At 55.6% G+C, this 43,383-nt stretch carries 41 protein-coding genes, 1 rRNA gene and 1 pseudogene (1 of these 43 cut by a window edge); 15 read left to right on the plus strand and 28 right to left on the minus strand.

Going from position 1 to position 43,383, the window contains the following annotated elements:
• Positions 1-995 carry the start of a DUF5107 domain-containing protein gene (locus tag M8013_RS17485; RefSeq protein ID WP_271269050.1) on the minus strand. 2,281 nt of this gene lie to the left of the window's left edge, so 995 of the gene's 3,276 nt are visible here — the first part of the coding sequence; the start codon lies at positions 993-995; the stop codon falls past the left edge of the window.
• Positions 996-1,110: 115 nt separating this feature from the next.
• Between M8013_RS17485 and M8013_RS17490 the strand changes: the two genes are divergently transcribed.
• Positions 1,111-2,307, plus strand: coding sequence for an ROK family transcriptional regulator (locus M8013_RS17490; RefSeq protein ID WP_271269051.1), 1,197 nt, complete (start codon positions 1,111-1,113; stop codon positions 2,305-2,307).
• A gap of 126 nt (positions 2,308-2,433) precedes the next feature.
• Entirely contained in the window at positions 2,434-2,856 is a 423-nt protein-coding gene (locus M8013_RS17495) for a DoxX family protein (RefSeq protein WP_271269052.1), read from the plus strand.
• 49 nt (positions 2,857-2,905) lie between these two features.
• Here M8013_RS17495 and glyA read toward each other — a convergent pair whose 3' ends face one another.
• A complete protein-coding gene (gene glyA, locus M8013_RS17500) occupies positions 2,906-4,159 on the minus strand; it encodes a serine hydroxymethyltransferase (protein ID WP_271269053.1) in 1,254 nt (417 codons plus the stop codon).
• Between the two features lie 308 nt (positions 4,160-4,467).
• Between glyA and hmpA the strand changes: the two genes are divergently transcribed.
• On the plus strand, positions 4,468-5,658 hold the full coding sequence (hmpA, locus tag M8013_RS17505; protein WP_271269054.1) for an NO-inducible flavohemoprotein: 1,191 nt from the start codon (positions 4,468-4,470) through the stop codon (positions 5,656-5,658).
• A gap of 79 nt (positions 5,659-5,737) precedes the next feature.
• On the opposite strand, the gene glnB is transcribed toward hmpA, so the two are convergent.
• The 5 genes from glnB to purL form a co-directional block, all read right to left on the minus strand.
• Entirely contained in the window at positions 5,738-6,076 is a 339-nt protein-coding gene (glnB, locus tag M8013_RS17510; RefSeq protein WP_271269055.1) for a nitrogen regulatory protein P-II, read from the minus strand.
• A gap of 72 nt (positions 6,077-6,148) precedes the next feature.
• Complete coding sequence (glrR, locus tag M8013_RS17515; protein ID WP_271269056.1) at positions 6,149-7,486, minus strand: two-component system response regulator GlrR; 1,338 nt, start codon at positions 7,484-7,486, stop codon at positions 6,149-6,151.
• Positions 7,483-8,259 (minus strand): two-component system QseEF-associated lipoprotein QseG, encoded by a 777-nt coding sequence (gene qseG / locus M8013_RS17520; protein ID WP_271269057.1) that lies wholly within the window; start codon positions 8,257-8,259, stop codon positions 7,483-7,485. Before qseG ends, glrR begins: the two co-directional genes overlap by 4 nt.
• Positions 8,256-9,689 (minus strand): two component system sensor histidine kinase QseE/GlrK, encoded by a 1,434-nt coding sequence (qseE, locus tag M8013_RS17525; protein ID WP_271269058.1) that lies wholly within the window; start codon positions 9,687-9,689, stop codon positions 8,256-8,258. Before qseE ends, qseG begins: the two co-directional genes overlap by 4 nt.
• Before the next feature lie 532 nt (positions 9,690-10,221).
• Positions 10,222-14,109, minus strand: coding sequence for a phosphoribosylformylglycinamidine synthase (purL, locus tag M8013_RS17530; RefSeq protein WP_271269059.1), 3,888 nt, complete (start codon positions 14,107-14,109; stop codon positions 10,222-10,224).
• Positions 14,110-14,145: 36 nt separating this feature from the next.
• On the opposite strand from purL, the pseudogene M8013_RS23635 reads away from it, so the two are divergent.
• Both M8013_RS23635 and mltF read left to right on the plus strand, forming a co-directional pair.
• Positions 14,146-14,232, plus strand: a pseudogene (locus M8013_RS23635) (hypothetical protein); the annotation flags it as partial.
• Between the two features lie 144 nt (positions 14,233-14,376).
• Entirely contained in the window at positions 14,377-15,927 is a 1,551-nt protein-coding gene (mltF, locus tag M8013_RS17535) for a membrane-bound lytic murein transglycosylase MltF (RefSeq protein ID WP_271269060.1), read from the plus strand.
• On the opposite strand, the gene tadA is transcribed toward mltF, so the two are convergent.
• The 4 genes from tadA to murQ all read right to left on the minus strand — a co-directional run bounded on the left by tadA (position 15,815) and on the right by murQ (position 19,280).
• Positions 15,815-16,321: a tRNA adenosine(34) deaminase TadA gene (gene tadA / locus M8013_RS17540; RefSeq protein ID WP_271269061.1), complete on the minus strand. Its 507-nt coding sequence runs from the start codon at positions 16,319-16,321 to the stop codon at positions 15,815-15,817. The two genes, mltF and tadA, sit on opposite strands and share 113 nt — an antisense overlap.
• A gap of 63 nt (positions 16,322-16,384) precedes the next feature.
• A complete protein-coding gene (yfhb, locus tag M8013_RS17545) occupies positions 16,385-17,020 on the minus strand; it encodes a phosphatidylglycerophosphatase C (RefSeq protein WP_271269062.1) in 636 nt (211 codons plus the stop codon).
• A gap of 3 nt (positions 17,021-17,023) precedes the next feature.
• Positions 17,024-18,376, minus strand: coding sequence for a PTS transporter subunit EIIC (locus M8013_RS17550; protein ID WP_271269063.1), 1,353 nt, complete (start codon positions 18,374-18,376; stop codon positions 17,024-17,026).
• 10 nt (positions 18,377-18,386) lie between these two features.
• Entirely contained in the window at positions 18,387-19,280 is an 894-nt protein-coding gene (murQ, locus tag M8013_RS17555) for an N-acetylmuramic acid 6-phosphate etherase (protein WP_271269064.1), read from the minus strand.
• 117 nt (positions 19,281-19,397) lie between these two features.
• Between murQ and M8013_RS17560 the strand changes: the two genes are divergently transcribed.
• Together M8013_RS17560 and M8013_RS17565 are read left to right on the plus strand one after the other, a co-directional pair.
• Entirely contained in the window at positions 19,398-20,246 is an 849-nt protein-coding gene (locus tag M8013_RS17560) for a MurR/RpiR family transcriptional regulator (protein ID WP_271269065.1), read from the plus strand.
• Positions 20,247-20,302: 56 nt separating this feature from the next.
• Positions 20,303-20,563, plus strand: a complete 261-nt coding sequence (locus M8013_RS17565) for a YfhL family 4Fe-4S dicluster ferredoxin (protein WP_271269066.1) — start codon at positions 20,303-20,305, stop codon at positions 20,561-20,563.
• Here the strand turns inward: M8013_RS17565 and acpS are convergent.
• From acpS to rseD, 12 genes are all read right to left on the minus strand, one after another.
• Positions 20,560-20,940 carry a holo-ACP synthase gene (gene acpS / locus M8013_RS17570; RefSeq protein WP_204558399.1) on the minus strand — a complete coding sequence of 127 codons (381 nt, stop codon included), beginning with the start codon at positions 20,938-20,940 and terminating at the stop codon, positions 20,560-20,562. The two genes, M8013_RS17565 and acpS, sit on opposite strands and share 4 nt — an antisense overlap.
• The gene (pdxJ, locus tag M8013_RS17575; protein WP_271269067.1) at positions 20,940-21,671 is read right to left on the minus strand and encodes a pyridoxine 5'-phosphate synthase; all 732 of its coding nucleotides are present in this window, start codon (positions 21,669-21,671) and stop codon (positions 20,940-20,942) included. Before pdxJ ends, acpS begins: the two co-directional genes overlap by 1 nt.
• Before the next feature lie 27 nt (positions 21,672-21,698).
• A complete protein-coding gene (gene recO / locus M8013_RS17580) occupies positions 21,699-22,406 on the minus strand; it encodes a DNA repair protein RecO (protein ID WP_271269068.1) in 708 nt (235 codons plus the stop codon).
• Positions 22,407-22,417: 11 nt separating this feature from the next.
• Positions 22,418-23,323, minus strand: a complete 906-nt coding sequence (era, locus tag M8013_RS17585; RefSeq protein ID WP_271269069.1) for a GTPase Era — start codon at positions 23,321-23,323, stop codon at positions 22,418-22,420.
• On the minus strand, positions 23,320-24,000 hold the full coding sequence (rnc, locus tag M8013_RS17590) for a ribonuclease III (protein WP_271269070.1): 681 nt from the start codon (positions 23,998-24,000) through the stop codon (positions 23,320-23,322). Before rnc ends, era begins: the two co-directional genes overlap by 4 nt.
• A 222-nt stretch (positions 24,001-24,222) precedes the next feature.
• Positions 24,223-25,197, minus strand: a complete 975-nt coding sequence (gene lepB, locus M8013_RS17595; RefSeq protein WP_271269071.1) for a signal peptidase I — start codon at positions 25,195-25,197, stop codon at positions 24,223-24,225.
• Positions 25,198-25,213: 16 nt separating this feature from the next.
• Positions 25,214-27,013 carry a translation elongation factor 4 gene (gene lepA / locus M8013_RS17600; protein WP_271269072.1) on the minus strand — a complete coding sequence of 600 codons (1,800 nt, stop codon included), beginning with the start codon at positions 27,011-27,013 and terminating at the stop codon, positions 25,214-25,216.
• A 184-nt stretch (positions 27,014-27,197) separates the two neighbouring features.
• The gene (rseC, locus tag M8013_RS17605; RefSeq protein WP_271269073.1) at positions 27,198-27,674 is read right to left on the minus strand and encodes a SoxR-reducing system protein RseC; all 477 of its coding nucleotides are present in this window, start codon (positions 27,672-27,674) and stop codon (positions 27,198-27,200) included.
• The gene (gene rseB / locus M8013_RS17610; RefSeq protein WP_271269074.1) at positions 27,671-28,624 is read right to left on the minus strand and encodes a sigma-E factor regulatory protein RseB; all 954 of its coding nucleotides are present in this window, start codon (positions 28,622-28,624) and stop codon (positions 27,671-27,673) included. Before rseB ends, rseC begins: the two co-directional genes overlap by 4 nt.
• Complete coding sequence (gene rseA, locus M8013_RS17615) at positions 28,624-29,274, minus strand: anti-sigma-E factor RseA (protein WP_271269075.1); 651 nt, start codon at positions 29,272-29,274, stop codon at positions 28,624-28,626. The genes rseB and rseA overlap by 1 nt, the downstream gene beginning before the upstream one ends.
• 31 nt (positions 29,275-29,305) lie before the next feature.
• A complete protein-coding gene (gene rpoE / locus M8013_RS17620; protein WP_271269076.1) occupies positions 29,306-29,881 on the minus strand; it encodes an RNA polymerase sigma factor RpoE in 576 nt (191 codons plus the stop codon).
• On the minus strand, positions 29,878-29,946 hold the full coding sequence (gene rseD / locus M8013_RS23640) for a rpoE leader peptide RseD (protein WP_231313890.1): 69 nt from the start codon (positions 29,944-29,946) through the stop codon (positions 29,878-29,880). The genes rpoE and rseD overlap by 4 nt, the downstream gene beginning before the upstream one ends.
• A 356-nt stretch (positions 29,947-30,302) precedes the next feature.
• Between rseD and nadB the strand changes: the two genes are divergently transcribed.
• Entirely contained in the window at positions 30,303-31,922 is a 1,620-nt protein-coding gene (gene nadB / locus M8013_RS17625; protein WP_271269077.1) for an L-aspartate oxidase, read from the plus strand.
• Here nadB and trmN read toward each other — a convergent pair.
• Positions 31,907-32,644: a tRNA(1)(Val) (adenine(37)-N(6))-methyltransferase TrmN gene (gene trmN, locus M8013_RS17630; protein ID WP_271269078.1), complete on the minus strand. Its 738-nt coding sequence runs from the start codon at positions 32,642-32,644 to the stop codon at positions 31,907-31,909. The genes nadB and trmN overlap by 16 nt on opposite strands.
• Before the next feature lie 133 nt (positions 32,645-32,777).
• Here trmN and srmB point away from each other — a divergent pair, with 133 nt between their 5' ends.
• Positions 32,778-34,106 (plus strand): ATP-dependent RNA helicase SrmB, encoded by a 1,329-nt coding sequence (gene srmB / locus M8013_RS17635; RefSeq protein WP_271269079.1) that lies wholly within the window; start codon positions 32,778-32,780, stop codon positions 34,104-34,106.
• Between the two features lie 45 nt (positions 34,107-34,151).
• Here the strand turns inward: srmB and grcA are convergent, their stop codons facing one another.
• The gene (gene grcA, locus M8013_RS17640) at positions 34,152-34,535 is read right to left on the minus strand and encodes an autonomous glycyl radical cofactor GrcA (protein ID WP_271269080.1); all 384 of its coding nucleotides are present in this window, start codon (positions 34,533-34,535) and stop codon (positions 34,152-34,154) included.
• A 311-nt stretch (positions 34,536-34,846) separates the two neighbouring features.
• Here grcA and ung point away from each other — a divergent pair, with 311 nt between their 5' ends.
• Positions 34,847-35,536 (plus strand): uracil-DNA glycosylase, encoded by a 690-nt coding sequence (ung, locus tag M8013_RS17645; protein WP_271269081.1) that lies wholly within the window; start codon positions 34,847-34,849, stop codon positions 35,534-35,536.
• An 82-nt stretch (positions 35,537-35,618) separates the two neighbouring features.
• On the opposite strand, the gene M8013_RS17650 is transcribed toward ung, so the two are convergent.
• On the minus strand, positions 35,619-36,719 hold the full coding sequence (locus tag M8013_RS17650; RefSeq protein ID WP_271269082.1) for a tRNA/rRNA methyltransferase: 1,101 nt from the start codon (positions 36,717-36,719) through the stop codon (positions 35,619-35,621).
• 207 nt (positions 36,720-36,926) lie between these two features.
• Between M8013_RS17650 and trxC the strand changes: the two genes are divergently transcribed.
• From trxC to M8013_RS17680, 5 genes are all read left to right on the plus strand, one after another.
• Complete coding sequence (gene trxC / locus M8013_RS17655; protein ID WP_271269083.1) at positions 36,927-37,346, plus strand: thioredoxin TrxC; 420 nt, start codon at positions 36,927-36,929, stop codon at positions 37,344-37,346.
• A gap of 71 nt (positions 37,347-37,417) precedes the next feature.
• Positions 37,418-38,116 carry a tRNA-uridine aminocarboxypropyltransferase gene (gene tapT, locus M8013_RS17660; RefSeq protein ID WP_271269084.1) on the plus strand — a complete coding sequence of 233 codons (699 nt, stop codon included), beginning with the start codon at positions 37,418-37,420 and terminating at the stop codon, positions 38,114-38,116.
• A gap of 35 nt (positions 38,117-38,151) precedes the next feature.
• On the plus strand, positions 38,152-40,815 hold the full coding sequence (locus M8013_RS17665; RefSeq protein WP_271269085.1) for a bifunctional acetate--CoA ligase family protein/GNAT family N-acetyltransferase: 2,664 nt from the start codon (positions 38,152-38,154) through the stop codon (positions 40,813-40,815).
• Positions 40,816-40,925: 110 nt separating this feature from the next.
• Complete coding sequence (gene pssA / locus M8013_RS17675; RefSeq protein WP_271269110.1) at positions 40,926-42,281, plus strand: CDP-diacylglycerol--serine O-phosphatidyltransferase; 1,356 nt, start codon at positions 40,926-40,928, stop codon at positions 42,279-42,281.
• Positions 42,282-42,325: 44 nt separating this feature from the next.
• Positions 42,326-42,649 carry a YfiM family lipoprotein gene (locus tag M8013_RS17680; protein ID WP_271269086.1) on the plus strand — a complete coding sequence of 108 codons (324 nt, stop codon included), beginning with the start codon at positions 42,326-42,328 and terminating at the stop codon, positions 42,647-42,649.
• Between the two features lie 17 nt (positions 42,650-42,666).
• Here M8013_RS17680 and M8013_RS17685 read toward each other — a convergent pair whose 3' ends face one another.
• Both M8013_RS17685 and rrf read right to left on the minus strand, forming a co-directional pair.
• A complete protein-coding gene (locus M8013_RS17685; protein WP_271269087.1) occupies positions 42,667-43,122 on the minus strand; it encodes a DUF4385 domain-containing protein in 456 nt (151 codons plus the stop codon).
• A gap of 139 nt (positions 43,123-43,261) precedes the next feature.
• Positions 43,262-43,377 (minus strand): 5S ribosomal RNA (gene rrf, locus M8013_RS17690).
• Positions 43,378-43,383: the final 6 nt, after the last annotated feature.

The following is a 43,383-nucleotide window of genomic DNA, read 5'->3' on the forward strand; positions in this document are numbered from 1 at the left end:
GGTGCAAGCCAGGTGAAATCAGGCTGGTTATCGGTAAAGACGCCGGTCATCAGCTCGATATACGGGCCGTTGTCGTCGGTCAGATTACGATCCCAGGCGCGGCCAAAATCGTCATGACCCCACGACCACTGTTTTTTGCCCGGTGAAACGTGGTGATCGGCCACGTGCAGTAAGCCGCCCCGCTCGCCGTGATGGTACGCGCCGACAAAATCGTAAGCCGACTTTTCGGCCATGTATGACGTCGGCACCGGCACGTTTTTGTAGCGCGAGATATCCACCCCCGCCGAGTAGTCGACTTTATAGTAGGTTCCCGTGGCGATCGGGAAGGCGGAGACGTCGCGCTTGCCATGGTCGAACACCGCGGTGACATCCGGCGGGAAGACGCTCTGATGATCGTCCCCGCCTTTCACCGCCGGGTTCGCCCACCACAGGAAATGGCGCGGCGTGGCGTTGCCGTTAAAGACTTTGCCGGTAATTTCAATCAATGCCCGGTCAGGGTACAGCGTGAACCCGGTCATCACCTGCAGACCGCGCATCGGCTCGGCTTCACCCATCCAGACGGTTTGTGCGCCGTTATCCGTTTGCTGGAAGATGGCATCGACAGGCATAAAGGTGGTCGGGCGATGATGCTGCGGCCAGTTAAATTCGATCCCGCCGGAAATCCACGGCCCCAGCAAGCCCACCAGCGCCGGTTTCACCACTTCGTTGTAGTAAACGAAGTCGCGCTGCTGGACCTTGTCATACGCACGATGAATACGTCCGCCCAGTTCCGGCAGCAGCATAATGCGGATAAAGTCATTTTCCATCCACACGGCCTGGTAATCACGAACCTCACGTTTCCCCGTCAGGGTATCGGTCACACCGTATGGATAGACCGCGCCAGACGAGCCCTGATAAACCCTTTTCTCGAGAAACATCGGGTTGGTATCTTCAGCACCGGTGGTCCACGTCGGTAATGCGACGGTCTCCCGCCATACTTTAACGGCTCCAGACATATTCCCTCTCCAGTAAACAAATAACAGTGAAAGACGATAAGATGGCAGTGTAGAGAGGAATTCAGCGGGCAGATTGCGTAATGCTCACGCAATACAATTAACGGAGTTTAGTGAAATGCGAATAAGCGGTCTGAATAACCAAAGGGTGCGCCAGCATAACCGACGCACGATCATGACTCTGGTCTGGCGCCTCAAGCGCCTGAGCAAATCGCAGCTGGCCCAGCACACCGGGCTGTCTATTCCTGCTGTCAGCAAAATCATTGATGAGCTGGTGACGGACGGAAAACTGAGCCATTCCAGTGAAAATCTCAGCAACCGGGGGATGAACAGCGGCCACTATCAAATCCCGGACGATGGCCCACTGATACTGTGCATGAATGTCAGCCCCACCAGCATCGAAAGCCAGCTGATCGACGCCCGCATGTTGCCAGTGGGGGATTTTAGCTGGACCGACGTCAACGCCCAGACGCCAGAAGCGCTGTTGAAAGCCATCGAAAATTTGTGGCAACAGCAGCGCAAACGCTGGCCGGGCCAGCGGATCAATCTGGCGCTGGGGATCCACGGACAGGTCGATACCGCCACCGGGGTGTCCCAGACCATGCCGCAGGCACCGTGGAAAAAACCGGTGCAGATTAAGTATCTGCTGGAAGAAAAACTGGGGATCACGGTGAGGGTGGATAACGACTGCGTGATGTTGGCGTTGGCGGAAAAATGGCAAAACCCGCAGAACCGGGACGATTTCTGCGTGATAAACGTCGACTACGGCATCGGCTCTTCGTTTGTTATCAACGGGCAAGTGTATCGCGGCACGCTTAACGGCAGCGGACAAATTGGCCACACCATTTTTGATCGCGACGGCGTGGCCTGCGCCTGCGGGCGCTATGGTTGCCTCGAAACCGTTGCGTCGCTGTCGGCACTCAAAAAACAGGCGCGGGTGTGGCTCAAATCGCAGCCCGGCTCCCTGAGCCTCGACCCGGATGCGCTCACCAGCCTGCAACTGCTGGACGCCTGGCGTCACGGTGACGCCAATATTCAGCGCTGGGCAGAACAGGCGGCCAACGCCATCGGGCTGACGCTATACAACCTGCTCAATATCCTCAATATCAATCAGATCTGGTTTTACGGCCGCAGCTGCGCGTTTGGTGAACCCTGGCTGCAGACCATTAATCGCCAGATTGGTTTTACTCCTTTCGACCAGGGTGATGCGGGACGCACCCGGCAGACTGAGATCGCATTTGGTGGCTTAACCCGCCAGCAGCAAATCATCGGCATCGGGTATTTGTTTGTCGAGGATGCACTGGAAGCCGGCTAGCGGGAACATGTCGCAGTTGCGCGAAATGACATCATCCTGATGTCTGATTGATGAAGGAAAGTGGCATGGCGGGCCGGCAATTTGTGTATTAGCTTTAAGAGAAACCCACCCACAAACGAGCCTGCCATGAACGCACTACGCTATTTCGATTTCGGCCAGTCCCGCCCGCTGATCCTGTTGATTGCCCGTATCGCCATTGTGGCGCTGTTTATTATCTTCGGCCTGCCTAAGATGACCGGTTTCGACGGTACGGTGCAGTACATGACCAGGCTGGGTACCCCGATGCCAATGCTGGCCGCCATCATTGCGGTGATTATGGAAGTACCGGCCGCGATCCTGATCGTGCTGGGCTTTTTCACCCGGCCGCTGGCGGTGCTGTTTGTCTTTTATACCCTGGGCACGGCAGTGATTGGTCACCCCTACTGGGATATGAGTGGCGATGCGGTGATGCCGAATATGATTAACTTCTATAAGAACGTCAGTATTGCGGGGGCGTTTCTGCTGCTGGCGGTTACCGGGCCGGGCTCTCTCTCCATCGACCGACGCTAGATAAAACAAAGGCCGCTTACGCGGCCTTAATTATTTCTGCCAGGCAGAATTATGCGTAAACCGGGAAGCGTGCGCAGATATCCAGCACTTTGCCCTTCACGCGTTCGATAATCGCTTCATCGTTGATGTTGTCCAGCACATCACACATCCAGCCAGCCAGCTCTTTCACTTCCGCTTCTTTAAAGCCGCGGCGCGTTACAGCCGGGGAGCCGATACGGATACCCGAGGTCACAAACGGGCTCTTCGGATCGTTTGGTACGCTGTTCTTGTTGACGGTGATGTTGGCACGGCCCAGCGCAGCGTCAGCTTCTTTACCGGTCAGGTTTTTATCAACCAGATCCAGCAGGAACAGGTGGTTCTCTGTACCGCCAGACACCACTTTGTAGCCGCGGTTCAGGAACACTTCCACCATCGCTTTGGCGTTTTTAGCAACCTGGTGCTGGTAAACTTTGAACTCTGGCTCCATCGCTTCTTTCAGCGCCACAGCTTTAGCAGCGATAACGTGCATCAGCGGGCCGCCCTGCGCGCTCGGGAAGACGGCAGAGTTCAGTTTCTTGTACAGATCTTCATCACCGCCTTTCGCCAGGATCAGGCCGCCACGCGGACCCGCCAGGGTTTTGTGGGTGGTAGTGGTGACAACGTGTGCATGTGGAACCGGGTTCGGGTAAACGCCTGCGGCGATAAGACCGGCAACGTGCGCCATGTCAACGAACAGGTATGCGCCGATGCTGTCTGCGATTTCACGCATTTTAGCCCAGTCAACAACGCCGGAGTACGCCGAGAAACCGCCGATGATCATCTTCGGTTTGTGGGTCTGAGCCTGTTTCGCCATGTCTTCGTAGTCAATTTTACCGGCTTCATCAATACCGTAAGGAATGATGTTGTACAGCTTGCCAGAGAAGTTAACCGGAGAACCGTGAGTCAGGTGACCACCTTGCGCCAGGTTCATACCCAGAACGGTATCGCCCGGCTGCAGCAGCGCGGTGTACACCGCGAAGTTAGCCTGAGAACCGGAGTGCGGCTGCACGTTGGCGTAATCAGCGCCAAACAGCTCTTTTGCACGGTCAATCGCCAGTTGTTCAACGATATCAACGTACTCGCAACCGCCGTAATAGCGTTTGCCCGGATAACCTTCAGCGTATTTGTTGGTCAGCTGAGAACCCTGCGCCTGCATCACGCGCGGGCTGGTGTAGTTTTCGGAGGCGATCAGTTCGATGTGCTCTTCCTGACGTACTTTTTCCTGCTCCATAGCCTGCCACAGTTCGGCATCATAATCGGCAATGTTCATTTCACGCTTTAACATCCGCATCTCCTGACTCAGCTAACAAGTAAATTTTTGCCCTGAAAAAGGCAGTCCAGTTGGACGACGGGCAACAGTATAACTGATTAGCACGGTGATAACAGGTCTTGACAAACGATTTTACGCAAACGTTTACCTGCCCGTAGCGCAAGGGTTTGAGGAATAAAGAGCTGGCGTTTTTACAGCGGATTTCTTTTCAGGTTTGTGATGCACATAATTCATGTTACACAGAACCATTTACAATGCAGGGTTATTTTTTATAAGATGCATACAAAATACATATTATAAGTCATATCTCAAAGGAAGCTGCTATGTTAGACGCCCAAACCATCGCCACCGTGAAAGCCACCATCCCCCTGCTGGTTGAAACCGGACCTAAACTCACCGCCCATTTTTACGATCGCATGTTCGCCCACAATCCGGAGCTCAAAGAGATTTTCAACATGAGCAACCAGCGTAACGGCGATCAGCGTGAAGCGCTGTTCAACGCCATCGCCGCCTACGCCAGCAACCTTGAGAACCTGGCGGTATTGCTGCCGGCGGTGGAAAAGATTGCCCAGAAGCACACCAGCTTCCAGATCCAGCCTGAGCAGTACAATATTGTCGGCGGTCACCTGCTGGCCACCCTGGATGAGATGTTCAGCCCGGGTCAGGAGGTGCTGGACGCGTGGGGCAAAGCCTACGGCGTGCTGGCAAATGTGTTTATTAACCGTGAAGCGCAGATTTACAGCGAACATGCCGAGAAAACCGGCGGTTGGGAAGGCACCCGTGCTTTTCAGATCGTGGAAAAAACCCCGCGCAGCGCGCTTATCACCAGTTTTGAATTCGAACCCGTCGACGGCAAGCCGGTTGCGGACTATCAACCTGGCCAGTATCTGGGCGTGTGGTTGAAGCCGGAAGGTTTCCCGCATCAGGAAATTCGTCAGTACTCCCTGACCCGCAAGCCGAACGGCAAAGGCTACCGTATCGCGGTGAAACGTGAAGACGGCGGTCAGGTCTCAACCTGGCTGCATAACAGCGCTAACGTCGGTGACGTGGTACATCTGGCCGCACCAGCAGGCGATTTCTTTATGGCGGTAGAGGCCACGACCCCGGTGACGTTGATCTCCGCAGGCGTGGGCCAGACCCCAATGCTGGCGATGCTGGATACGCTGGCGAAATCTGCGCATGGCGCGCAGGTGAACTGGTTCCACGCAGCGGAAAACGGCGATGTGCACGCTTTTGACGACGAAGTAAAAACCATTGCCGCCGCGCTGCCGGACTTCCACGCTCACACCTGGTACCGTCTGCCGAGCGACGACGATCGTGCCCAGGGCCTGTTTGGCAGCGAAGGTCTGATGGATTTAGCGCAGTATAAAGAGCAGCTTAGCGCAGCGAATATGCAGTTCTACGTTTGTGGTCCGGTGGCGTTTATGCAGTTTGCCGCTCAGCAGTTGGTTGAACTGGGCGCGAATAAAGACAACATTCACTACGAATGCTTCGGCCCGCATAAGGTGCTGTAATGCAAAAAGCCCCTCACTCTGGAGGGGCTTTTTTTTGCCCGTTGGCGCTTCGCTTGCGCGGGCCTGCGGGTTTTAGCTGTTAAATCGCTTCGTCGTCTTCTTCACCGGTACGGATGCGGATCACGCGCGCGACGTCAAAGACGAAGATTTTGCCGTCACCGATTTTGCCGGTCTGCGCGGTACGAATAATGGTATCCACGCAGGTATCAACGATGTCGTCCGACACCACGATCTCAATTTTGACCTTCGGCAGGAAATCGACCATGTATTCCGCGCCACGGTACAGCTCCGTGTGGCCCTTCTGACGCCCAAAGCCTTTTACTTCCGTCACCGTCATCCCGGTGATGCCGACTTCTGCCAGCGCTTCGCGTACGTCATCCAGTTTGAACGGTTTAATAATCGCATCAATCTTTTTCATGGGGTCCTTCTTGCCTGTCAGCAGCCTCGTAATCGATTGCTCACAGTAGCATATCATTCGGATTTTACGGAATTACTCTTTAAAGTCGTTTGCTTCCAGCTCGTGGCGCGACAGCAGTTTGTAAAACTCGGTGCGGTTGCGCCCAGCCATCCGCGCGGCATGGGTGACGTTGCCTTTGGTGATCTGCAGCAGCTTGCGCAGATAGTTGAGTTCAAACTGGTTACGCGCTTCGGCGAAGGTCGGTAAGGCGGTGTTTTCCCCTTCCAGCGCCTGCTCCACCAGCGCGTCGCTGATCACCGGCGAGGAGGTTAGCGCCACGCACTGCTCAATCACGTTTACCAGCTGGCGGACGTTACCGGGCCAGCTGGCGGTCATCAGACGTTTCATCGCATCGGTGGAGAATGCCCGCACAAACGGCTTATGCCGCTCGGCGGACTGACGCAGCAGTTGGGTGGCCAGCAGGGGAATATCTTCTGCCCGTTCCGCCAGCGCCGGGATTTTGAGGTTAACAACGTTCAGGCGATAGAACAGGTCTTCGCGAAATTCGTTGCGCGCCATCGCTTTGGGCAGATCCCGGTGGGTGGCGGAGATAATACGCACGTTGATGTCGATATCGCGGTTGCTGCCCAGCGGCCTGACCTTGCGCTCCTGCAGGACGCGCAGCAACTTGACCTGCAGGGGCGCAGGCATGTCGCCAATTTCGTCGAGGAATAATGTGCCGCCTTCCGCCGCCTGGAACAGTCCTTCACGACTGCTGACCGCGCCGGTAAAAGCCCCGCGCGCGTGACCAAACAGCTCCGACTCCAAAAGCTGTTCCGGCAGTGCCCCGCAGTTGATGGCGATAAAGGCCTTTTTGCCGCGCGGGCTGGCGTTGTGAATGGCCTGGGCGAAGATCTCTTTCCCGGTGCCGCTCTGACCGTTAATCAGCACACTGACGTCGGACTGCGCCACCATTCTGGCCTGCTCCAACAGGCGCAGCATGATTGGGCTGCGGGTGACAATCGCCTCCCGCCACTGGTCATCGCCGGAAGGCGCCGCGTGCTCAAGGGCATTGTCGATCGCCTTGTACAGCGCGTCTTTGTCCACCGGCTTGGTGAGGAAGCTGAACACGCCCTGCTGGGTGGCCGCCACCGCATCCGGGATCGAGCCGTGGGCAGTCAGAATGATCACCGGCATGCCGGGCTGCAGTTTCTGGATCTCAGCAAACAGCTGCATGCCGTCCATTTCGTCCATTCGCAGGTCGCTTATCACCAGATCGACCTTCTCGCGCCCCAGCACTCTTAGCCCTTCCTGACCACTTTCAGCGGTCACCACGCTGTAGCCCTCACTCACCAGGCGCATGCCCAGCAGTTTCAGCAAGCCGGGGTCGTCATCCACCAGCAAAAGATGTGCAGGTTTGCGGGTTGTCATGGCTTCACGTCCTCTTGTTGCGGGGCAGCGTTGCCCGGCTCTGCTGGCGCGGCGTCGGATTTGGCCGGTGCTGCCGCACTTTTCGGCGTATCCGGCAGATAATTACTGGCCGGTTTGCGGGTCGAAAGCTGCCGTTCAATATCGGTCAGGTTCTCCAGCTTCCGGGTGGTGGTATCAAGCTGCGAGCGCAAATACTGCTGCTGCTGGCGCAGGGTATCCAACTGGGCATCTGCAGACTGCTGCAATTTGCCGTAGCGGGAGCGCTCCTCCGCCAGCTGCAGCTGTGACACCTGTCCGTCACGCCACAGTTGATACAGCGGGCGTACCTGGGCAGGAATTTGCGCACTCAGAGCATCGAGGCGGGTGGTCAGCAGTCGCCGCTCCACCGGATTAATTTTGGCATTTGCGAGTAAAATGCCCCGTTTAAAGCGCGCCTGCCAGATGTCGTCCGTCCACTGACGGGCCTCTGTGCGGGCCGCGGCAGGCGCAAGACGTTCCGCGCAATCCATGCCGCGCAGCCAGTAAAGCGGGTTACTCTCGGTTTCGTGCCCCTCCAGCTGCCAGATATTATTGCAGTCGGTGGCGAGGAAATCCGCCAGCTGATGATCGGGTAATTTCTCATCCTGCTTATCGCTAATGGCGCTGGTCGGGGCATGCGAAACGCATCCCGCCAGCAGCACGCAGGAGAGGGATAAGCGAATTCTTTTAGCGCAAAACACCGCGTTAATGGCGCGGGAAAAGACGTGTGACATACTCACCAGACTTAGATTCATTTCAGTGATTTTTCCGACTCAAGCGGTAGTTCGATGCGAAAACAGACATCGGTACGGTCGTCAGTGACAAGATTGAGCTCTCCCTGCATACGGCGGATGCAGTCGCGGGCAATACTCAGCCCCAGACCACTCCCCTTAACCGCCCCTTTTCGTTGATGACTCCCCTGGAAAAACGGTTCGAAGATCATCTTTTTTTCGTCATTCGGGATCGGGCTTCCGGTGTTAGCCACGTCAATAAAGACCCGCGAGCCGTGCGTGAAACTGCGGATATAAATGGTACCGGATTCAATACCATAGTGCACCGCATTGGAATAAAGATTATCCAGCACGCTCATCAGCAGCATCGGCTCGGCAAAACAAACGGGAGCCGCGAGCGCCAGTTCAGTATGCATCATTTTAGCGCGGGCAGGCAGGCTGTGAGCGGAGAGCACCATATCCACCAGCGGCGCCAGTTCTACCGTCTCCAGCTCGGGCGCACCGTCTGCCAGTTTACGGTTGTAGTCGAGCAGTTGCTCGATCAGTTTTTGCAGATTGCGGCTGCTGTCATCAAGGATTTCGACAATCTCCCGCTGTTCGGTGGTCAGCGGACCGGCGACCTGGTCGGCCAGCAGTTCGGTGCCTTCACGCATGCTGGCCAGCGGGGTTTTGAGTTCATGGGAGATATGGCGCAGGAACTGGTGGCGCTGGGACTCCAGCCACGCCAGCCGCTCTGAGAGCCAGATGATCCTCTGCCCGACCGAGCGCAGCTCGCGCGGCCCGGTAAAGGCGACGGTATTGCCAAGCGTTCGCCCCTCCCCCAGCCGGTTGATCATCTGCTCGATGCCCTTCACCGGGCCGATGATCATGCGGGTAAACAGCAGCACTAAACCAAGGCTGACCAAAAAGAGCACCAGCGCCTGCCAGCCGAAGAACTGGCCGCGCTCGGCAATCTCCTGCTGAAGCTGCTGCCCGCGTGAGAAGATCACCGACCGGGTGGCCTGCACCATCTCGGTGTTGGCGTTGGCAAAGGATTCCAGCCGCAGCGCGGCCTGGGCATCAGGGCCGCTGTTGTGACACTGCAGCTGCGCCAGCGCATTAATATCCTGACGCAGGGCCTGGTAGAGCTTATCGTCCGGCAGCACGCCGGCGTGCGCGTCGAGCATTTCGCTGTAGCGTTTACGTTGATTCTGATACACCCGCTCCAGCGTCCGGTCGTCGAGCACGCAGTACTGGCGGTAGCTGCGTTCCATCTCCAGCGCCGCATTGGTCATCGCCTCACTGCGTCGGGCATCAATCAGCGTGGTGCGGTTGGTCAGTGCCGCCTGGGCGCTGAGCGCGTTCAGGCTCTGCCATGCCTGCCACGCCAGCACCAGCAGCGGGAGCAGGATCAGCAGAAAAGCCATCATGACTAACTGTCGTAACGAGCGAGGGAAAACTGACCAGCGTTTCAACGCATTACTCTCTGTCGCAGGGGGGCGTGTAGGAGGATGCTAACTGGACAATACGTTAGATACAACAAAGCCGGGTGAAAACCCGGCTTTGTTGTGAAATGAGGCGGTGCCTAACTCGACGTTTCGCCCGGAGGTCTGATAAAGCAAAGCAATAATCAGTAGTTGGACGGCAGGCACCTTTTTGTGCGTCATTCGAAGTTTATGTAGCACGTCCCGAAGGGGCTGACATAAGAGGGTGAATGAGCCACTGGGTATTATTATGCAACAGATGTGCCACAATGCAAATATAAATTTTAAACATCTGAAATATAAAGACATTTAATGAAATGATTGCCCGCGTGTTTCGGTACGGTTTTCAGGCGATCTGTCGCTAATTAGCAACACGCTGGCAGGGTTATTCTAAGAACCAGTAAAATCAATAACTTAAATGTCGCCATTTGGCGACATCGTGTTATAGGGTTTGTCGTAAATATGCGACACCGAGGTGTTGCCGGCCCGGTAAGCGAAGCGCCACCGGGCACAGCGGTGATGCTTAACCCAACTGCTTACGCGCGTTGCGGAAGATACGCATCCATGGGCTATCCTCACCCCAGTTTTCCGGGTGCCAGGAGTTGCTGACGGTACGGAACACGCGCTCAGGGTGCGGCATCATTACCGTTACGCGACCGCTTTCGCTGGTCACGGCGGTGATCCCATTTGCCGAGCCGTTCGGGTTCGCCGGGTAGGTTTGCGTCACTTTGCCGAAGTTATCGACAAAGCGCAGCGCCACCAGACCTTTGCTCTCCAGCTCTGCCAGATGGGCAGCGTTACGCACTTCAACCTGCCCTTCACCGTGGGAAACCGCGATTGGCATCTGCGAGCCCACCATTCCCTGCAGCAGCAGAGACGGGCTTTGCGTCACTTCGACCAGGCTGAAACGCGCTTCGAAGCGATCGGACTGGTTACGCACAAAGCGTGGCCAGGCTTCACTGCCTGGGATCAGCTCGCGCAGGTTCGACATCATCTGGCAGCCGTTACACACGCCCAACGCCAGGGTCTGCGGACGGTGGAAGAAGGTTTCGAACTCATCGCGCACGCGGTCGTTGAAGAGGATAGACTTCGCCCAGCCCTCGCCCGCGCCCAGCACGTCGCCGTAAGAGAAACCGCCGCACGCCACCAGCGCCTGGAAGCTATCCAGACCGGTACGCCCCGCCAGCAGGTCACTCATGTGCACGTCGATAGCATCAAAGCCCGCGCGGTGGAAGGCTGCCGCCATCTCCACGTGCGAGTTAACGCCCTGCTCACGCAGAACCGCCACTTTCGGACGCGCGCCCCTCGCGATGTACGGCGCGGCTACGTCTTCATTGATGTCGAACGAGAGCTTCACGTTCAGACCCGGATCGTTATCGTTGGCTTTCGCCTCGTGCTCCTGGTCGGCGCACGTCGGGTTATCACGCAGACGCTGCATCTGCCAGGTGGTTTCTGCCCACCACATACGCAGCGTGGCGCGGCTTTCGGCAAACACTGTCTGACCGTTGGATTCGATAACAAAACGATCCCCGGTCACCGCTTTACCCAGATAGTGCACGCAGTCGCCGAGGCCGTGTTGCGCCAGCAGCGCTTCAACCGCCTCGCGATCGGCCGCACGCACCTGAATCACCGCACCCAGTTCTTCATTAAACAGCGCGGCCAGACGATCGTCGCCCAGCGTAGCGATGTTCGCTTCCACGCCACAGTGGCCGGTAAAGGCCATCTCCGCCAGCGTTACCAGCAGGCCGCCATCGGAACGGTCGTGATAGGCCAGCAGTTTGCGTTGTGCAACCAGCGCCTGGATGGCGTCGTAGAAGCCTTTCAGTTGCGCTACGTCGCGCACGTCGGCTGCCGTATCGCCCAGCTGACGGTAAACCTGCGCCAGCGCGGTTGCGCCCAGCGCGTTGTGCCCTTTGCCTAAATCGATCAGCAGCAGGGCGTTATCTTCCGTAGAAAGTTGCGGGGTGATGGTGTGACGCACATCGTCCACGCGGGCAAAGGCGGTGATCACCAGCGACAGCGGAGAGGTCATCTCGCGCTGCTCGGCGCCTTCTTGCCAGCGGGTTTTCATCGACATCGAGTCTTTACCCACCGGAATGGTCAGACCCAGCGCTGGACACAGTTCTTCGCCCACCGCTTTAACCGCTTCATACAGCCCGGCGTCTTCGCCCGGGTGACCGGCTGCGGCCATCCAGTTCGCGGACAGTTTGATGCGTTTGATGTCACCAATCTGAGTAGCGGCAATGTTGGTCAGCGCTTCACCGACCGCCAGACGGGCGGAGGCTGCAAAGTCCAGCAACGCAACCGGGGAGCGTTCGCCCAGCGACATCGCTTCACCGTAGTAGCTGTCGAGGCTGGCGGTGGTCACCGCGCAGTTCGCCACCGGGATCTGCCACGGGCCAACCATCTGATCGCGGGCGACCATACCGGTTACGGTGCGGTCACCGATGGTGACGAGGAAGGTTTTTTCCGCCACGGCAGGCAAATGGAGCACGCGGTTGACCGCGTCGGCCACGGTGACACCCTGCAGGTCGAGGGCTTTGCCACTGGCCTTGCGGGTTTGTACGTCGCGGGTCATCTTCGGCGTTTTGCCCAGCAGCACATCCAGCGGCAGGTCAATCGGCTGGTTGTCGAAATGGGTGTCGCTTAAGGAGAGGTGCATCTCTTCGGTGGCTTCACCGATCACCGCGTACGGCGCACGCTCGCGGCGGCACAGCTCATCAAACAGCGGCAGTTGATCCGGGGCGACGGCCAGCACGTAGCGTTCCTGGGATTCGTTACACCAGATTTCCAGCGGGCTCATCCCTGGCTCATCGCTCAGGATGTCACGCAGGTTGAAACGACCACCACGATTACCGTCGCTCACCAGCTCCGGCATGGCGTTAGACAGGCCGCCCGCGCCGACATCGTGAATAAACAGGATCGGGTTGGCTTCACCCAGCTGCCAGCAGCGGTCGATCACTTCCTGGCAGCGGCGTTCCATTTCCGGGTTATCGCGCTGCACCGAGGCAAAATCGAGGTCGGCGTCAGACTGGCCAGAGGCCATCGACGAGGCCGCCCCGCCACCCAAGCCGATATTCATCGCCGGGCCGCCGAGGACGATCAGCTTCGCGCCGACCACGATCTCGCCTTTCTGCACATGATCGGCGCGGATGTTGCCGATCCCGCCAGCCAGCATGATCGGTTTGTGGTAGCCGCGCAGCTCTTCGCCGTTGTGGCTCTCGACTTTCTCTTCGTAGGTACGGAAGTAGCCCGTCAGCGCCGGACGACCAAATTCGTTATTGAATGCTGCGCCGCCTAGCGGGCCGTCAGTCATGATGTCGAGTGCGGTAACAATGCGATCCGGCTTGCCGAAATCTTCTTCCCACGGCTGTTCAAAGCCCGGAATACGCAGGTTAGAGACCGAGAAGCCCACCAGACCGGCTTTCGGTTTTGCCCCGCGTCCGGTGGCGCCTTCGTCACGAATTTCGCCGCCTGAACCGGTCGCCGCACCCGGCCATGGGGAGATCGCCGTCGGGTGGTTATGGGTTTCAACCTTCATCAGGATGTGTGCTGCTTCCTGATGGAAATCATAGCGCCCTGCTTCGCGATCGGCGAAGAAGCGGCCCACCTCGGAACCTTCCATCACCGCGGCGTTGTCTTTATAGGCAGACAGCACGTGGTCAGGGGTCTTTTCCATGGTGTTCTTGATCATTTTGAACAGCGACTTAGGCTGTTGCTCGCCGTCGATAATCCAGTCGGCGTTAAAAATTTTGTGGCGGCAGTGTTCAGAGTTTGCCTGCGCGAACATATACAGTTCGATGTCGTTCGGATTGCGGTTGAGCTTCACAAACGCATCCTGCAGGTAATCAATTTCATCGTCTGCCAGCGCCAGACCTAAACGCAGGTTGGCGTCGATCAGCGCCTGACGGCCTTCACCCAGCAGATCTACGCTCTGCACCGGCGCAGGCTGGTGGTGAGAGAACAGCTTTTGCGCATCATCCAGAGAGGCAAACACGCTCTCCATCATGCGGTCGTGCAGTTCGCTCGCCACAACCGCCCACTGTGCGTCAGTCAGAGTGGAGGCTTCAACGTAATAGGCGACGCCGCGCTCAAGACGGCTCACCTGGCTCAGGCCACAGTTGCGGGCGATGTCGGTTGCTTTAGAAGACCAGGGGGAGATGGTGCCCGGGCGAGGCGTAACCAGCAGGAGTTTACCGTTCGGGGTATGGCTGCTCAGGCTTGGGCCGTATTTCAGCAGGCGTTCAAGTCGGGTCAGCTCCTCTGCCGTTAAGGGAGCGCTCAGGTCAGCAAAATGGACATACTCAGCGTAAATATTGCTTACCGGGAGGTCGGCCGCCTGGAAACGTGCCAGCAGTTTGTTGATACGGAAGGCAGACAGTGCAGGCGAACCACGCAGAATTTCCATCATAAGTCTCTCGTCTTCGAAGCGCCGGAGGCGCTTACAGTGTGCGCAAGGGGGAAAACGGGCGTCATTATAGTGGATCCTGAGCGCCGACGAAACCGTTTGCGTCGTAATAAAATCGATGCATTTTTTTAACCATCGGTGTTGCCTTTCCCGCTAATAAGTTGCCAAGTGACGTAACTTTGCGCAAAATGCCGCGAAATCTTTGGCAATACTTGTTTTTACTATGGCCAGTACAGAGCGAACCAACACACAGCACATAGAATTAACTTATTGAAAAAATTAAAGATTAATTACCTTTTTATTGGCATTGTCACGTTGCTGCTGGCAGCGGCGTTATGGCCTTCCATACCCTGGTTCGGTAAAGCCGATAACCGCATCGCCGCCATCCAGGCGCGGGGGGAGCTGCGCGTCAGTACCCTCACCTCGCCACTGATCTATACCGCCATTAACGACAAAGTGATTGGGCTGGATTACGAACTGGCGCAGCAGTTTGCCGACTATCTGGGCGTGAAGCTCAAAATCACCGTGCGCCAGAACATCAGCCAGCTGTTTGACGACCTGGATCATAACGAGGCCGACATGCTGGCCGCCGGTCTGGTCTATAACAGCGAGCGCAGCAAAAACTATCAGCCGGGCCCAACCTATTACTCAGTTTCTCAGCAACTGGTTTATCGCGTAGGCAGCCTGCGCCCGCGCACGCTGGCGGCCCTTAATGCGGAAAATCTCACCGTCGCCCCCGGGCACGTGGTGATTGACGATCTGCGCACGCTGAAAGAGAAAAAATACCCCAACCTTGGCTGGACGGTCGACGAGAAGCTCGGCACCACCGAACTGCTGGAGCAGGTAAAGGACGGCAAGTTGCCTTATACCATTGCCGACTCGGTCGCGATCAGCCTGTATCAGCGTGTCCACCCGGAGCTGGCGGTGGCGCTGGATGTCACCGACGAGCAACCGGTGACCTGGTTCAGCCGACTGGACGACGACCAGACCCTGTCTGCGGCAATGCTCGATTTCTTCAACGGTATGAATGAAGACGGCACCCTGGCGCGGCTGGAAGAGAAGTATCTCGGCCACGGCGGTGGCTTTGATTATGTCGATACCCGCAGCTTCCTGCGGGCAGTGGATAATGTCCTGCCGGATCTGCAGCCGCTGTTTGAGAAGTACGCCCAGGAGATTGACTGGCGTTTACTGGCGGCTATCTCGTATCAGGAATCCCACTGGGATGCGCAAGCCACCTCGCCTACCGGCGTGCGCGGCCTGATGATGCTGACTAAAAACACCGCCCAGAGCCTGGGGCTGACCGACCGTACCGATGCCGAACAAAGCATCAGCGGCGGCGCGCGTTATCTGCAGGATATGATGGATAAGGTTCCGGAGACGGTGCCGGAAGAGGAGCGGATCTGGTTTGCACTGGCGGCATACAACATGGGCTATGCCCACATGATTGACGCCCGCGCCCTGACGGCGAAAACCAAAGGCAATCCCGACAGCTGGTCAGATGTCAAACAGCGCCTGCCGCTGCTGAGCCAGAAGCCGTATTACAACAAGCTGACCTACGGCTACGCACGGGGTCACGAGGCTTACGCCTACGTGGAAAATATTCGTAAATATCAGATAAGCCTGGTCGGCTATCTGATGGAGAAAGAGAAAAAGGCGATGGCGGCAGAGCAGCTGGCACAAAGTTACCCGGTGGTGGCGCCGAAAGAGCTTACTCGCCCGATAACGCCAATCCTGCCTTTTGTTGCTTTTTCTGCTGACGCCGCATTCGAAAGAAGTCACTTAGCATCGCCGAACACGCTGGTGCCAGTACCTCCCCAATAACATTCACCTGGTGGTTCATGCCGGGATGTCTGAGCACGTCCAGCAGTGAACCTGCCGCACCGGTTTTTTCATCCCGCGCGCCGTAAACCAGCGACCCGATCCGGCTGTGGACCATTGCGCCGGAACACATCACGCAAGGCTCAAGGGTGACATACAGGGTGGTATCCAGCAGACGGTAGTTTTGCAGCACCAGTCCGCCCTGGCGCAGGGCCATGATTTCGGCGTGGGCAGTGGGATCGTGACGGCCAATCGGACGGTTCCAGCCTTCGCCAATCACCTGATTATTGTGCACCAGTACGGCACCAACGGGCACTTCGCCCTCATCCCAGGCGCGTTTAGCAAGCTGGAGTGCATGGTGCATCCAGTATTCATGATTGTGTTCGAGGTCGGACAACGCTGATTACTCCAGTCTGAAAAGCGGGCGCATTATACACACCCGCTATACATAATCACAAAATCATTCCAGTTGCTGAAGTTCGCCGAGCGGCGTGACCCGCCAGCGATGCTGGCAGAAGTAGAGCAGCGGGTTATCCTGCTTGCTGTCGCTGTAGCCGCTGTACAGCCGCAGCGGAGTGCCGATTTGTTTCTCCAGTTGCACCACTTTCTCATGCCCGAGGCAGCGCAGGGTCAGCACCCATCCGCCGTATGCGCGCCCCATCTGGGTAGCAATAAGATTGACCCGTGGCAGCCAGGGCGTATCGAAATAGACCTGCTCGACCAGCGACTGCGGCGAGCCGGTAATCAGCCAGATGTCGGCATCGTTGGCGTTGAGGTAGTTGGTCAGCCGCTCCTGCACCACCGGAAACGCGGTAACGTGCCCGCGAAACCAGCTGGCAAAATCCTTCTCAAGCTGTTTGAGCCGCGCGTCGCTGTGGCCAAAGGTACATCCCCACAGCAGCAGGCTCATCGGCCAGCGAGCGGCGCGCCCTTTGATCAGCAGCGCCACGCCCACTATCGGCAGAAGGGGCAACACGAGCAACGCATTTAAGGGTTGTCGGCGCAGCAAGTAGCGCATAAAGGTGCCGAACATATCCTGCTGATGCAGCGTTCCGTCTAAATCAAAAAATACAACGCGACGCTCGTGATTAACCAAACCTTACTCCTCTGGATCGTTGAACCCTAACAGCCAGGTAAACAGGAACCCGGCGATAACTGCTACCAAATAGCCTAACAGATAGAGCATGACTTTTCCGGTGACGATGGTTAATGCCAGCGGCAAACCGGAAATCCCGAAGGTAATGACCGTTGCCACTTTCCAGTAGCTGATCAGCGCTCCACCCACTGCGCCCCCCAGGCAGGCACCGATAAACGGCTTGCCCAGCGGCAGCGTGACGCCAAAAATCAGCGGCTCGCCAATCCCCAACAAACCCACCGGCAGCGCGCCCTTTATCACCTTTTTCAGGCGTTGATTACGGGTTTTCATCAGCACCGCAATGGCCGCCCCGACCTGCCCAACTCCCGCCATCGACAGGATCGGCAGCAGCGCATTGTAGCCGTGTGCCTGCACCAGCTCCACGTGGATCGGCACCAGCCCCTGGTGTAATCCGGTCAATACCAGCGGCAGGAAGGTCCCCGCCAGCACCGCCCCCACCAGGAAGCCGCCGCGATCGATAGCCCAGGAAGCGCCGTGGGCGATGGATTCAGAAATCACGCCGCCCAGCGGCTGCAGGGCAATGATTGCCACGCTGCCGGTGATTAAGGTGGTCAACAGCGGATTAAGGATCAGCTCCAGCGAGCCCGGCAGAGCATTGCGCAGCTTTTTCTCGATCCAGCACATCAGCACCACCACCAGCAGGACGGCGATCACCCCGCCGCGCCCCGGCTGCAGCGCTTCACCAAACAGGGTGATTTGCGCCAGCTGCGGGCTGGAAAGGATCCCTGCCATCACCCCACCCATTGCCAGCGATCCACCAAACACTTTGGCGGTATTGACCCCCACCAGAATGTTCATGATGGCAAACACCGCGCTGCCAAAAATGCCGAGGATCCCCAGCAGGTTTGGATAGTGGGTCGCAAAGTCGCCGACAATGTCCGGGCGTTTAAGAATGTTAATAATGCCAGTGATCAGCCCCGAAGCGATAAAGGCCGGGATCAGCGGAATAAACACGTTCGCCAGCTGGCGCAACGCGTCGCTCATCGGCGCTTTATATTTGGCCTTGGCCTGCGCTTTGGTGCGATCGGCGTCATCAACCACCGCGCCGCCCATCAGCGAGCGCATGGCATCCACCACCTGCGCGGCTTTGCCGGGGCCGACAATGAGCTGGTGCTGCGCCCCCTGCTTTACATAGCCACTGATGCCGGGCAGTTTTTTGAGCCGCGTCAGATCGAGCTTGTCATCATCCTGGACTTCAACGCGTACCCGCGTCATGCAGTTTTCCAGACGCAGAATATTGTGCTCCCCGCCGATACCAGCAAGAATATCGCTGGCGAGCGCCACTGTTTTTTCCATACACGCCTCTTTAGTTTTCTAATGCTGCCCGTAAGAATCCCTGATGCGCATCGAGTTTTGCCCGCGCTGCGGCGGCATCGAGCCCGCTGAGAATCATCAAAATGGCCGGTTTGACGTCATACCCGGTCTGCTGAAGTACCGCTTCGGCTTCTTCACGCGCCGCGCCAGTGGCCTCAACCACCATCCGGCACGCCCGGTCGACAAGCTTCACGTTGGTGGCTTTCATGTCCACCATCAGGTTCTGATACACCTTGCCAAATTTCACCATTGCCCCGGTGGAGATCATGTTCAGCACCAGCTTCTGCGCGGTGCCGGATTTCATGCGCGTTGATCCGGTCAGGGCTTCTGGCCCTACGACCGGGGAGATAGCAATCGCCGCAACCTGGGCGATTGGCGAGCCCGGATTACAGGAGATCGCCACCGTGGTACAGCCGGTCAGGTTGGCATACTCCAGCCCGCCAATCACATACGGCGTGCGGCCGGAGGCGGCGAGCCCCACCACCAGATCGACAGCGGTCAGGTTGAGGGCCTTCAGGTCATCTTCGCCAAGCTGTTTGCTGTCCTCAGCCCCTTCTACCGCTTTCAGCAGCGCGCCGGGACCGCCGGCAATCAGGCCGATCACCAGACCGTGTGGCACGCCGAAGGTCGGCGGGCATTCTGAGGCATCCAGCACCCCGAGACGTCCGCTGGTTCCCGCTCCCATGTAAATGATCCGCCCGCCCGCTTTCAGCGCGACAGCGGCGGCATCCACGGCTTTGGCCACTTCAGGCAATGTCTCTTTTACTGCCTGCGCGACCAGCGTATCCTGCTGATTAAAACGAGTAACAAGGTCAAGCGTGGAAAGCGCGTCCAGATCCAGTGTTTGTGGGTTGCGGGATTCTGAAACGAGTGAGCCGAGATTCATCTTTTGTACCTCAAGAATTTTTAATTCATAATAGTCACACTATAATGGAATATAAAATTCATTCAGGCGAGAAGAATTCGCAATTGCTGTAGTCATCACATTTCGCCAGGAGTACGCATGAACTGTTTAATTCGGATCCGCCAGCGCTATGCGGGTCTTGCCCAGAGCGACAAAAAGCTGGCGGATTTTTTGCTCTCCCAGCCCGATCGCGCGCGCCACTTAAGCTCGCAGCAGCTGGCCAGCGAAGCGGGCGTTAGCCAGTCCAGCGTGGTTAAATTTGCCCAAAAGATGGGGTTTAAAGGCTTTCCGGCGCTGAAACTTGCGATCAGCGAAGCGCTGGCCAGTAACCCTAACCCGCAGTCGATGCCGGTGCATAATCAGATCCGTGGCGATGACCCGATGCGCCTCGTCGGCGAGAAGCTGATCAAAGAGAAGGTCGCGGCGATGCACGCCACGCTGGACGTTAACAGCGAAGAGAAGCTGCTCGAAAGCGTTGGCATGCTGCGCGCGGCGCGGCGGGTGATCCTGACCGGGATTGGTGCCTCCGGGCTGGTGGCGCGTAATTTTGGCTGGAAGTTGAATAAAATTGGCCTGATCGCCATTGCTGAGCAGGACATGCACGCCCTGCTGGCGACGGTCCAGGCGATGGCACCCGACGATCTGCTGCTGGCCATCTCCTACTCCGGTGAACGACGGGAGATCAATCTCGCCGCCGATGAGGCGCTGCGCGTAGGCGGCAAAATTCTGGCGATCACTGGTTTTACTCCCAATGCCCTGCAGCAGCGTGCGACGCGCTGTCTGTACACCATCGCCGAGGAGCAGGCCACCCGCAGCGCAGCGATTTCATCCACCAGCGCACAGATGCTGCTGACCGACCTGCTGTTTATGGCGCTGGTTCAGCAGGATCTGGAGCATGCCCCGGAGCGTATTCGCCACAGTGAGGCGCTGGTAAAAAAACTGGTTTGAGCAGGGTATGAGAGTATAATGCCCGCCCTGTTAGTAATGTTTCTGAGAATTTCCTGATGGCGCTGTTAATTACCAAAAAATGCATCAATTGCGATATGTGCGAGCCCGAATGCCCTAACCAGGCCATCTCGATGGGTGACGACATTTATGAGATTAACAGCGACCTCTGCACCGAATGCGTCGGCCATTATGAAACACCGACCTGCCAGAAGGTGTGCCCGATCCCCAATACGATCCTGAAAGACCCGGCACGTCCTGAATCCGACGAGCAGCTGTGGGATAAGTTTGTCCTGATGCACCACGCGGACAAAATCTAACTTTCGATAATCACCGTCGCGCAGGCGTAATGACGTTCATCCGCCAGCGTCACGTGCATGTGCGCCACGCCCAGCTTTTCTGCCAGTTTTAACGCCTCGCCCCACAGACGCAGCCGCGGCTTGCCCAGCTCATCGTTAAACACTTCGAACTGATTAAACGCCAGACCGTTGCGGATCCCGGTGCCGAAGGCTTTGGCCGCCGCTTCTTTGACGGCAAAACGTTTGGCAAGAAAACGCACCGGCTGCTGGTGCGTTTCCCAGATGGCCCATTCGTTATCGCTGAGCACCCGTCGCGCCAGGCGATCGCCGCTGCGGGAAATCACCGCTTCGATACGGGTGATTTCAACGATATCGGTTCCTAAGCCAAGGATGGCCATTACTTGCGCGCTTCCAGCATCAGGCGCTTCATCTCGGCAACGGCTTCTTTCAGTCCGCTCATCACCGCACGACCGATAATCGCGTGACCAATGTTCAGCTCGTGCATTTCCGGGATCGCCGCAATGGCTTTGACGTTATGGTAAGTCAGTCCGTGACCGGCGTTGACCTTCAGGCCAAGGCCCGCCGCATAGGTTGCGGCTTTGGCGATGCGCGCCAGTTCTTTGGCCTGAGCGGCTTCGTCTTCAGCATCGGCATAGCAGCCGGTATGAATTTCAATGTATGGCGCGCCCGCGTCCGCAGCGGCTTTAATCTGCGCATCGTCAGCATCAATGAACAGCGACACCAGAATACCGGCATCGGCCAGACGTTTGCAGGCATCGCGCATTTTGTCCAGTTGCCCGGCGACATCCAGCCCGCCTTCGGTGGTCACTTCCTGACGTTTTTCCGGCACCAGGCAGCAGAAATGCGGCTTCGTCTCAACGGCAATCGCCAGCATCTCTTCGGTAACCGCCATCTCCAGGTTCATGCGCGTATCCAGCGTCTGACGCAGCACGCGCACGTCACGGTCGGTGATGTGACGGCGATCTTCACGCAGATGCACGGTAATGCCGTCTGCACCCGCCTGCTCGGCGATAAATGCCGCCTGAACCGGGTCAGGATACGCGGTGCCGCGCGCATTGCGCAGCGTGGCGATGTGGTCAATGTTGATGCCTAACAGTAATTCAGCCATGACAATCCTCGGTTTTCTTTTCGTTCGTTAACGCTTCGGCAAAAACTGCCGGAATAATTCTCGGCTCTTTAAGGGCTTGCCACCAAGATACGGCTTGAGCGCAATGCGGGTAAAGCGTTTTGCCGCCCGCAGCGTGCTGGCATCAGGAAATTCGCGTTCCGCCAGCGCCCGGAGATCCCGTCCGGTAAACGTGCTGTTATCGATGACAATGCTCGCGATAAACCCTTTCTCTTCGCGATAGCGGTAGGTCATGGTGTCATCCACAAGATCACCGCTGCCCGCACAGTGCAGAAAATCCACGCCGTATCCCAGATGCCCGAGCAGCGCCAGCTCAAAGCGGCGTAGCGCAGGCTCCGGCGAGCCGGTGCTGCCTGCAAGCGCCTGGATACAGTACAGATAGTCGAAAAAGAGTTCAGAAAAGCGGGTCTCATGTTCCAGTACGCGCGAGACAAGCTCGTTCACATACAGACCGCTATACAGCGTAATACCAGAGAGGGGGAGCGCCAGAGAGACGGCTTCAGCACTGCGCAGAGTTTTGACTTCTCCGCGTCCGCCAAAACGCACCAGCAGGGGTGTGAAGGGTTGCAGAGCGCCCTTCAGGTTCGAACGTTTGGAACGTGCGCCTTTAGCAACAAGGCGCACGCGACCGGATTCTTCCGTGAAGACGTCCAGCATCAGGCTGGTTTCGCTCCACGGACGACTATGCAGGACGAATGCGCGCTGCCAGCCTTCCACGTTTACGTGGCTTAGACGTCGTCGCCGTAACCCAGACTGCGCAGTGCGCGCTCGTCATCGGCCCAGCCAGATTTCACCTTCACCCACAGTTCAAGGTGAACCGGGGCTTCAAACATCTCCTGCATGTCCTTACGGGCTTCGATACCGATGGTTTTGATTTTGGCGCCTTTGTTGCCAATAACCATCTTCTTCTGCCCTTCGCGCTCAACGAGGATCAACCCGTTGATGTCGTACCCACCGCGCTCGTTGGTCTGGAAACGCTCGATTTCCACGGTAACGGAGTACGGCAGCTCAGCGCCAAGGAAACGCATCAGCTTTTCACGGATGATTTCAGACGCCATAAAGCGCTGAGAACGGTCAGTGATGTAATCTTCCGGGAAGTGATGAATCGCTTCCGGCAGATGCTTACGCACGATGCCCGCGAGGGTATCCACGTTCATCCCGGTTTCCGCAGACATCGGGACGATATCGAGGAAGTTCATCTGGGTTGCCAGGAACTGCAGGTGCGGCAGCAGATCGGCTTTTTCCTGTACGTTGTCCACTTTGTTGACCGCGAGGATCACCGGGGCTTTGCCGTCACGCAGCTTGTTCAGCACCATCTCGTCGTCCGCCGTCCAGCGGGTGCCTTCGACCACGAAGATAATCAGCTCAACGTCACCGATAGAGCTGCTCGCCGCTTTATTCATCAGGCGGTTGATGGCACGTTTTTCTTCGATGTGCAGGCCCGGGGTATCAACATAAATGGCCTGATACTCACCTTCGGTATGAATACCGACAATGCGGTGACGCGTGGTCTGCGCCTTGCGAGAGGTGATGGAAATTTTCTGACCCAGCAGATTATTCAGCAGGGTGGATTTGCCAACGTTCGGGCGTCCGACGATGGCGATAAAACCGCAGTAACTTTTTTCTTCGCTCATTCCAGCTCCAGTATTTTCAACGCCTGTTCGGCGGCAGCCTGTTCAGCCTTACGACGGCTTGAACCTGTGCCAACCACCGGTTCACTCAGGCCGCTAACCTGGCAATGGATGGTAAATTCTTGATCGTGTGCTTCGCCACGAACCTGCACCACCAGATACGATGGCAGCGGCAGATGGCGACCCTGCAGGTACTCCTGCAAACGGGTCTTTGGATCTTTCTGTTTATCGCCGGGACTGATTTCATCCAGACGCGACTGATACCAGTTCAGGATCAGCTGTTCAACCGTCTGGATGCCGCTGTCGAGGAAAACACCGCCGATCAGTGCTTCGACCGTATCCGCGAGAATAGATTCACGACGGAAACCGCCGCTTTTCAGTTCGCCAGGACCGAGTCGCAGACATTCACCCAGTTCAAATTCGCGAGCAATCTCAGCAAGCGTATTGCCACGAACCAGCGTTGCACGCATGCGGCTCATATCACCTTCGTCCACCCGCGGGAAACGATGATAAAGCGCATTGGCAATAACGTAACTCAATATGGAGTCGCCCAGAAACTCGAGACGCTCGTTGTGTTTGCTGCTGGCACTGCGGTGGGTTAATGCCTGTTGCAACAACTCCTGATGCTGAAAAGTGTAGCCCAGCTTTCGTTGAAGCCGATTTATTACGATGGGGTTCATGCGATACCAATAAATGAATGCGTCAAAAATGCAGCACACGAAACCGTCCTGAGATAGCCAACGCGGTTTCGTGTGCCGTGGCACTGAGTCAGCGCCAACCTTAAACTTCGGGGGAATATTCTATACGCAACGACAAGGGTTGTCGTTAGTCTCCAGGCATTTATCCGTTAAATAATTAACGTAGCCTCCCATAAAGGAGGCTACGTATTCATTTATCAGCAATTAATGGATGCCGCCAATACGATTTAAGCGTACGCCGGTCGGCCACTCGCCTTCCTGTTTCTCAAAACTCATCCAGATAGCGGTCGCTTTGCCCACCAGATTCGCTTCCGGCACAAAGCCCCAGTAACGGCTGTCCGCGCTATTATCGCGGTTATCACCCATCATGAAGTAATGTCCCGGTGGCACAATCCAGGTCGCCAGCTGCTGGCCTGGCTGCTGATAGTACATACCCAACTGATCCTGGGCGATCGAGACGGTCAGAATACGGTGGGTCACATCACCCAGCGTCTCTTTACGCTCGCTGAGACGGATCCCGTTCTCTTTGCTCTCGCCTTTCGGCAGCTGGAAGAAACCGCTGGTCGCTTCGCCACCGTTACGACGGGCAAAGGTCTGCACAAAATCGCTTGGTTCAACGCCGGAATAGGTCACCGCTAACGCGCTGCCACAGGCGGTACCCGAACTGCAACCTGGCTGAACCGTCACTTCTTTGGATACGGGGTTATAAGTCACTTTATCGCCCGGTACGCCGACGGTGCGTTTGATGTAGTCCAGACGCGGATCGTCCGGATACTTAAACACCACAATGTCACCGCGCTTCGGATGGCCGGTTTCGATCAGCGTTTTCTGGTAGATCGGATCTTTAATGCCGTAGGCAAACTTCTCCACCAGAATAAAATCACCGATCAGCAGCGTTGGCATCATCGAACCGGATGGGATCTGGAAAGGTTCATAGATGAACGAACGTACCACCAGCACAATAGCCAGCACCGGAAAGACCGAAGCACCCGTTTCCAGCCAGCCTGGTTTCGGGCTAACTTTTTTCAGGGTTTTCGGATCTAACTGGTCGCCAGTGGCCGCCTGTGCGGCAGCCTGACGTTCGCGACGTTTCGGTGCAAAAATAAACTTATCCAGACACCACAACAGCCCCGTCACCAGTGTGGCAATCACCAGGATCAGGGCAAACTTGTTCGCCATGCCAACTCCTTAAGAATTATTTTCCGTCTTTACCCACGTGCAGAATGGCGAGGAACGCTTCCTGCGGCAGCTCGACGTTACCGACCTGCTTCATACGTTTCTTACCGTCTTTCTGCTTCTGGAGCAGCTTTTTCTTACGGCTGACGTCACCGCCATAGCATTTCGCCAGAACGTTTTTACGCAGCTGTTTGACCGTTGCGCGGGCGATAATGTGGTTACCAATAGCAGCCTGAATCGCGATATCGAACTGCTGACGTGGGATGAGTTCTTTCATCTTTTCCACCAGTTCACGGCCGCGATACGGTGCGTTATCGTTGTGGGTGATCAACGCCAGCGCATCAACACGCTCGCTGTTAATCAGCACATCCACACGTACCATGTTAGATGCCTGGAAACGTTTGAAGTTGTAGTCCAGCGATGCATAACCGCGCGACGTTGACTTCAGGCGATCGAAGAAGTCGAGTACCACTTCCGCCATTGGGATTTCATAGGTCAACGCCACCTGATTTCCGTGATAGACCATGTTGGTCTGCACACCACGTTTTTCGATACACAGGGTAATAACGTTGCCTAAGAATTCTTGCGGCAGCAGCATGTGACACTCCGCGATAGGCTCGCGCAGTTCAGCAATGTTGTTCAGCGGTGGCAGCTTGGACGGGCTGTCGACGTAGATAGTCTCTTTGGAGGTGGTCTCTACTTCGTAAACTACCGTCGGTGCCGTGGTGATCAGATCCAGATCGTATTCACGTTCCAGACGCTCCTGGATGATCTCCATGTGCAACAGGCCAAGGAAGCCACAGCGGAAGCCGAAGCCCAGCGCCGTTGAGCTTTCTGGCTCATAGAACAGAGAGGCATCGTTCAGGCTCAGTTTGCCGAGTGCGTCACGGAAGTTCTCGTAATCGTCGGAGCTCACCGGGAACAGACCCGCGTAAACCTGCGGCTTCACTTTTTTAAAGCCTGGCAGTGCTTTATCTGCCGGGTTACGTGCCTGGGTCAGGGTATCGCCAACCGGCGCGCCCAGAATGTCTTTGATTGCACACACCAGCCAGCCAACCTCACCGCACTTCAGTTCGGTACGGTCAACCTGCTTCGGCGTGAAGATCCCCAGGCGATCGGCGTTATAGACCTGACCGGTACTCATAACCTTGATCTTATCGCCTTTACGCATGGTGCCGTTTTTAATACGCACCAGCGAGACAACGCCCAGATAGTTATCGAACCAGGAGTCGATGATCAGCGCCTGCAGCGGGCCATCAGCATCACCTTCCGGGCCCGGAATTTCACGCACCAGACGTTCAAGAACGTCGGTCACGCCCACGCCGGTTTTCGCCGAGCAGCGCACCGCGTCGGTGGCATCGATACCGACGATGTCTTCAATCTCTTCCGCTACACGATCAGGATCGGCCGCAGGCAGGTCGATTTTGTTAAGCACCGGCACCACGTGAAGATCCATTTCCAGCGCGGTATAGCAGTTAGCCAGCGTCTGGGCTTCTACGCCCTGCCCGGCATCAACCACCAGCAGCGCGCCTTCACAGGCCGCCAGCGAACGGGAAACTTCATAAGAGAAGTCAACGTGGCCTGGGGTATCGATGAAATTCAGTTGATAAGTTTCGCCATCAGCAGATTTAAAGTCGAGCGTTACGCTTTGCGCTTTGATGGTGATACCACGTTCGCGTTCCAGGTCCATGGAGTCCAGTACCTGGGCTTCCATTTCACGATCAGACAGGCCACCGCAAATCTGGATAATACGGTCAGACAGCGTCGACTTACCGTGGTCAATGTGAGCAATGATCGAAAAGTTACGTATGTTCTTCATATAGTTAATAATTATGCCTTACGAATTCCTGGAGGCCGCGGTTCTTAGCCTGACGTTTTTCAGTGCGAAAACGCAGCATTCTACACTACATCTCCTTAACCAGGAAATGCTCTTCCCGCAAGCTTAGCGTGAAGATTCGGCATTTTCTTTTATGAGATATAAATATAATAAAGCCCGGTTAAATTCACCGGGCTTCTGAAGAGAGAATTTCAACACGAAGCTCATCGGGCGGTAACCCGACGCTGAGGATAACCGGTTGCCATGCTTCACGCGCTGCGAGCTTATGCGAAAAACCGCGCGCCAGTAAAAAGCCGCCTACGCCGCCCAGCGCCGCGCCGCACATTGCGGCCAGATCGGTGCCAAACATGACCTGGAATACACCGCCAAGCGCAAACAGGCCCACCAGCGGGGAAAGGTAGACCAGCATGGCAGAACCCAGCAGGCTGCCTTCAGCGATGCCTAATTCCACCTTTTGTCCTTCGACCAGCGGTTGAGCGCTGGGTACGACGATGGTGTGCGTGGTTTGTGGGCCCAGCTTATTGAGGACCCGGCTTCCGCAGCCAGCTCGGGAGGCGCAGCTGTTGCAGGAGGCTTTAACATCACAGCTGACCTGTGCGACACCGTCCTGCCATGAAACAACGGTTGCCCATTCTTTGATCATTGTCCGGCCTTGAATTTAATACTGTCAGCGATGCGTTTGGCCGTCGGTGGCGGCAGTTCACCGACGATGGTGATCTCGGCGTTATCGCGGACCGTGGTACTCACCGTACGACGACCGGTGCGCAGCATCTGATCGGCGCTCACCGGTGTGGCCCGATTGATATTCACCGAGAAGCTAAACAACCCGTCGGAATAGAGACGCGATTCAACCGGCGTATCAATCGTAGGCAGCTGACGTCGACTGCTGGAGACTTCACTAAACCCTTGCGGGATCCAGTTGGGCGCCCAGTTGAAATTAACCGTATCGCCCACTGGCACGGAAAGCAGCGGCGGCAGGTTGGCTTTTGCCAGATTCTGCATGCTGTTACCCACCTGGTTATCCACAGTAAAGGAGATCACCCGGAACTGTTCCAGCGTCTCACCGTCGCGATCCAGCAGGTCGACACGCATCGGCAGCTTAGTTTCTGCATCCATCCAGACGATATAGCTATAGCGCGTACCGTCTCTTGCAACCACACGCAGAACATCGCACAGCCTGTCGGCAATACGGGTGCGGCCTACCGAGATAAAGTCGTAGTAAGGCGCAAGACGCTTGAAGTCGGTATAGATCAGCGAAGGCAGCGAATCAACAATGTAGTCGCCGTTCAGCGTAAAGGGTTCAAGCCCCGGCTCAAAGTAGCTGATTTCATTGCCACGCTGCACCACTTCGCGGCGCGGGCCATCCATCTGCAAGAGCTGGGCAAGCGGCTGTTTATCAAGTCGGGCATGGCGGTAGCGTAAAGACTCTACACCTTGCTTGTTGATACTAATAAAAGCCAGTTCGTAGTTGAGTGACTGGCTGGCCTGGTTCATTTGCTGCAACAACGCCCCGGATGAATTATCAGCCGAGGCGTTTACAGAGAAGAACAGGCTACCCGCCATCAGAGACATGGCGCACCAAAGCTGCTTCATTACTGCGATTGCGTTCCTAAGGTTTGGTTTCCGGGCACTTGCACAGCAGCTTGCTGGGTTTGTGCCTGCTCAAACTGGAGCTGTTCGGAATGCAGACGACGCTGCAATTCATAATCCTGCAACATCGCATTAATGCGACGGCGCTGCTCTTGTACCTGCTGTTGCTGACCGGCTCCCGCCGATGCATCAGAGGGTATGCCCAGACTAACCGGGCTAGCTTTGCCCATCATCGGCAGCGTATTAAACACTGGCGCTTCTGGCTGCTGGTTCGCTTCAGATTGGGTATTATACTGCTGGACGCCAACAATAACTGCAAGCGATACGCAAGCAGCCACTCCCATTTGAGTCAATTGACTCGCCCAGGGACGCACTTTGGTCCAGAACGGCATCTTCTGCCACAGGTGCGGTGCAGGTTGGGCTTCAGGAATCAGCGGAGTGGCCTGAGAAACAGGTTCGTTCTCAATAGCAGCCATTACGCGTGCTGAGATATCGAAATGAAGGACGTCGCCGGTATCACCACGCAAGGAGTCGCGGATGAGGTGATAACTCTCCCAGGTTTTTTGCATCTCAGGAGAGCGAGAGAGCTCGTCGAGCAGCTCACTGTCCAGCGTTTCACCATCCATTAAAGCGGAAAGTTTTTCTTTCTGCATGCCTAATACCTTTTCCAGTATCCCGCTAGAGTCAACGCCTGATTAGCGGTTGAACTTTATTATCAATAGCTTCTCGCGCGCGAAAAATTCGCGAGCGAACAGTACCGACCGGGCAATCCATGATAGCGGCTATCTCTTCATAGCTCAGTCCATCCAGCTCCCGCAACGTAATTGCCATGCGTAAATCTTCCGGGAGCGACTCGATGGTACGAAAAACTATTTGTCTCAGTTCTTCTGACAACATTAAGTTCTCAGGGTTCGAAATTTCTTTCAGCGCGCCGCCGCTTTCAAAATTCTCTGCGTCGATAGCGTCCACATCGCTTGAAGGCGGACGACGGCCCTGAGCAACCAGGTAATTTTTGGCCGTATTGACGGCAATACGGTACAGCCAGGTATAAAAAGCACTATCCCCCCGGAAAGATTCCAGCGCGCGATAGGCTTTAATAAAAGATTCTTGCACTACATCAGGGACATCCCCTGACGGTACATAGCGGGAAACCAGACTCGCCACTTTATGCTGGTAGCGTACCACCAGTAAGTTAAAGGCTTTCTGTTCTCCCTTCTGGACCCGTTCAACCAGGACCTGGTCCGTTAACTGCTCGCTCATCCGAGGTAATGTCTCCCCAAACCTAAAATCCACGCGTTATCGAAACGCCACTCCAAACACTGCACTGTGAGCAAGCAGTTGCTTTGAGGGTCTTTTTTTCAATTAGTTCCGTCACGCCTTTGTTTTTGTTAATCACGTCGCAGACTGTTCATTTTCTATCATTATAAGTCTGATACTGATACGCACCCAATTTCTGATAAGAAATGGCATTTTCCGCCTGAAGGTTACCGCAAGACGGGCTTTATTTCATCACAAAATCTGAAGCTAACGATCTGCTTCGCAAAATATTTTCGTCTTTTTGTGCTGGCATCGTGTCGCCCCGCGTGTTTAGCCATTGCAACCTAGCTCAAATAAAACGTGCGATTCATCGCATTCGGGTGCTATGCTGGCCCGACAATGTTTAGTAAATTAAACAAACATCATGAATGCAAAGTCTGAACTTACCTGTGATGTACTGATTATCGGCAGCGGCGCCGCCGGGCTCTCGCTGGCGCTGCGTCTCGCATCACATCAAAAAGTGATTGTCCTCAGCAAAGGTCCTGTCAGCGAAGGCTCAACATTCTATGCCCAGGGCGGTATCGCCGCGGTGTTTGATGAGACCGACAGCATCGATTCGCACGTGGACGATACCTTGATTGCCGGGGCCGGGATTGTGGATCCACACGCCGCCAGATTTGTCGCCAGTAACGCTCGACAGTGCGTACAGTGGCTTATCGATCAGGGCGTGTTGTTTGATACCCACGTGCAGGCAAACGGTGAAGAGGGCTACCATCTGACGCGGGAAGGCGGGCACAGCCATCGCCGGATCCTGCACGCAGCAGACGCCACCGGTAAAGAAGTCGAAACCACACTGGTAAGCCAGGCGCTGAATCACCCGAACATTCAGGTGTTGGAACGCAGTAATGCGGTCGACCTGATCATTTCCGATAAAATTGGCCTGCCGGGTACGCGTCGCGTAGTCGGTGCCTGGGTCTGGAACCGGAATAAAGAAACGGTTGAAACCTGCCGGGCAAAATCCGTTGTGCTGGCGACCGGCGGCGCGTCCAAGGTCTATCAATACACCACCAACCCGGATATTTCCTCAGGAGATGGCATTGCCATGGCCTGGCGTGCTGGCTGTCGGGTAGCAAACCTGGAATTTAACCAGTTTCACCCGACTGCATTATTCCATCCGCAGGCGCGTAATTTCCTGCTCACCGAAGCCCTGCGCGGCGAAGGCGCGCACTTAAAACGTCCTGACGGGACGCGCTTTATGCCGGATTTCGATGAACGTGGCGAGCTGGCCCCGCGCGATATCGTCGCCCGCGCCATTGATCATGAAATGAAGCGTTTAGGCGTGGATTGCATGTATCTGGATATCAGCCACAAGCCCGAGGAGTTTGTTCGCCAGCACTTCCCAACCATTTATGAAAAGTTGCTGGGATTAGGTATCGACCTCACCAAAGATCCAGTGCCTGTAGTACCTGCCGCGCACTACACCTGCGGCGGCGTGATGGTGGACGATCACGGGCGAACCGATGTTGACGGTCTGTACGCTATCGGCGAGGTGAGTTATACCGGCCTGCACGGCGCTAACCGCATGGCATCCAACTCTCTGCTCGAATGTCTGGTGTACGGCTGGTCGGCGGCAGAGGATATTATTAAGCGCATGCCTTACGCACGCCATGCTGAAATCCTGCCGGCCTGGGATGAAAGCCGGGTGGAAAATCCGGATGAGCGGGTTGTTATTCAGCATAACTGGCACGAGCTGCGCCTCTTTATGTGGGATTACGTAGGAATTGTGCGTACCAGCAAGCGCCTGGAGCGAGCCTTGCGCCGCATTACGATGCTTCAGCAGGAAATGGATGAGTACTACGCCCATTTCCGCGTCTCGAACAATCTGCTGGAATTACGCAATCTGGTGCAGGTGGCTGAGCTTATCGTACGCTGCGCCATGATGCGTAAAGAGAGTCGTGGTTTGCATTACACGCTGGACTACCCGGAGCAGCTTGAGCACTCCGGGCCATCCGTGCTTTCACCGCTGGATCACATGAACAGATAAAACTCGCGGGTCAGCGCCGTGTAATCGTCGGAATAACGCTGATCTGGCCCGCGGATCACCATCCTGTCGCTGAAGCACTCACCCTCTTTCGGCGACAGCGCCAGCAATACCCGATGTGGGAGTCTGCCCTCAGTATCCGCAATATCAGTACGCAGGCGTAAAAACCAGCCCATCTCCAGCGCGTTTTTAACAAATGCGCTGCCCGTACTTTCCGGGAGCACCACGCAGAAGAAGCCCTCTTCAGAGATAAGCTCAGCCGCACTGGTAAGCAGTGCGCTGTGGTCGAGCGAGCCCGTATAGCGGGCCTGGTCGCGCTCAGGCGTCGCGCACTGGACGCCTGTTTCATAATAAGGAGGATTGCTGATAATTAAGTCATAGCGCGCCGTTTGCTCTGGCGCCCAGCTGAGAACATCCGCACAATGAAGCGTAATACGCGAAGCCCAGGGTGATTCGGCCACATTTTCACCTGCCTGCCCGGCTGCCTGGGGATCCAGTTCAACCGCATCGAGGGTGACTGATGCTTCGGTACGCTGGGCCAGCATCAGCGCGAGTAATCCGCTACCGCTGCCAATATCAAGGATACGCTTAACGCCAGCAACCGGCGCCCAGGCGCCCAGTAAAATGCCATCCGTGCCGACTTTCATCGCGCAGCGATCGTGAGCCACAAAGCACTGCTTAAAGGTAAAACCATCGCGGCGCAATTGCGCTTTGAGTTGAGACATGTCAAAGCAACCTTCTTCTTCAAAACTGGAGTAGCATAGGGGAAAGCGAAGTGGTGGAAAAGGGATATCCATACAAACAGATGAAGATTGCAGCCATAACGTCTATAATCAGCGCCCCACACAGAGGTAGAACATGACTGTAACGACTTTTTCCGAACTTGAACTCGATGAAAGCCTGCTGGAAGCCCTCCAGAATAAAGGCTTCACACGCCCGACTGCCATCCAGGCGGCAGCCATTCCGCCTGCATTAGAAGGCCGCGACGTACTCGGTTCAGCGCCGACAGGCACCGGTAAAACGGCGGCGTACCTGCTGCCCGTCTTGCAGCATCTGATTGATTTTCCACGCAAGAAATCTGGTCCACCGCGCATTCTTATTCTGACACCGACACGTGAGTTAGCCGTACAGGTTGCAGAACATGCGCGTGAACTGGCCGCCAATACCCATCTGGATATTGCCACCATCACCGGCGGCGTAGCTTATATGAACCACGCCGAAGTGTTCAGTGAGAACCAGGATATCGTGGTCGCCACGACCGGGCGACTGATGCAGTACATCAAAGAAGAAAACTTTGACTGTCGTGCTGTTGAAACGCTGATTCTGGATGAAGCAGACCGCATGCTGGAATTGGGCTTTGCGCAGGACATTGAACATATCGCAGGCGAAACGCGCTGGCGCAAACAAACGATGCTGTTCTCCGCCACGCTTGAAGGCGATGCGATTAAAGACTTTGCGGAGCGTCTGCTGGAAGATCCGGCAGAAGTTTCTGCCACGCCGTCCACGCGTGAGCGCAAGAAAATTCACCAGTGGTATTACCGCGCGGATAACTATGAGCACAAGTTTGAGTTACTCAAACACGTGCTGAAACAAGATGATACGACGCGTACCATCATTTTCGTCCGTAAACGTGAGCGAGTGCATGAGTTGGCCGCTCAGCTGCGTTCTGCAGGCATCGATAACTGTTATCTTGAAGGTGACATGCCGCAGGTGAAGCGCACCGAAGGGATTAAACGTCTGACTGAAGGTCGCGTTAATGTCCTGGTGGCTACCGACGTAGCGGCACGTGGTATCGACATTCCTGAGGTAAGCCATGTCATCAACTTTGACATGCCACGCAGCGGGGATACCTACCTTCACCGTATCGGTCGTACCGGACGTGCTGGTCTCAAAGGTACGGCTATTTCTCTGGTTGAAGCGCATGACTACTTGCTGCTGCAGAAAGTAGGTCGCTATATCGAAGAGCCTGTGAAAGCGCGCGTAATCGATGAACTGCGACCGACAACGCGTCCACCGAGTGAGAAAATGACGGGTAAGCCGTCTAAGAAAGTGCTCGCGAAGCGCGAAGAGCAGAAGCAGAAAGACAAAGAAAAGCCGCGCGAGAAGAAACGTCACCGCGACGCCAAGAACATTGGCAAACGCCGTAAGCCGAGTGGCACAACAGCGACTTCTGCGAAAGAAGAATAAAAAAACGCCGGGCTTATCACCCGGCGTTTTTATTTCCAGCGAACCTTACAGGCTTGCGGTAAAGGTACGAGCAATAACGTCGCGCTGCTGTTCTGGCGTCAGTGAGTTGAAGCGAACGGCATAGCCTGAAACGCGAATCGTCAGCTGCGGATATTTTTCCGGGTGTTTCACCGCATCTTCCAGCGTTTCGCGGCGCAGAACGTTAACGTTCAGATGCTGACCACCTTCTACGCGCACTTCCGGTTTGATTTCCATTGGGATTTCGCGATATTCGATTTCGCCCAATTTGCTTACCGGTACAATTTCATCTTCAGCAAAACCGGCTTTCGCGACAACGCAGCGCGCTTCGCCCTTTTCGCTGTCCAGCAGCCAGAAAGAGTTCAGCAGGTCGTCATTTGCAGCTTTAGTAATCTGGATACCCGTAATCATATGTTTCTCCCTTAAACGACAGTATTAGGTGTCTGCCCTGTTCAGGGCAATTGGTAAAACCATTGTTGCTTGAGTGTATATATATCAGTCGACCACCCGTCATTCATTGACCTAAATCAATAAAAACCACACCAGAACAAGGGTGATGACTTAGTGTTATTGTTTTATATCAATTTTAACCCCTGCCTGATTTCAACTTTTTTAATAATTTTTAAATATTATTCAGCAGGATGCCGTTTTTGGCCTGTCGATTTTGCTCCGTCGTCATAAGCAGTTAAGCTAGACGCAGAGAAAATTCGCAGGAGAGCGAGATGACAACCCTTTTGACCTGGCACGACGTACTGGCCGATGAAAAACAGCAGCCCTATTTCGTGAATACCCTGAATACCGTTGCCGCCGAACGCCAGGCAGATATCACCATTTTTCCCCCGCAGAAAGATGTCTTTAACGCCTTTCGCTTTACCGAACTGGGCGATGTGAAAGTGGTGATCCTCGGTCAGGATCCTTATCACGGGCCGGATCAGGCCCACGGACTGGCATTTTCCGTGCGTCCGGGGGTGGCGACGCCGCCGTCGTTGCTGAACATGTATAAAGAACTTGAAGCTTCGGTACCGGGTTTTAGCCGACCGGCACATGGTTACCTGGAAAGCTGGGCGCGACAGGGCGTGCTGCTGCTGAACACGGTGTTGACGGTACGTGCCGGACAGGCGCATTCACATGCCAGTCTGGGTTGGGAAACGTTTACGGATAAAGTGATAAGCCTGATTAACCAGCACCGCGAAGGTGTAGTGTTCTTGCTGTGGGGTGCACATGCGCAGAAGAAAGGGGCAATTATTGATACCCAGCGTCACCATGTGCTGAAAGCGCCGCACCCTTCACCGCTGTCAGCACATCGCGGTTTTATGGGATGTCGTCATTTTGTACTGGCAAATGAATGGCTGGAAAAACAGGGAGAAACGCCAATTGACTGGATGCCGGTGCTACCGGCCGAGAGCGAGTAAATACGTTTTGTGTGCCGGGTAAGGCGAAGCCGCCCCCCCGGCACATTGCCCGGCAGTCGCCGGGCCTACAAGCAAAGCCTGATTACGCTTTGTTCTGATGCCACCACTCGGCTAACAGCACACCGGTTGCAACGGAAACGTTGAGACTTTCAACTTTGCCGGTGCCATCGATAGAAACGCTGAGATCGGCACTTTCCAATGCTGCATCAGACAAACCATCACGCTCCTGACCCAGCACCAGTACCATCTTACGCGGCAATGTTGCTTTAAACAGCGGCGTAGTGCCCTTGTGGCTGGACGTCGTCACAATGGAATAGCCAGCTTTACGGAACTGCTCGATTGCATCCAGTACGCTGTCACCGGTGATCGGTTGAACGTGTTCCGCTCCGCCTTCTGCAGTACGGATTGCAGCACCAGATTCCAGCAGCGCTGCATCCTGCAGCAGCACGCCTTTGACACCGAAATGTGCGCAGCTGCGCATCATTGCGCCCAGGTTATGTGGGTTACCCACATCTTCCATCGCCAGCACGCAGTCGTCTTCATCAGCCTGGCTGACCCACTGCTCTACGGTGGTGCCGTTACGTTTTTTGATGATGAAGCAAACACCACCATGGTGCTCGGTGCCAGACGCTTTGGCGATCTCAGCATCATCTACAACGTGATAAGCTTTACGGTTGGCCGCCATCCAGCGCAGCGCTTCTTTGAAACGCGGCGTAACGCTCTGGATAAACCAGGCGCGAACGATGCAATCAGGGCGGCTCTGGAACAGGGCCTGACAGGCATTTTCGCCATACACACGGGTTTCTTCCGCACGTTGACGACGGATAACTTCAGGATCGATAACCGTTTTACCGCTCATGCTGCCATGATCGACAGGTGCCGTCGATTCAACGCCTGGAGCGCGAGAAACAGTGCGCCATGGGGACGCATCGCGACTAAAGTCATCACGTTTAAAATCATCGCGTTTACGATCGTCACGTTTGCGATCGTCGCGTTTGCGGTCATCACCGCGGCTATTTCTTTCATCGCGGGCGGGGCGACGGCCACCGTCTGCACGAGATGGCCCTGGACGTCCGCCACCTTTTCCGGTACGCGGATTTTCGGTGCGTTTATCTGAGTCATCATCACTGCGGACATACATCACTTTGACCTTGCCGCTTTTGTTTTTCAATTCGTCGTTCATGCTTTTCTCCACCAGCGCTGCGCGAAGCGCGCAGATTACCCGATGTACCCGCGCATAGCCATTACTTCGTATCAAAGCCTGTGACTATTGTTCTCATTGAATAAAACGCATTGTCGTTTCAAACAGGGTCGTTGATAATATGTAACATATTAGAAACATGATCGGCGTCATGCCGGTTTGCTCCCCCTGCTCTACCTGAGGTTAGTTATGAATACCGTATGTGCCAACTGCCAGGCCCTTAACCGCATTCCAGACGATCGAATTGATGATGGTGCAAAATGCGGTCGCTGCGGTGAGGAATTGTTCGATGGTGATGTCATTAATGCTACCGGTGCAACTCTGGATAAACTCCTCAAGGACGATCTGCCCGTAGTTGTCGACTTCTGGGCACCCTGGTGTGGCCCGTGCCGTAATTTTGCGCCGATCTTTGAAGATGTCGCTGAAGAGCGTAGCGGCAAAGTGCGTTTCGTTAAGGTCAACACCGAAGCTGAACCTGAGCTTAGCGCCCGTTTCCGCATTCGCAGTATTCCAACCATCATGATTTTTAAACAGGGTGAAGTCGTGGACATGCTGAATGGCGCAGTGCCAAAAGCCCCCTTTGATAGCTGGCTGAACGAATCTCTCTGACATTCCGGGGCACGTAACTTGTGCCCCGCTCTCGCCTCTGCGAGAATGGCGTTTTTCCTGCGCTCCCCCCCATGACTGATAACGCCGTACTGCAATTGCGTGCCGAACGCCTGGCCCGCGCAACCCGCCCTTTTCTTGCCCGTGGTAACCGTGTTCGACGCTGCCAACGCTGTCTGTTGCCGTTAAAACAGTGCCTGTGCGCCACTCTGGCACCCAGCCACGCCCGGAGCCGGTTCTGTCTGGTGATGTTTGATACCGAACCGATGAAGCCCAGCAATACCGGTCGTTTGATCGCCGATATCTTACCGGATACCGCCGCCTTCCAGTGGTCACGCACCGAGCCGCCGCAGGCACTGCTGGATTTGGTCGCCAGCCCAGATTATCAGCCAATGGTGGTGTTCCCGGCATCCTATGCAGGTGCGGAGCGCCAGGTGCTTGCCGCCCCCCCTTGTGGAAAGCCGCCGCTGTTTATCATGCTGGATGGCACCTGGACCGAAGCGCGCAAAATGTTCCGTAAGAGTCCTTATCTGGATGCGTTGCCGGTAATCTCTGTCGATCTGTCCCGCGTATCCGCTTACCGACTGCGTGAAGCACATGCCGAGGGCCAGTATTGCACCGCCGAAGTGGCCATTGCCCTGTTGGATCTGGCGAGCGACATCGAGGCGGCAAACGCGTTGGGCAATCACTTCTCTTATTTTCGCGAACGCTATCTGGCGGGAAAACCTAATCGTACGGGAAGCATCACAGCAGCGGAGCTGGAAAGCGTTTAAAATCATCAGGTCATTCGCCTTTTCAGGAGACTTGCATGAGCCAGCGCGGGTTAGAAGCGTTACTCCGCCCTAAATCCATCGCCGTTATTGGCGCATCGATGAAACCCGATCGCGCCGGTTATCTGATGATGCGAAACCTGCTGGCAGGCGGTTTTAACGGCCCGGTACTGCCAGTGACGCCTGCTTATAAAGCGGTGCTCGGGGTACTCGCCTGGCCAGATGTCGACAGCCTGCCCTTCATTCCCGATCTCGCGGTGCTCTGCGTTCACGCCAAACGCAACATTGAGTTACTTGAGGCGTTGGGGAAAAAAGGCTGTAAAACCTGCATTATTCTCTCTTCGCCGTCTGAACAGCAGGCCGCGTTGCTGGCCTGCGCCACGCGATACCAGATGCGTTTGCTGGGGCCAAACAGCCTGGGACTTCTGGCGCCGTGGCAAGGGCTGAACGCCAGTTTCTCTCCTGTTCCCATTCGCAAAGGTAAGCTGGCCTTTATCTCCCAGTCGGCAGCGGTTTCAAATACGATCCTCGACTGGGCCCAGCAGCGCGAAATGGGCTTCTCCTATTTCATCGCCCTCGGTGATGGGCTGGATATTGATGTTGATGAACTGCTGGATTTTCTGGCAAGAGATACCAAAACCAGTGCCATCCTGCTGTACCTTGAGCATCTCAGCGACGCGCGACGCTTTGTCTCGGCCGCGCGCAGTGCTTCACGCAATAAGCCCATTCTGGTCATCAAAAGTGGCCGTAGCCCGGCCGCCCAGCGCCTGCTGCATTCGCATTCGGGGATGGACCCGGCATGGGATGCCGCTATTCAGCGTGCTGGGTTGCTACGCGTGCAGGATACGCACGAGCTCTTCTCAGCGGTAGAAACGCTCAGCCATATGCGTCCGCTGCGGGGTGAGCGACTGATGATTATCAGCAACGGTGCCGCACCGGCAGCACTGGCGCTGGACGAGCTTTGGCTGCGTAATGGCAAACTCGCCACGCTTAGCGAACCGACGCTATCGCGCCTGCAGGATGCCATGCCGCCCGGCGTGGAGCCTGGCAATCCACTCGATCTCCGTGATGACGCCAGCAGCGATCACTATCTCAGCGCCCTGAATATTTTGCTGGATAGCCAGGATTTTGACGCTCTGATGGTGATTCACTCTCCCAGCGCCGTGGCACCCGGCAGTGAAAGTGCTCGCTCTCTGATTGAAGTGATCAATAAGCATCCTCGCGGGAAGTATGTCTCTCTGCTGACCAACTGGTGCGGTGAGTTCTCCTCTCAGGAGGCGCGCCGTCTGTTCAGTGAAGCGGGGTTACCAACCTATCGCACCCCGGAAGGGACGATCACTGCCTTTATGCATATGGTTGAGTACCGGCGTAACCAGAAGCAGCTGCGGGAAACCCCTGCCCTGCCGGGCAATCTGACGGCAAATACCGGCCACGTACGCAGCCTGTTGCAAAGTGCCATTGACGACGGTGTACGGCGGCTTGACACCCATGAAGTGCAACCCATTCTGAATGCCTACGGCATGCATACTCTGGCAACCTGGATTGCCAGCGATAGCGCAGAAGCGGTGCACATTGCCGAACAGATCGGTTATCCGGTGGCGTTGAAGCTGCGTTCACCCGATATCCCCCATAAATCTGAAGTTCAGGGAGTGATGTTGTATCTGCGCACCGCTGCGGAAGTTCAACAGGCTGCGGATGCGATCGTCGATCGTGTAAAAATGGCCTGGCCTCAGGCGCGGATCCACGGCCTGCTGGTGCAAAGTATGGCCAACCGCGCGGGGGCACAAGAGCTACGAGTGGTTGTCGAACAGGATCCGGTGTTTGGTCCGCTAATCATGTTGGGCGAGGGAGGCGTTGAGTGGCGCCCGGAAGAACAGGCGGTCGTTGCTCTACCTCCGCTAAACATGAACCTGGCGCGCTATCTGGTGATCCAGGCGATCAAGAGTAAGAAGATCCGCGGTCGCAGCGCCCTGCGCCCACTGGACATTGCCGCACTCAGCCAGTTTCTGGTGCAAGTCTCGAACCTGATTGTCGACAGCCCGGAAATTCAGCGCCTGGATATTCATCCTTTACTGGTATCGGGCTGTGAGCTGACCGCGCTGGATGTCACGCTGGAGGTTGCCGCATATACCGGTGACCGCGAAAGCCGACTCGCCATCCGTCCGTACCCTCATCAGCTTGAAGAATGGGTAGAGATGAAAAATGGCGAACCATCGCTGTTTCGCCCCATTCTTCCGGAAGATGAACCGCAGCTTCAGCGCTTTATTGCGCAGGTGACAAAAGAAGATTTGTACTATCGCTACTTTAGCGAAATCAACGAATTTACCCATGAAGATTTAGCCAATATGACGCAGATCGACTACGATCGGGAAATGGCTTTTGTAGCCGTTCGACGAACGGAGGAAGGCGATGAGATCCTTGGCGTCACGCGTGCGATCTCCGATCCGGATAATGTCGATGCGGAATTTGCCGTGCTTGTCCGCTCAGATCTGAAAGGCCTGGGGCTGGGAAGAAAGCTGTTGGAAAAGCTTATCGGTTACACGCGCGATCACGGGCTTCTCCGTCTGAATGGCATTACGATGCCCAACAATCGTGGCATGGTCGCTCTGGCGCGGAAATTAGGCTTCACTGTTGATGTCCAGCTCGAAGAGGGCATTGTCGGACTGACGCTGCAGCTGATGCCAGCAGGTAAACAAGAGTAAGGTACTGGAAATGTTGACCACTTTAAACGGCACTGGTGGTATCATTGCCGGCTTATGTCGTCTGCATAGTACATATAATCCTTCAATGAACAGAGAAGAAACGCACTGTGATGTTGTCAAAATTTAAGCGTAATAAACATCAACAACACCTTGCTCAACTACCGAAGATTTCTCAATCAGTTGATGATGTAACGTTCTTTTATGCTCCCGCCCAATTTCGGGATACGCTTCTGGAAAAAATTGCCAGCGCAACGCACCGTATCTGCATTATCGCCCTTTATCTTGAACAGGATGAGGGTGGCAGCGCCATTTTACGTGCACTGTATGATGCCAAACGTCTGCGCCCGGAGCTTGACGTTCGCGTTCTGGTCGACTGGCACCGTGGTCAGCGCGGACGCATTGGCGCCGCCGCCTCTAACACCAATGCCGACTGGTATTGCCGAATGGCCCAGGAAAACCCAGGCGTCGATGTGCCCGTTTATGGCGTGCCGGTGAATACCCGCGAAGCGCTTGGCGTCCTCCATTTTAAAGGCTTCATTATTGATGACAGCGTGCTGTACAGTGGCGCCAGTCTGAATGATGTCTATCTCCATCAGCTCGATAAGTACCGCTACGACCGCTACCACCTGGTCCGCAATGCCCGGATGACTGACGTTATGTTCGAATGGGTGGATCAGAACCTGATACAGGGTCGCGGCGTGAATCGCCTTGACGATCCGCATCGGCCAAAAAGCCCGGAGATCAAAAACGACATTCGCGTTTTGCGTCAGGAACTGCGCGATGCCACTTTCCATTTCCAGGGTGATGCTGATAACGAGCAGCTCGCAGTGACGCCATTAGTGGGTCTCGGTAAATCGAGCCTGCTCAATAAAACCATCTTTCATCTGATGCCCTGCACAGAGCATAAGCTGACGATTTGCACGCCATACTTCAACCTGCCGGCTGTACTGGTGCGCAATATTATTCAGCTTCTGCGCGACGGTAAAAAGGTGGAAATTATTGTCGGTGATAAAACGGCTAACGACTTCTTTATCCCGGAAGATCAGCCGTTTAAAATCATTGGCGCGCTGCCTTATCTTTACGAGATTAACCTGCGTCGTTTCCTCAGCCGTCTGCAGTATTATGTTAATACCGATCAGCTGGTCGTGCGCCTCTGGAAAGATGAAGACAATAGCTATCATCTGAAAGGGATGTGGGTTGATGATGAATGGATGCTGCTCACGGGGAACAACCTTAACCCGCGCGCATGGCGTCTGGATCTTGAGAACGCTATTTTGATCCACGATCCACGCCAGGAGCTCGCAGCCCAGCGCGATCGTGAGCTGGAGTTGATTCGCACTCATACCACGGCGGTGCGTCACTATCGCGATCTGCAAAGCATCGCCGATTACCCGGTCAAAGTGCGTAAGCTGATTCGTCGTTTACGCCGTATCCGAATCGACCGCTTAATCAGCCGTATTCTGTAACCCACAGGCCCTGTCTTCGACGGGGCTTTTTTATGGAATCCGCTATGCGTTTAGCTTTGATCCTCACTGTTATGTTTCTGACAGGCTGCAGCCATACGGCAAACGATCGCTGGCAGGGCCAGGATAAAGCCCAGCACTTTCTTGCATCAGCTATGCTCTCCGCCGCCGGAAATGAATATGCGCAGCATCAGGGTCACAGTCCCGACCGCAGCGCGGCCATTGGGTTTATGTTTTCTGTCAGCCTTGGGGCATCGAAAGAGCTCTGGGATAGTCGCGCTGAAGGAAGTGGATGGAGCTGGAAAGACTTTGCCTGGGATGTAGCGGGTGCAACGACCGGTTACGCTGTCTGGCAGCTAGCGGAACATTAGCGAGAGTAAGCGCTGACTCATCCCCACTGTTTTTGATGCGCCTGTTTTCGTTGCACATAATCCCGATCGGCGCGAATTTTATCCCACCATTCTTTAAAGATCCCAGCCGCTTCCGCTTTGACAGGGTCGTGATCTAATGGCCGAACATTGCCCTCTTCATCGTATTTTTTTCCACCCTTGTGATTGGCATAGCGCCTTGCACGGGTATATCCCATTTGAATGAATTTTCTTGCCATATCCATTCCCACAAAATCGTTTTGCTGGCGGTATTGCTCAAATAGCGCATAGATTTCCTGCGCAGAGGTGGTGGCAACTTCAGCATTTTTATATCGCCAGTGAGGCAAAATTTCGCTTTTATAGGGTTCAACTGACAGAACGCCTTGTTCCCCTCGCCCGACCTGATAGCGTTCAGGATGAGTGCGAAAATTTGTATTAGCGAAATCCTGCTGATAATTAAAGGGGCGGTTCGGCAAAATAACCTCAACATCACGGTGTGTCTCACTATTTTAGCCAGATATTGCCCGGTTTGCCGTACAGAGGGAAGATTTTGGGTATGAATAATAGGCACGAAAAAACCCCGCACCTTACGGTACGGGGTTCTTCTTATTTGATGCCTGGCAGTTCCCTACTCTCGCATGGGGAGACCCCACACTACCATCGGCGCTACGGCGTTTCACTTCTGAGTTCGGCATGGGGTCAGGTGGGACCACCGCGCTAAAGCCGCCAGGCAAATT

Origin of the sequence: Silvania confinis, from assembly GCF_025564085.1 — a bacterium.
In the GTDB taxonomy this organism is placed as follows: domain Bacteria; phylum Pseudomonadota; class Gammaproteobacteria; order Enterobacterales; family Enterobacteriaceae; genus Enterobacter; species Enterobacter confinis.

Coding starts and splice junctions, on each gene's coding strand:
- rnc (WP_271269070.1), bottom strand. CDS start 24,000: ATGAACCCCATCGTAATAAATCGGCTTCAACGAAAGCTGGGCTACACT.
- ung (WP_271269081.1), top strand. CDS start 34,847: ATGACAACCCTTTTGACCTGGCACGACGTACTGGCCGATGAAAAACAG.
- glyA (WP_271269053.1), bottom strand. CDS start 4,159: ATGTTAAAGCGTGAAATGAACATTGCCGATTATGATGCCGAACTGTGG.
- acpS (WP_204558399.1), bottom strand. CDS start 20,940: ATGGCCATCCTTGGCTTAGGAACCGATATCGTTGAAATCACCCGTATC.
- hmpA (WP_271269054.1), top strand. CDS start 4,468: ATGTTAGACGCCCAAACCATCGCCACCGTGAAAGCCACCATCCCCCTG.
- M8013_RS17550 (WP_271269063.1), bottom strand. CDS start 18,376: ATGGAAAAAACAGTGGCGCTCGCCAGCGATATTCTTGCTGGTATCGGC.
- era (WP_271269069.1), bottom strand. CDS start 23,323: ATGAGCGAAGAAAAAAGTTACTGCGGTTTTATCGCCATCGTCGGACGC.
- lepB (WP_271269071.1), bottom strand. CDS start 25,197: ATGGCGAACAAGTTTGCCCTGATCCTGGTGATTGCCACACTGGTGACG.
- rseA (WP_271269075.1), bottom strand. CDS start 29,274: ATGCAGAAAGAAAAACTTTCCGCTTTAATGGATGGTGAAACGCTGGAC.
- purL (WP_271269059.1), bottom strand. CDS start 14,109: ATGATGGAAATTCTGCGTGGTTCGCCTGCACTGTCTGCCTTCCGTATC.
- pdxJ (WP_271269067.1), bottom strand. CDS start 21,671: ATGGCTGAATTACTGTTAGGCATCAACATTGACCACATCGCCACGCTG.
- M8013_RS17650 (WP_271269082.1), bottom strand. CDS start 36,719: ATGAACGACGAATTGAAAAACAAAAGCGGCAAGGTCAAAGTGATGTAT.
- rpoE (WP_271269076.1), bottom strand. CDS start 29,881: ATGAGCGAGCAGTTAACGGACCAGGTCCTGGTTGAACGGGTCCAGAAG.
- M8013_RS17665 (WP_271269085.1), top strand. CDS start 38,152: ATGAGCCAGCGCGGGTTAGAAGCGTTACTCCGCCCTAAATCCATCGCC.
- M8013_RS17490 (WP_271269051.1), top strand. CDS start 1,111: ATGCGAATAAGCGGTCTGAATAACCAAAGGGTGCGCCAGCATAACCGA.
- rseC (WP_271269073.1), bottom strand. CDS start 27,674: ATGATCAAAGAATGGGCAACCGTTGTTTCATGGCAGGACGGTGTCGCA.
- glnB (WP_271269055.1), bottom strand. CDS start 6,076: ATGAAAAAGATTGATGCGATTATTAAACCGTTCAAACTGGATGACGTA.
- rseB (WP_271269074.1), bottom strand. CDS start 28,624: ATGAAGCAGCTTTGGTGCGCCATGTCTCTGATGGCGGGTAGCCTGTTC.
- M8013_RS17560 (WP_271269065.1), top strand. CDS start 19,398: ATGAACTGTTTAATTCGGATCCGCCAGCGCTATGCGGGTCTTGCCCAG.
- trmN (WP_271269078.1), bottom strand. CDS start 32,644: ATGTCTCAACTCAAAGCGCAATTGCGCCGCGATGGTTTTACCTTTAAG.
- nadB (WP_271269077.1), top strand. CDS start 30,303: ATGAATGCAAAGTCTGAACTTACCTGTGATGTACTGATTATCGGCAGC.
- lepA (WP_271269072.1), bottom strand. CDS start 27,013: ATGAAGAACATACGTAACTTTTCGATCATTGCTCACATTGACCACGGT.
- M8013_RS17495 (WP_271269052.1), top strand. CDS start 2,434: ATGAACGCACTACGCTATTTCGATTTCGGCCAGTCCCGCCCGCTGATC.
- srmB (WP_271269079.1), top strand. CDS start 32,778: ATGACTGTAACGACTTTTTCCGAACTTGAACTCGATGAAAGCCTGCTG.
- M8013_RS17680 (WP_271269086.1), top strand. CDS start 42,326: ATGCGTTTAGCTTTGATCCTCACTGTTATGTTTCTGACAGGCTGCAGC.
- M8013_RS17565 (WP_271269066.1), top strand. CDS start 20,303: ATGGCGCTGTTAATTACCAAAAAATGCATCAATTGCGATATGTGCGAG.
- tapT (WP_271269084.1), top strand. CDS start 37,418: ATGACTGATAACGCCGTACTGCAATTGCGTGCCGAACGCCTGGCCCGC.
- pssA (WP_271269110.1), top strand. CDS start 40,926: ATGTTGTCAAAATTTAAGCGTAATAAACATCAACAACACCTTGCTCAA.
- murQ (WP_271269064.1), bottom strand. CDS start 19,280: ATGAATCTCGGCTCACTCGTTTCAGAATCCCGCAACCCACAAACACTG.
- qseG (WP_271269057.1), bottom strand. CDS start 8,259: ATGAATCTAAGTCTGGTGAGTATGTCACACGTCTTTTCCCGCGCCATT.
- glrR (WP_271269056.1), bottom strand. CDS start 7,486: ATGACAACCCGCAAACCTGCACATCTTTTGCTGGTGGATGACGACCCC.
- trxC (WP_271269083.1), top strand. CDS start 36,927: ATGAATACCGTATGTGCCAACTGCCAGGCCCTTAACCGCATTCCAGAC.
- grcA (WP_271269080.1), bottom strand. CDS start 34,535: ATGATTACGGGTATCCAGATTACTAAAGCTGCAAATGACGACCTGCTG.